The following is a 57671-nucleotide window of genomic DNA, read 5'->3' as shown; positions in this document are numbered from 1 at the left end:
CGCGATGCCTGCGTTCGCGCATCCGTGGACCAAACGAGTCACCGGCAACGACACCGTGGCAATCGGTCACTTTTCGACACTCGGCTACATTGCCGCGGGTGCCGCGGGCCAGGCGGTCGGTCGCAACTCGCGCTCCACTGAAGACATTACGTTCCCGCAGGGGCTGTCGTTCCTGCGCGACTCGATGGTCGCCACCGCCCTTTCGATGGTGCTCATCTACGTGGTGTTTGCTGTCTGGGGCCTGATCGCACTCGGCCCCGACTCGTACGCGATGCTTGACGCGACCGACGGCGGCGCGTTCGTGATGGCCGCAATCAAGCACGGTCTGCTATTCGGTGTTGGTGTCTCGGTGATCCTCTACGGTGTGCGCACCTTCTTGGGTGAGCTCATCCCGGCCTTCCAGGGCATCGCCAAGAAGGTGGTTCCTGGCGCCAAGGCGGCCCTCGACATCCCGATCGTGTTCCCCTACGGCCAGAACGCCGTGCTCATCGGTTTTATCTCGTCGTTCATCGGCGGTCTGGTGATGCTGGTGCTGCTGGCCACCTGGCTTGGCCCGGCATTCGGTCTCGCACTGATTCTGCCCGGTATGGTGCCGCACTTCTTCTGTGGTGGTGGTGCCGGTGTTTACGGCAACGCAACCGGTGGCCGCCGCGGCGCGATCGTGGGTGGTTTTGTCAACGGCGTGATCATCACGATTTTGCCGGCGCTGCTCTACGCGGTGATGAACGGAGTCGCTTCGATGTTCAACCAGCAGGCACTTGCCGGCTCTACCTTCGGTGACGCCGACCTCGGCTGGTTCGGTTCGCTGATCGGTGCCGGTGTGCTCACCGGCTCGGCAGTGGCCACCGCGATCATCTCGCTGGTTATCGGCGCGGTCATCCTGGCCCTCGCCATCCTCTGGCAGGTCAAGGTGGTGAACAAGGGCTGGATGCCGGGCGAGGCCCACGCCCAGTTCGTCGCCAAAGTCAAGGCCGAACAGGCTGCCGCAGTCAAGGCCGAGCGCGAAGCAGCCAAGGCTGAACGCGCCCGCGCAAAAGACGCCGCGGCTGATGGCACAGCCGATGCCTAACCGCAGCTAATCCCCCGCGCGGTGTGGGCCCGTTATCCTTCTTGGAGACGGGCCCACACCCATTAGCGGTGACTTTCCATTCGGGGGCTTATTTCGGCCGCGCATCCTGGTAAGATGAATGCTTGGCTTACGCGTACCCCACTCGACGCGATGCGCCGCGCGGCCCCTCTACCGCAAGGTGCGAACCGAAAAACATCTATTTCGTACGAGGAAAGACTCAACGTGGCAAACATTAAGTCGCAGATCAAGCGCATTAAGACCAACCGCAAGGCAACCGAACGCAACAAGGCCCGCAAGTCGGAGCTGCGCACCGCAATCCGTCGCGTAAACGAGGCCGTTGCTGCCGGTAACTTCGAGGCCGCCCAGACCGCTCTGGCCCACGCTTCGAAGAAGCTCGACAAGGCCGTTTCGAAGGGCGTCATCCACAAGAACCAGGCCGCCAACAAGAAGTCGGCTATCGCCAAGCGCGTGAACTCGCTCAGCGCCTAAGCACGCTGCAGCTGACGGGGGGCATCATCGCGATGCTCCCCGTTTTTGTTTCGTTTTTGTGCCCGTGAGTTCAGCGGAAGATTTTGGCCCTACGATGCTCTCTCAGCCATCCTGACCCCGAAATTTTCCGCTGAACTCACCGTGTCACACAGCACGAGCACGCAACCAACCCGAGCAGGCTACGATTACTGTCAGATTCGGCTATATGCCGCCACTGGAACTTCCGTGCCGACAAAGGAGTCGTCGATGACCGCATCCCCTCTCATGCCCGCGGAATGGACCGCGCATGAACGCACCTGGATGGCTTTCCCTCCCCCGAACGACACCTTCGGTGAGCGCGGCGGCCACGATCTTGAGCGCGCCCGCACAGCATGGCTCAATGTTGCTCGCACCATCGCCAAATATGAACCGGTAACGCTCATCGTTGATCTCGGTGACGAACACGAGGCGCGCGCCCAGGTCAGTGGCGACATCGACATCGTGCTGCACCAGCTTGATGACGCGTGGCTACGCGACGCGGGCCCGAGTTTCGCTTTTGCGGGCGACGAACTGGTGGCGGTCGACTGGGTGTTTAACGGCTGGGGCGCACAGGGCTGGGCCGCGTACGAGCATGACGCGAAACTGGGGCGCTTTATTGCCGAACAGGCCGGGGTGCCGGTGGTTGATTCACCGCTCGTGAACGAGGGCGGCGGTATCCACGTTGATGGGCTGGGCACGGTGCTGCTTACAAAGACCGTGCAGCTTGATCCCGGTCGTAACCCGAACCTTACGGCGGCAGATGTGGAGCGCGAGTTCGCTCGCACTATCGGCACAACTAAGTCGATCTGGTTTGAACGCGGACTGACTCGCGACTATGACGAGTTCGGCACTCGCGGCCACGTGGATATTATTGCGAGCTTCGCGGGTGAGGGCCGGGTACTCGTACACGACCAGCGCGACCGCGCGCATCCCGATCATCTGGTGAGTGAGCAGCTGCTGGCGACGCTGCGCGATGCGGTGGATGCGCGCGGTGAGCGGCTCGAGGTGATTCCGGTTCCGGCCCCCAAGACGCTGCGCGATAACCACGGCTGGGTCGACTGGTCGTACATCAACCACTATGTGTGCAATGGTGCGGTAATTCTGTGCGCGTTCGATGACGAGAACGATGCGGTCGCGGCAGATATTTTGCAGCGCTGCTATCCCGATCACGTGATCGAGCTCGTGGATGCCCGCGATATTTTCGCTTTCGGCGGCGGCATTCACTGCATCACGCAGCAGCAGCCGCGCCGGCGATAGCGACGCGGGGCGTAGGGCTACAGCTCTCGCGCGGCCACTTTGCGGACGAGTCGTTCAACCGCAAATTCGGGGTCGCGCGAGAGCCCTTTCACCATGTGATCGGTTTCGGCACAGAGCATGATGGCGTGCCCGAGCTGCACCTCGGTGAACCCCGCGAGGTTGCGGCGGGCCTGCCCGACCTGCCAGGGCGCCGCACCCACCTGCGAGGCGAGCTGTGCATCCGTGCCGGCAAGCCCGGCAACTTTTGCCATCAGCCGCAGCTTCATCGCAATCGCCGCCACGATCGGCACCGGGTTGACTCCGGTGTCGAACCCGGCACGCACGAGGCTCAGCGCCTGCGCCAGCTGCCCGGCGATAGTGGCATCAGCGATCTTGAACCCGGTGGTTTCGACCCGGCCGCCGTAGTAGCGTTCAACCAGCTCGGCGCTGATCTCGCGATCGTCACTCAGCGCCATTAATTGCCGGCAGGCGGCGGCGAGCTCGGCGAGGTCGTTGTTAAACGCGGCCACGAGGGATGCGGCGGCCTGTGGCTGGATGCGTCGCTGCTGCGCTCGAAACTCGGTCACTACAAACTCGTGCAGCTCGTGTGCTTTTGGCGTGACACAGTTGATTTCGACGAACCCGGCGTTGGCGCGCACGAGATCGAGCAGTTTTTTGCCGCGCACCCCCGACTCGTGCCGCAGCACCACAACGGTGCTCTCCACGGGATTTGCCACGTAGTCAAGCGCCTCTTGCAAAAACTCGTCGGCGCACTGGTGCACGCCCTCGCACACCACCAGCCGCGGCTCCATAAATAGCGACGGGCTCACCAGGGTGGTCAGTTCGCCCGGCGCATACGAGCTGGCATCGATTTCTGAGGTTTCAAGCGCGGGGTCGGCGGCGCGCAGCTGGGCGCGAATCGAGGTCACCGCTTCGCTGGCAAAAAAATCTTCGGGGCCCGAAACGAGCATCACCGGCGCGATCTCAGGCGCACGCCAGCTGCCCTGAGCAATAGCGGTTTTTGCTCTGCCTCGACCGCCCTGCTTTGCTCGTGCTGCCACCAGCACCTCCCCCACTACATGTGACAGCTTCAACTCTACGTTGTCGCGACTCGCGGCTGCGGTTCGCGGCTAACCGCAGCAACCGGTTCTTTCCCGGCGCTCGGCCCAAATCTGCAGCTGCCCATGCTGCTCATACACCGCGAAACTGCCGCGCTGATCGGTGCGCAGCCACGGCGTACCCGCAGCCTCGAGCGCCGCGAACGCCTCACTCGTGGGGTGCCCGTACGAATTATCGGCACCCACCGAAATGAATGCCAACCGGGCACGCACCTGCGAGGTGAGTTCGGCCGACTGGTCGGCTGAACCGTGATGCGACACCTTCAACAGGTCGGCCCGCAGCGATGGCCACTGTTTTGCGATCGCCCGCTGTCTCGTCTCCCCCGCATCCCCGAGCAGCAACAGCGAGTAGCATGCCTGCCGGCACGACTGGTTGGGCCGCGCGAGCACCACGAGGCTGCCGTCATTATCTTTTGTGCGCGACGGCGCCGCACCGCGCCGCTTGGGCGATAGCACCTGCAGGTCGAATTCGCCGCGGCGCTGCTGATCCCCCGCTGCAGCGAACCGCACGAGCACGCCTCGCGAGTGCAGCAGCTGGGTATCCGGCTCGACGCGTGCCTGCTCAGTATCGGGCACCCAGGCTTCACGCACGGGCACCGTGAGCTCGCGCAGCGCACCGATATGATCACGGTCGAAATGGCTCACGATGAGCAGGTCGATTTCGGTCACCGCGAATCGTTCCAAACAGGATGCGAGCAGGTCAATACTTTCGCCGGTGTCAATCAGGATGTGCCTGCCGTCCGATTGCAAAAGCAGCGCATCCCCCTGCCCCACATCGCACACCGCAACCCGCCAATTTTGCGGCAGATCGCGTCGCAACACCGCAACACCAAATGCCACGCCGGCGGCGGCGATCACGACGGCCGCGCTCAACCCGAAAGCGACGAGCTGCCGCAACAGCCGCGCGCGTTTGCCTCCCGGTGGTTTTTGCACCACGACCACCACCGCCGCTATCAGCAGCACGAAAAGCAGTGCGCCGGCCGCTCCCGGCAGCCAGGGCACAGTTGCCAGCGGAAACCCGGCCACCGCCTGCGCTACGAGCCCGATCCACTGCGCCGGCAGCCACGCCACCCAGAGCAGCACCATCCCCAGTGGCGGCACAAGCGCCCCGATCAGGCACCCCAGCAGACCGGCAACGGTGGCAAGCGGCGCGGCAGGGGCTGCGAGCAAGTTCGCCAGCACCCCGTAGGTTTGCACCTGCGGATCGAGCAGCAACAGGATGGGCTGGCAGGCTAATTGCGCTACAAGCGGCACCGCTATCAACAGCGCAATCGACGGCGGTAGCCATCGTTCGAGCAGCCGCTGTGCGGGTCGAGTGCCGAGCAGAAGACCGGCAGTGGCTGCGCTTGACAGCGCAAAGCCGTAGTCTCGTGCCAGCCACGGGTCGGCGGCCAGCAGCACAATGACCGCCAGCGCGAGCACCGGCACCCCGCTCACCGGACGAGATACGGCGTCAACCGCGAGCACGATGAGTCCCATCGCGGCGGCGCGAATAACCGAGCCCTGCGGGGTGACGAGCAGCACGAACAGGGCCAGCGCCAGCGCGGCCACGCCAAGTCGAACCGCTCGTGGCCACGCTGCCAGCCGGCCGAGCGCGAGCATCCCGGCCACAATGAGTGCAATATTCGAGCCGCTTACCGCGGTGAGATGGCTGAGCGATGCCACTCGCATATCGTCATCGAGCGCGTCATTCACGAGCCGCTCATCCCCCACCGCGAGCCCCGGCACGAGCATATTGCCGGGTCCCGGTAGCGGCTGTGCGGCCGCCAAAAATTGACCGCGCAGCAGATCGCCAGCTTCCAGCAGCGGGTGCGGCCGGGCAACCATGTCGGCCGGTTCGCGCGCAAATACCAGTGCGACAACGCGGTCGCCCGGGTCGGCAAGCTGCAGATTCCCGCGAAGCGAAATGAGCGCACCAATCGGAGGTGGTTCGTCATCGCCGGTGGGGACGAAAAGCAGCACCGGCGCAGCCACCGCCTCGTCATTGAGTGCCACCAATTGCGCTCGAAGCCGCACCGATGCGCCGCTGGCTCGCGGCAGCGCGGTGACCGTGGCCGCGATCTGCGCCGGTTTTCCCACTGCCGCCGACTCCTGCACCGCGTCGGGGAGCCGCTCGGCCCCGCGTACGGCCGCGGAGGTCGATACGAGTGCCGCGGCGCTGAGTGCGAGCACGAGCATCGCGCCCGCTGCCCGCCACTGCGGCCGTCTCGCCGCGATAGCGATCGCGAACGTGACAAGCAGTGCGCTGCCAAGGCCAAGCGCAGTCGCCAGCTGCGGGTCGGTGACCGCCACCGCTGCGGCGATCCAGGCTGTCACGGCAGCGGGAAGCAGCCGCAGATCAGGGCCGCCGGGCGCCGATGCGGCCGGTTCCAGGCGATCGTTCATACGGTGACCAGTTCGCGCAGCCCATCGAGTGTCGCCTCACCAATACCGGGAACATCGGTGAGCTCATCAACCGAAGTGAAGGGACCGTTGGCGGTGCGATAGTCAAGGATGCGTTGCGCCATTGCCGGCCCGATGCGTGGGAGCGTTTCGAGTTCGGCCGCGGTTGCAGTGTTGAGGTTCACCGGGCCGCCGCTGGAGCCACCGCCCGCCCCGCTGCCGGCACCGGGGCCGCCGTCAACCGGCGCATCCGCGGCAGGCGGGCGCGTCTCGCCCACCGCAGTCACGTACACCTGTTCGCCGTCGGTGAGTTTGCGGGCAAGATTCATGCTGCCGGTATCCGCCCGTTCCGTGAACCCGCCGGCTACCGACACCGCATCCACCACGCGAGACTCGGCGGCGAGTTCGTACACACCGGGCTGCTCCACCTCGCCGAGCACATGGACAAGCAACCGCGGCGCCTCCGCACCGGCGAAATCGCTATTCGGGGCACCGCCCGATGCCGGGGCGGCTATGGTTTCAAGCGCTGGCAGTCCCTCGGCGGCACGCGGCTGCAGGGCAACCATGAGCACCACGACCGCGGCCACCACCAGCGCGATCACTACGGTGCCGCCGAACGACACCCGCAGTCGGGGCCGCTCGGGTGCCCCGAACAGCGCATCCAAATCGACTGCGGCCACCGGGCTGGAGCGTTCGGCCCCTTCGGTCTCGACAGTGCTGCCACTCTCGACAGCGCTGCCGCTCTCAGAAGGGCAACCGCTCTCGGTAGTGCCGCTGTCGGTGCTGCGCACTTTGGATGCATCGCCGGTGTTCATGGCCGTGAACCTAGCGTTTTCATCCCGCCAGCGATTGCCAGCTGGAGGTCGCTGTGGATAAGCCACCGTTCACAGCAACACCGGGCGGGCGGCGACCACGGCGCCAATACCGTCCAAAAGTACTGCCAGCAAGGCCGCCAGAAACGAGTGTGGGGCACAGCATCCGCTGCACCCCACACCCACCGGTCAGGTTTAGACGACGATGTTCACAAACTTCGGCGCCTTCACAATCACCTTGCGAATCTCCTGATCACCAACCACCCGCTTAGCGCCGGCGGATTCGAGCGCGAGTTCCTGCAGCTCGGCGTCGCTGATCGATGGCGATACCTCGAGCCGGTCACGCAGCTTGCCGTTCACCTGTACCACCGCCGTCACCGACTCTTGCACGAGCAGTTCGGGGTCGGCCTCGGGCCAGATCACCTTGGCAACTGACGGCTCGTGGCCGAGCGCCTCCCACATATCCTCTGCGGTGTAGGGCGCGAACATGTCGAGCACCATGGCGATTGCCTCGGCGGCCTCGCGCACGGCGGGGTCGGCGGCACCGGGACCCGAGTCGATTGCTTTGCGGGCCGTGTTGGTGAGCTCCATGATGCGGGCAATCACCACGTTGAATTTAAACGTTTCGGCAAGCTTCGGCACTTCGTCCCAAAAGCGCGCCACCGCGCGACGCAGCTCGCGGTCGCCGGATGCAAAATCGCAGCCGGGTTCGCTGGCCACATCCTGTGCCACACGCCAGGCGCGAGCGAGGAACTTGCCCGAACCGGCAACTGAAACGTCCTTCCAGTCGACGTCCTCTTCGGGAGGTGAGGCGAACAGCATCGTGGTGCGCACGGCATCCACACCGTGTGCCGCCAGCTCGTCGCTCAACAGCACGGTGTTGCCCTTCGACTTCGACATTTTCGCGCCGTCGTAGATGACCATGCCCTGGTTCATCAGCGCCGAGAACGGTTCGTCAAAGTCGACATAGCCCAGATCGAACAGCACCTTGGTGATGAACCGGGCATACAGCAGGTGCAAAATTGCGTGCTCAATACCGCCGATGTACTGGTCGATCGGGGCCCAGCGTTTGGCGGCTGCGGGGTCGAATGCCTGCGTGTTGTCGTTCGGCGAGAGGAAGCGCAGGAAGTACCACGACGAATCAACGAAGGTGTCCATCGTGTCGGTGTCGCGCACGGCCGGTTTACCGTCCGGGGTCTGCGTGGTCTTCCACTCGGTTGCGGCGCCCAGTGGCGAGGTGCCCTTGGGTTTCAGGTCGAGTCCTTCACCATCGGGCAGCAGCACCGGCAGCTGGTCTTCAGGAACGAGCAGCTCGTTGCCGTCTTCGTCATACATCACCGGGATGGGTGTGCCCCAGTAGCGCTGACGCGAAATCAGCCAGTCGCGCAGGCGGAAATTCTTGGCGACACGGCCGGTGCCTCGCTCCCCCAGCACCTCGATTGCCTTGGTGATCGCCTCGGTCTTGCGCAGACCGTTCAACGGGCCCGAGTTGACGAGCACACCATCGCCGGTGGTGGCGACACCGGTTACTGCCGGATCAACCTCGGCAAACGAAAGTGCGGTGCCGTCTGCATCCTTCGGGGCATCCTCGCCCTGGGTGATGTCGACGACAACCCGCACCGGCAGATCGAAAGCACGCGCGAATTCAAAGTCGCGGTCGTCGTGCGCCGGCACCGCCATGATCGCACCGTGACCATAGTCTGCGAGCACATAGTCGCTGGTCCAGATGGGCAGCCGTTCGCCGTTCAGCGGGTTGATACCGTAGCGTTCGAGAAAAAGCCCGGTCTTGGGTCGCTCAGTGCTCTGCCGGTCGATTGCGCCGAGTTTCTGGGTTTCGTCGAGGTAGGCCTCGAACTGTGTCTGCACCTCGTGCGAGGCTCCGGCGGCGAGTTCGGCAGCCAGCTCGCTATCGGGGGCGACCACCATGAAGGTGGCACCGTAGAGCGTGTCGGGACGGGTGGTGAACACGGTCACCGGTTCGTCGCGGCCCTCGATCACGAAGTCGACGTCGGCGCCGTGCGAGCGGCCGATCCAGTTGCGCTGCATGGTGAGCACTTTGGCGGGCCAGCGTCCCTCGAGCTTGTCGAGGTCGTCGAGCAACCGGTCGGCGTAGTCGGTGATGCGCAGGAACCACTGGGTGAGTTTTTTCTTCACCACGATTGCGCCCGAGCGCTCCGAGGTGCCGTCGGCAAGCACCTGCTCGTTGGCGAGCACGGTCTGGTCGACCGGGTCCCAGTTGACGAGCGATTCTTTGCGATAGGCCAGGCCCTTGCGATACATCTGCTGGAACAGCCACTGGTTCCAGCGGTAATACTCGGGGTCGGAGGTGTGAATCACCCGGTTCCAGTCGAAGCTGGCCGCGTAGCGGCGCATCGAGTCGCGCTGCTGAGCGATGTTGCCGTAGGTCCAGTCGCGGGGTTCACCGCCGCGTTTAATGGCCGCGTTTTCGGCAGGCAGACCGAATGAGTCCCAGCCGATGGGGTGTAGCACGTTGAAGTCGCGGTGGCGCCAGTAGCGTGCCACCGCATCGCCGAGCGCGTACTGTTCGGCGTGCCCCATGTGCAGATCGCCCGAGGGGTAGGGGAACATGTCGAGCACGTACTTGCGCGGCCGGTCATCGTCCTCGTCCTTCGCGGCGAACGGCTGCAGTTCGTCCCACACCGGGAGCCACTTGGCTTCGAGGTGCCGGAAGTCGTAGCTGTTGCGGTCGTCGTCACGCTCAGCGGTCACTGCACTCACTTCTTTCGTGATGGGTTTGTTTGCCAACCTCCCTATCGTAGCGGCGCAGCACAAAGACGAGATGCGTCCGACTTGAGTGCCTAACTGCTGCAAGGCGCACCGGCATCGCTCAGCGGCTAAGGTCGTGTGCAACAACGCCGTTTCTTTTATGACAACCATCATGACCAAAGCCGACCAAGTTGCCGCGCCTTACGACGCGATGTTCGACACGCTGCAAACGCTCGCAAATCTCGACGACCCAATCGCAGCCCTGCGCAGCCTCCTGCGGGGACTGTGTGCTGAGGTCGACGCACCTTTCGCGGTGTTGGCAGTTAAGGATGCACCGCGACAGCTGATGCGGATCACTTCGGTGCACGGCACCCGCAGCGGTGAAATCATCGGCCTCGAGTTCCCAGTGGGCACCGGTTTGCTCGGAAAGGTTTGTGTCACCGGTCGAACTCAGGTGTTAGTCGATTACGCCGACTCAGTCACGATCGACCGGGCACCTGAACTCGAAGAAGCCGCCATAAGTGAAGAGCTCATGAGTGCCCTGAGCGTGCCGATTAGCGCGCGCGGCCGCACCCTCGCAGCACTAATGGTCGGTTCTCGGTCTCAGCGTGAGTGGTCCGCATCTGAAATCGCTACCACTGAGCGCTACGCCGCAGCTATTGCGGTGATAACTCGTCACTATTTCACCGATCGCGGGGAGCCCTCAGGCGAGGCGCCAGGCGCGTGGCATCGATTCATTAATGCGCGCCGATGGCAAGCGATTCACGGCGGCAAGCCGGGCGAGTTTTGGGATGCGCTTGAAAATCGGTTGGGTGCGTCGGTGACGTTTCTCACGGCTGACGGCGGCATTGAGGGACATCGGCTGCCGAAGTCGGCGGTCACGGATGCTTGGAAGCTTTCGGCGGGTTTTGACCGGGCGGTGCTGACCCGGGAAACCTGCACCGTTGAGTTTGATGATCAGATCGCCTGGCTGCATCGAGTGGATGTACAAGACACTCTGCACGGCGTGCTGTCGATTTGGAAGCCGCGCGGCACAGCTCCACTTTCTCACTATCAGCTGGCCGATTGCGCGTTTGTTACCTCGCTCTATCTAACAATTGACCGGCTACACACGATTGCAGCGCAGCGCTGGGAACTGCTGCTGCTCGAGCAATTGCTCAGCGGCGCGAGCGATGATGCAACCGATCGTTTGCAGCGGTACGGGCTGCGTGAAGATGAACCGTGCACTGTCGTTTGCATTGATGTGGCCGAATCTGCGCTCCAGCGCGCACAGCGGCTAGTGGCCCGTGAAATCCGTTATCAGCGCCCGTTGATCGCGCTTCATCGCTCACACGTGTGCATCGTGCTGCCGGGCGGCATCAACACGGAGCGGCTCGACCAGCTCAATAACGTGCTCACCGAGCACGGCATTGATGCGTTGATTGCCGCCGAAGAGGCAAGCACCGGCCCCACGCAGTTGCGGCAGGCGCACGAAGTGGCGCGCACGCTCAACTATTCACAACGCGCGCTGGGGCGTGATTCGGGAGTTGCTACCACGAGCGTGTTTGGTATTACCGGGCTGCTCTTTAGCGCGACCAATAGCTCGCTCCTCAACCGAATTGTGCGCTCTCGCCTGGGGCGGCTCATCGACTACGATGCCGAGCGCGGCACCGATCTCGAATTCACTGCCTGGACCTATTTGGCCGGTGGCCGCCAAGCTGCCGCAGCGGCAAAACAATTGCATATCCACCAAAACACGCTGCGCCAGCGACTCGAGCGCATTGATGAGCTGCTTGGAAATACTGAGTGGCGTGAGGCGCCGTACTCGTACGAGATGTTCCTCGCACTCGAAGCACGGCGCCTCACCAGGGGGGCCAATTCATCCGGCCCAAATTAATCGTCGCCGTTGCGTTCCTCGGCAATCTGATCGCGCAGGATGCGTCGCAGCAGCTTCCCGGTGGAGGTTTGCGGTAGCGAATCCACAAACCGCACCTCACGCGGATATTTGTAGGCCGCCATATGTTCGCGACTCCAGGCAACGAGTTCTTTTTCGGTCACCGTTGCATTGGCAGTGGGCACGACAAACGCCATGACGCTTTCGCCACGCACCGGATCGGGAACACCAATCACTGCGACAGCCGACACATCCGAGTGCCGGGCCAAAAACTCCTCAACCTCTTCGGGGAAAACTGAAAATCCATTGCACTTGATCATTTCTTTGTTCCTCCCCTGGAAGTACATGAAGCCGTCCTCATCGAACCGGCCGATGTCGCCTGAGAAGTACCAGCCGTCCTGTTTACTCGCGGCGGTTGCTTCCTCACGCCCGAGATAGCCTTTGAACACGCTGCGGCTGCGAACAACGATTTCTCCGATCTCACCAACCGGCACTGGCTGGGAGCGGTCTTCGAGACTGCGAATTTCAATCTCGGTCTCGTAGGTGGGCTTGCCCACACTCCCCCAGCGGTATTCGTCGAGTCGCTGCATCGTGTCAGCAGTGTGAGTTTCACTCATACCGTAGGCAAATTCAATAAATGGCACGCCTGCCATTTGCTGCCAACGGTTTGAAAGCTCTTCAGTAACCTGCAGGCCGAAACTTGTCCCGATCGAGCCGCGGAGCGAGTCGAGCGAGTAGCGACCGTCTTCGTTGTGCTCGAGCATTTGAATGTTCATGATCGGTGTGGTGTAGGTGAAAGTCACACCGGCATTTTCGATTACTTGCAGCATGGTGTCTGGCTCGAATCGGGCGATGATCGCCATGGTGGCGCCGGCCATTATCGGCGCGTTCATCCCAACTAGCATTCCGGCGATGTGGAAGATTGGCATGACAGCCAGCACCACATCGTCAGGCGTGAGTTCATAGGTGCGCACCAGGCAAGCCGTCTTGAACTCAACATTTTCAAATGTGAGCATCGCACCCTTGGGCTTTCCGGTGGTGCCCGAAGTGTACATGAGCAGGCTCACATCCTCATGCATATCGAAATCGACCTTGAGCCGTTCGGGGTCGATTGCAATTGACTCGTCGGTCAGGATGCTCATCAGCGGAATTGCCGAGGCCAGCACTGCCGCGTGGTCTCCCGCGCTGCGTACGAACTCACCGGCGATACCCTCGGGAATAACGCCCTCCGGCAGAAAATCCTCATATGACGAGAGCACCACGGTTTCGACACTGGTGCGATCCGCGATTGCTGCAAACCGCTCAAACAGCTCGTCGAGCACAAAGATGGCTTTTGCCTTGGTGTCGCCGAGCTCAAATTCGAGCTCCCATTCTTTGAACATTGGGTTGCAGGGGGCCACCATGGCGCCAATTTTTTGCGCAGCAAAGTGCGCGATCACATATTGCGGGGAGTTCTGCATGTACAGCGCGACGCAGTCGCCCTTGCGAACACCGCGGTCGAGCAAAAAAGTGGCAAGCCGGTCGGTTGCTTCATCAAGCCAGCCGTAGCTGTAATTGCGACCGTAGAACGTGATTGCAGTGTGGTCTGGGTTGCGTTTCGCGTGGTCGCGGAGATACTCGTGAATCGGCTTTTCGAGGGTCAGCGAACCGGTCAGTTCTGTGGTCATTTCACTACCTCATTCATTTTCCGGAAAATTCTGGGTCACGTTTTTCGGCGAAGGCCTGTTTGCCTTCGGCAAAGTCTTCAGTGAGCGACGACTCCACTGTCGCTGCCACCTGCATTGAGAACGCGGCAGCTTGGCCCGAGTCGGCACCGAGATGGAGTGCTCGTTTCATGGCACCGATCACGGTGGTGGGCCCCGCTGCGAGCGCGACGGCCCGGTTGCGAGCCACGCGATGCACCTCATCGGGCTCGCAAAGCTGCGCTACCGCACCCGCTCGTTCAAGCTCGGCGATATCTGCCATGCGGCCGGTAAACAGTAGGTCGGCCGCATAGTGGTAGTTCACCGCACGAGCCAGCAGTACAGTGCCGGCAGCGATCCCTCGCTTCACAAATGGCAGGGAGATGAGACTGCCACGGGCCGCCACAATGACATCCGAGGCAAGGGCGATTTCAAGCCCCGCCCCCATCGCATATCCGTGAATGGCACAGACGATTGGTTTGGGCAGTTCCTGCGCTGCCCGCACAATCTGCGGATAGCCGACCGCATATTCGATGAATGGGTTGGGATGCAGCGGGTGCGCGTCAGTGCCCATATTTTTCAGATCATCACCGGCACAGAATGCTTTCCCGGCTCCTGAAATCAACACGGCCCGCACCTCTGGCTGGTGTGCCGCATCTCGAAGCGCCGTCACAATCGCATTGATCATTGAGTTTTCGAGCGCATTACGAGCCTCAGGCCGGTTCAGTGTGATCTCGAGTACGCCGTCGCGAATCTCAGTGGTAACCCGCGTCGTCATGATGTTTTCTCCTGGAGGTGCTCTTCGAGTGCGCGACGCTGTTCATCGCTGATTGGGCAGCTGCGCTGGGTGAAGTGGTCGAAGTTGACGTAGGTGGCTTCGTTTCGAACGCAAACTTCGCCATCTTGAACGAGTTCTTCAACAAGCGTGAGACTCGAACGGCCGATGCGTTTCACCCAACCACGCACCTGCGCCGGACGCCCGTAATAGGTTTGCCGCTGGTACGACAGGTTGAGCGCCACGACCACCATGTGCCAGTTGTCAAAGTCGAGGTCCGGGTTAAAAATTCGGAAGATCGGCGTCCGTGCCGCCTCAAACCAGACGGGCATCACGGTGTTGTTAATGTGGCCGAGCGCGTCTGTCTCGGAGACCTTTGGGTCGATATCCAGCACATACATTTTGGGGTGGGGCCCGGCCGGTTCACGACCGGGCCCATTTCCTTTCAAACGACGTTGTAGCTAACCGGAGATTTCCTCAAACTCGCGCTCGTGGGCAACTTCCACGCGGCGCATGTCTTCCCTGGTTGGCGGTGCGGTAAGCAGGGTGACCACCACCATGCAAATCAGCGACACCGGCAGCGAGTAGATGATCTGCTCGAGGCTGGCCATCTTGTAGCCAAACCACTGCTCGATCGGTCCCCACAGCAGGAAGAGATACGTGAACCCGCCGCCGATGACCGCCGCGAGCGCGCCAGGGGTGTTCGACCGCTTCCACCATAGACCGAGCACCGTCGGCCAGAACAGGCACGAGGCGAGCAGTCCCATCGCTGCCGTGTACAACAGCGTCAAGAACTCGGGCGGGTTGAAGGCAAGCAGCAGCGTGGCCGCACCAAACACCAGCACGCTGATTGAAATGATGCGCTTTTGTTGGCGCGGCTCGATATCGGGCTTGATGGTGCCGATGAAGTCGTAGGCGAACGCTGCGGCCAGGCCGAGCAGCATGGCGCTCACCGAACTCATCACCGCGGCAAAAATGCCCGCGTAAGCAATACCGACGAACCACACCGGCATGGTCTCTTCCAGGAAGATCAGGAATGCGGCATCGTTATCGGGCAGTGCTTCGCCGTTATTGAGCACGATGGTGGCCGCAACAACAAAAATCGTGGTGAGAATACCGGTGATCACGTAGAGGCCGAGTCCGAGCGTGAGCGAGGCACGACCGGTGCGTTCGTCTTTGGCTGCGAACACGCGCATCACAGTGTGTGGCAGGACCGCCACCACGGTTGCCCACACCAGGAAGCCGCCGATATAGGCGGGCACTGGCAGCGCGCCCTCAGCACTCCAGGCGGGCAGCAGCGTTTGTGCGTGCTGGTAGATCGCGGTGGGGCCACCGTCAATGGCGAACATGGCGGTGAATCCGGCCACGACCACGACACTGATCATGATCAGGCCCTGCATGAAGTCGGTGAGGGTGACGGCTTTCATACCGCCCCAGAAGGTGTAGAAGATGTACACGCAGCCGACCACGAGCAGCGACACCCAGTAGGGCACGCCGAGCAGCCGCTCGCCGAGGATACCGCCGACCTTCATCTGTGCCACAAGGTAGGCGGTGAGGGTCCCCATCACCACCAGCGGGACCAGCAAGTTGAGGACTTTACCGGGGAAGCGCACCTTGAGCAGCTCAGGCACAGTATTGACATTCATGTTCCGCAGCGTCTTTGCCAGAAAGAATGTGGTGATCATGTACCCGACCGTCACACCCGCGTTGTAGGCGGCCAGGTAGCCCCAGCCTTGCGCGTATGACAGACCCATATTGCCGAGCATGGTGCCGCCGGTTGCGAATGCGGCGAAGATGGCAAAACCATTCACCCAAAATCCGGCCTTGCCGTCGCCGGTGAGGTATTCACGAGCGGTGCCCTTTTTCATCGTGCGACGCGACCAGATGCCGATCCCGATGACGATGAGCATGTAAATGATGAGGATGATGAGCGGGACAGTGTTGATTTCAGCCATGATTAGTTCTCCCGTTCAGCACGGCGACGACTTACGAAGCGGTCGCCAATAAGCAGGATGACACCCAGCACCTGCATCACGGTGAGGATGATGGAGCTCAGCGTGGTGGTGCCGATGAGTGTGGTAAAGGCCCAGGGGCCAAGCGCGATCACCGCGAGCACCAGCATGATGCTGATCGCGATGATCCGATAGGGTGCGGCTTTGAAAAAGCCCGACTCCGTTGTCGGTTCCATTGTCTTGCCTTTCAACGATGTGTTGGTTAGGAAATTGTGGGTTGGTGCTGCCAATTGGCGAGCTGGTGAGAGAAGTTCGGTTTACGACGTTCAACGAAAGCGTGCATCCCCTCCTGTGCGTCGGGGGTCTGCTGAAGTTTGGCCTGCATCGTGAGTTCGGTGTGATGACCGGCCGCTGAGTCGCTCAGCGCCTGACGCACGAGAGTTTTGGCGGTTGCTACTGCTGAGGCGCTGTGGCGCAGCACCCGTTCGAGCGTCGCGATCGCGGCCTCGCTCAGTTCATCGTCGGGGTAGATTGCAGAGACAATCCCCCACTGCTGTGCTTCATGGGCTCGGATGCGTGCACCGGTAAGAATCAGATGTAGGGCACGTGATTCACCTACCGAACGGCACAGCATCTGGGTGCCGCCGGCTCCGGGCACAATACCCAGCGACAGCTCGGGCAGTCCAAACTCGGCGCTGGTCCCGGCGATACGTAAATCACAGGCGAGCGCGAGTTCGAAGCCACCACCGAGAGCGAACCCGTGTACGGCGGCGAGCGTCGCCAGAGGTGAGTTGCGGATGCGCGCATACAGTCGCGGCATCGGGTGCTCAAGCATTTGCTCGTGGCTGAGCTCACTAAGCTCGGAAACATCGGCACCGGCAGCAAACGCGCGTCCAGAGCCGATGAATAGCAGTGCTCGAGTGTTCGGGTTGCCTTCAGCTTCGGTGAGCGCCGCATCGATCTCGGCGAGCATGGTCGAGTTCATGGCGTTCAGCGCATCAGGACGCTGCAGGGTGATGATGGTGATCGCTCCCTGCTGGCTTACAGCGATGTGTTCGTTCATTATTTTGATCCGTAGTCGTAGAAGCCGCGACCTGATTTGCGGCCGAGATGTCCGGCTTCATAGAGCTCGGTGAGCGTCTTGGAGGGCCCGGCTGCCGGATCGCCAAGATCTTCAGCCTCCAACTGTTTGATGTGGTAGTTCACATCGATGCCGGTGAGGTCGAGCAGCGCGAATGGCCCGATGGGATGGTTGAGGCCTTGCGTTACTGCGGTGTCGATATCTTCAACGGATGCGATACCCGACTCGTACAGGTAGATCGACTCGTCAAAAATCGCGCGCAGCACGCGGTTCACGACAAAACCAAAGATTTCTTTGTCGAGTTTGACAACCACGCGCTGCATCCGCTCGGCGATCGCGGTGAAACGTTCGATCGTTTCGTCGGCGGTGTGGGGCCCCTGCACGAGCTCGACAAGTTTGAGCACCAGCGGTGGGTTGAAAAAATGCAGATTGCACAGTCGTTCAGGATGCGAAACCACATCGGCCAGCTTCGAGCTGACGATTGATGAGCTATTGGTGGCCAGCACCGCAGTCGCGGGGGCGTATTCAGAAAGCTGCGCAAACAGCTCACGTTTCACGTCGAGCCGCTCAACAATGGCTTCGATAACTGCATCCACACCGCTTGCTGCCACCTCAAGATCGGTGGTGACCGTGAGCCGGTCGAAAGCAGCTGCCACCTCCTCGGCAGAGTTACGCCCCTTGTCGACTCGGCGGGCCATCAGCTCGCGCAAATTGTGCAGGGCATCATCCAGCTGGGGTTCGGCCACATCGTAGAGGCGCGTCTCATAGCCGCCCAGCGCCGCCAGCATGGCGATCTGTTGCCCCATTGCGCCTGCGCCGCAAACCAATACGGTCTGATCGGTCATTGCGTTCCCTTCCTGCTGCACGCCATCCCGCTATTGGGTGGCGACTTCCACTTCGAGTGCGATGCCCTGGCCACCGCCGATGCAGGCGGCCACCAGGCCCCGGCCACCGCCGCGGCCCTGTAGCTGACGCACCACCTTTTGCACGAGGATTGCGCCGGTGGCCGCGATCGGGTGCCCGTGGGCAATGGCACCGCCCCAGGCGTTTACCCGTTCGGCGTCGATACCGAGTTCAGCCACGCAGGCCAGCACCTGCACCGCAAACGCCTCGTTAATTTCGATGACCAGGTAGTCGTCAAGCGTGCGTTGGGTTTTAGCGAGCAGCCGACGAATCGCAGGCACCGGCCCGATGCCCATAATGTTCGGGTCGACACCGGCCACAGCCCACTGGCCAACGGTTGCCAGACTCTGCGCTCCCAGCCGCGCGAGCTGTGCATCCGATACCAAAACCAGTGCTCCGGCAGCGTCATTAATTCCGGATGCATTCCCGGCGGTCACGGTGCCGTTCGCGGCGAAAGCCGGGCGTAGCTTCGCGAGCCCAGCCAGGCTGCTTTCGGGTCGGGGATGCTCATCTGCGGTGATTTCTCCACCCCGGGTGGTGACCGGCACGATATCCGTCGCAAATGCTTCACGGCCGAGCTGGTACCGCTCCTGGCTGCGCAGTGCAAATTCATCCTGCGCCTCACGAGCAATGTGGTAGCGCTCGGCAAGGTTTTCGGCGGTGATCCCCATTCCGGGGTCACCGATCTGTTCGGTCGACAGGCCTCGACGCAAAAACTGCGGGGGCACGGGGCTGTAAGGCTTTGGCGAACGAGCCAATAGGTAGGGCTCGTTGGTCATGCTCTCAGCACCACCGGCGAGGGTTGTGTGTGCACCGAGCCGAATTGCATCGGCGGCCAGCGCCACCGCATTAATTCCCGACCCGCACTGGCGGTCGATAGTCAACGCTGCGTTTTCGACCCGAAGTCCGGCCTGCAGTGCGGCAACTCGGGCGGTATTTCCGGTAGCCGCCAACGTGCATCCCATGATGATGTCGTCGAACTCGGCGGTTTTGATATCGAGACCGGCACGCTCGACGGCACCGGCAATCGCGATACCGCCGAGCTCATGTGCTTGAAATTCGGCCAGTGATCCCGCTCGCCGACCGATGGGGGTGCGAGCCATTGCAATAATGTGCGCCGTTGCAGTCACGGAATTCCTTTCGCCAGATCAGCCGAGCCATCTAGCGAACGCTGACGACATCGGTGTCGTTGGCTACCAAGAATCCACCAACCACGAAGCCATGCCTACGTGGCAGTGCAACACATTCACCGCGTTTGTATGTGTTCCAAACACACACTTGGCCGTGGAATGGCCAAGATAGCCGAGGCTCCCTACCCCAACCGGAGACGCTGGGTGATGAGTGTCTCGTCGATCGGGGTGTGGCTGATGATGATCAGGGTCTGTTCTTCGCCGGCTGCCGCAACGAGGTCGGCCATCAGCTGATCGGCCCGGCCCGGATCAACATTGGCGGTGGGCTCATCAAGCACGAGCACCCGGAAGTCGGCCAGCAGCCCGCGCGCAAGCGCGATGCGCTGCGCCTGACCGCCAGACACCAGCGAGCCGCGCTCCCCAACCGCAGCATCGAGCCCGCCACGCGCGCGCATCCACTCACCCAGCCCCACGCGCTCAAGCACCGCTTCGAGCTCAGCATCGGTGGCGTCATCACGCGCAAACAGCAGGTTTTGGCGGATCGACTCGTTAAAAATATGCGCCTGCTGTTCGATAAGCCCGACCCCTCGGCGCAGCTCGTCGACGTCAATCTCACGAGCTTCTACCCCGGCAATGCGGTAGCTGCCGGTGTAATCAATAAACCGCACGAGCAGGTTGGCGAGCGTGGTTTTACCGGCACCCGAATCACCCGACACGAGCATCCTCGCCCCGGCCGGAATCTCAACATTGAGGGCGGCAAAAGCCGAATCCGCCGCACCAGGCCAGCGACCGGCGACCCCGCGCAGCGAAATCGGCAGCGGCCCCGCTGGTAGGGATGCACCGCCACCACCCGGCTGTGGAATTTCGGCGGGAATTGTTTCCGGTGCCACCTCGGCGATGCGCTGCGCGGCCACGCGCACCTTACGCCAGGCGGCAACCGCCTGCGGCACCTGCGCAAACACCTCAAATAGCGCCATCGGCACCAGCGCAATCAGTGTCAAAAGTTCGGGAATGAGCGTTCCCCCGACCACCGGGTTGACGCCCCAAAACAGCGCCCCCACAACGGCCACGCCCGAAAACAGGGTCATGGCACCGGCAACGAGGCCCGACCCTGCGGCCGAGCGCTGCAGGGCCCGGCGCAGGTGTTCATCGGCCGCGCGCATCCGCGCCAGCTGCGGTTCGAGTGCGCCGTAGGCGCGCAGCACCTCGTGGTTGGCGATGGTGTCGTGCACCAGATCACCCAGGCGGGCGCGAAGCGGCGCAATTTCACGGTCTTGGCGGCCCGAGATGGCGAGCTGTGCCGATGTGGCCACCACAAACGACACCACCAGGCACACCAGCAGCGTCAGCCCAGCCGGCAGCGACACGAGCGATACCCCGATCACCGCCAATACTGAAACCAGCACCGAGGTGACGATGGGCTCGGCCACCCGCATCGGCAAAAATTGCAGCTCGTCAACATCGTCAACCAGCCGCGTGAGCAGATCACCGCGACGGGTTCGCCCAAGCCCCGCCGGAGCCAGCGGCAAAAGCCGCTCGTAGAGCCCAACCCGAATCGCCGCGAGCTGCCGCAGCGAAGCATCGTGCCCAAACAGCTGCTTCAGATAGCGAAAAACTGCGCGGCCGATCGCGAACATGCGCACCGCCACAATCGCGATACCAAGCCACAAAATATGAATGATGAGCGAGGCGCGCGTAATCAGGTAGGCGCTCGTTGCCAGCAGCGCGACTACCGAAATCGCCCACAGCAGCCCCCAAGTGAGCGTGGGCCAAAACCGCCGCAGCGGCGGCATTGCGAGCCCGAGGACGCGCCGCTCATCTGGTGCAAGTTCGAGGATGCGGTCAAAAAGTGCCGACTGTTTGTTGCTCATGCGCGCTCCTCCACCGCGAGGGTCTGCAGCGTGAGCAACCGGTCGGCGGCATCGGTTACTGCGCGGCGATGACTAATAACCGCCACGATCCGCCCTTCGTCGGCCAGGGCGCGCAGAGCCCGGATGACGGTCTGTTCGCGCTCGGTGTCGAGTGCGCTGGTGGGTTCGTCGCACAGCACCACCGCACAGTTTCGAGCGCGAGCACGGGCGATGGTGCGCGCGAGCGAGAGCCGCTGCGCCTGGCCGCCAGAAAGCCCGCTACCACCCACGCCGAGCTCTAGATCAAGCGAGAGCCACTCGAGATCTGCCAGCTGCAGCGCCTCCCGCAGCTCATCATCGCTCGCTACCGTTTCACCAAGTGCGAGGTTTTCGCGCACTGTCCCCTGCAGCAGTCCCGCACGCTGCCCCATCCAGGCAATTTTGCTCGCCGCATCCGCGGCCGCGAGTGGCTGCCCATCAAGCAGACGCTCTCCCTCGCCGTCAATCTGGCCCATGATGTAGCCAAACAGGGTCGATTTACCGGCGCCCGATTCGCCGCTGAGCGCGGTTATTTCGCCGCGCTTGAAGCTCGCGCTAAAGTCGTGCAACACCGTGTGCTCGCCGTAGGCAACGTGCACATTGCGCAGCTGCAGCCCTGAAGCATCCCCCGCGCCTGTTGCCGCAGCGACAGCGCGCGTATCGGTTTGGCCTTCGGCTCCTGCTTCGAGCAGCGTAAACACCTGCTGGGCGGCTGCCACCCCCTCGGATGCATTGTGAAATTGCGCGCCCACCTGGCGTAGCGGTGCAAAAACTTCGGGGGCGAGGATGAGCGCGAACAGTCCCACCAGCAGCGGCATTTCGTCGTCGATGAGACGAATACCGATCTGCACCGCGACCAGCGCTACCGATAGTGAGGCGAAAAGTTCGAGCGCGAATCCCGACAAAAACGACACTCGCAGCACTTTGAGGGTGTCTTGGCGGTAATCGTCGGTGATGTGTTGCAGCCGGTCGCGCTGCCGATTGGCTCGACCAAAAATTTTCAGCGTCGAAAGTCCCTCAACCAGTTCGAGAAAAGCGTTCGCGAGCTTCGTAAGCGAGTCGAGCTGGCGGCGCTGTACGCGGGTGGTGACGAGCCCAATCAGGATCATGAACACGGGGATCACCGGCAGTGTCAGCACCTCGGTGATTGCCGAAACCGGGTCGTGGAACCAGGTCACGACAATCAATAGCGGGGTGGCGATCATGGTGAGCAGCAGTTGCGGCAAAAATTTCCCGAAATAGGGGTCGAGCGCGTCAAGGCCGTGCGTGGTGAGGGTGGTGATTTCTGCACTCGAGCGGCCGCTGAGGATGCGCGGATGCTGTGTGATTGCGCTCATCACCTGGCCGCGCAGCTGCGTTTTTGCGGCGGCTGCGGCCCGAGCACCGGCGAGCTCGGTGCCCCACTGTGCCAGCGCCCGCACCGCAACGCAGCCGAGCGCTACTGCCAACACCGACAGCAGCTCGGGCAGCCGATACCCGGCGATCGCCCGAGTTACCACCACCGCAATGCACCAGGCAAACCCGATCATGGCGGCGGTCTGCACGAGCCCGAGTATGGCCCCGATAACGAGGAACGAACGCGATGCACTCGCGTAGCGCAGCAGTCGAGGATCAAGAGGTTTCACGATGCTCCCAGCCTATCTTCCGTGAGCTGTAGCCGCACAGCTCATGGCCGGCGGTCGAACCACTGGTAACAACCGCGCCGCAAAAGCAAACCGCCCGCGCATCCGTTTGGACACGCGGGCGGTTTGCACTGTGGCAGATTAGGCCGTAGCCGGTTCGTGTTCGACTTCGGCAGCATCCACCTTGCGCTCGAAATCGACGCGGCGCAGACGCTTGCTGAACACCCAGAACGACCAGGCCTGGTAGGCCAATACGAAGGGCATGATGACCAAGAACGCCCAGCTCATGATGCCGAGTGTCTTGTCGCTTGCCGCACCGTTGTAGATGGTCATGTCGAGGCCACCCTCGGTCAGGTTCTTCATGAGCAGGTGCTCACCACCGTGCGAGAAGAACAGGGTCGAGTAGAGGGCGGCGACGGCACCGATCACGGTGACGACCGCGAGCCCGAATGCCCAGCCGTCCATCCCCTTCAGGTTGACAAGCCACGAGCCGACGAAAGCCACCACTGCCAGCAGGGCAAAGATGAGCGTCGGCACGCTGTAGTAGGCAACTACCGTCCAGCCCAGGAAGGCGATAGCCAGCACGGCAACCGCAAGGCCCACGTAGGTGGCGGTCTGCTTGGCGCGGTCGCGCAGTTCGCCGTCGGTCTTGCGGGTGATGAACACCAGACCGTGGTAGAAGAACAGCGCCAGCGTGGTCAAACCGCCCAGCAGTGCGTAGGGGTTGAGCAAGTCGAAGAACGTGCCCGTGTAGTTGAAGTTGAACAGCAGTTCGCCGGTGGTGTCGATACCGCCCGCAGTCAGCTGCTCCATCGGCATACCGCGAACGATATTGGCGAAGGCGGCACCCCACAGCAGGGCCGGGATCGCCGAACCCCAGAAAATCATCCAGTCGAACCAGCGTGTCCACTGTTCGCCCTTGCCCTGGTGTCGGTATTCAAACGAGACACCACGGACGATCAGTGCGAGCAGGATGACAAATAGGGCGAGGTAGGCGCCAGCGAAAATCGTGCCGTACCACTCGGGGAAGGCAGCGAACAGGCAGGCACCGGCGACGATGACCCAGGTTTCGTTGAGGTCCCAGATGGGGCCGATGGTGTTAATCAGGATGCGTCGGTCGGTGTCATCTTTACCGATGAACGGCAGCGCGATTCCCACACCGAAGTCGAATCCGTCGAGAACGAAGTATCCGATGAAGAGGAAACCGACAATCCAGAACCAGAGGATATTCAGATCCATTAGTAGACGCTCGCTTTCACCTTGACGTTTTCAACCGACTCAACGGTGCCGTCTGTGTGTTTTTCCACCTGCATGGGGTCAGACTTGGCGGCCTTGAGCAGCAGCTTCACTTCGACCACGGCGAGGATGCCGTACACGAGCGTGAAGCCGATCAGTGACAGCAGCACGGTGAGGCCGGTCACATTGGGCGAGACACCGTCTTCGGTTTTCATGAGACCGAACACGATCCACGGCTGGCGACCCATCTCGGTGAAAATCCAACCGATGATGATGCCCCACAGTGGCATGGTGGCGTTCGCAATCGCGACGTTCCACATCCACGGCTTGGTTTCGTAGCCCTTGCGGGTCACGATCAGGCCGATGAGGGCGACGAACATGGCCAGGAAGCCGAAGAACATCATCCAGCGGAACGACCAGTAGGTAATCCACACGGTCGGGTAGTAGGCGCCGGGGCCGAACATTTCGACGTACTGGGCCTGCAGGTCGTTAATACCTTCAACCGTGCCCGAGAAGGTGTTGGTGGCGAGGAAGCCGGCCAGGTATGGGATGCGCAGTGACCAGACTTCTTCGGAACCGTCGGGGGTACCGATTGAGAAGAGCGAGAAGGATGCGTCAGCGCCAGTCTTGCTGTCCCAGATCGCTTCGGCAGCGGCCATCTTCATGGGCTGGGTTTCGGTCATCGCGATACCGAGGCCGTGGCCCGAGAGCATGATGCCAATGCCCGAGATGAGCACGGCCCACAGACCGAACTTGAGTGCGGGACGGAAGGTCTCAATGTGCTGGCCGCGCTTGAGGTGCCAGGCTGCGGTGGCCACGATAATGGTGGCCGCCAGCATGACCGAGGCGGTCAGCGTGTGCGGCAGCTGCCAGAGCGCAACCGGGTTGAGCAGCACGGCACCGAAGTCGACGAGCTCGGCTCGGCCGTTGGCCGGGTTGAACTCGTAGCCGACGGGGTTTTGCATGAAGGCGTTTGCCACGAGGATGAAGTAGGCCGAAATCCAGGTACCGGCAACGGTCAGCCAGATGGTTGCGAGGTGTACGCGCGGCTTGAGCCGGTCCCAACCGAAGATCCACAGTCCGATGAAGGTGGCCTCCATGAAGAAGGCGAGCAGCCCTTCAAAGGCGAGCGGTGCGCCGAAGATGTCGCCCACGACGCGCGAGTAGTTTGACCAGTTCATCCCGAACTGGAACTCCTGCACGATACCGGTGACGATACCCATCGCGAAGTTGATGAGGAACATCTTGCCGAAGAAGCGGGTCAGCTGCAGGTACACAACCTTCCCGGTGCGGGTCCACGCCGTCTGCCAGATCGCAACCGCGAGCACCATACCCAGCGTGATCGGCACAAACAGGAAGTGGTAGATAGTGGTAAGCCCGAATTGCCATCGAGACAATACAAGCGGGTCGAGTAGTGATTCCACAGAGACCTCCAGACTGCAAGTCGTACTGCCGCAGTGTTTTTCGCGCAAGTGGGTTACTCACAGCGAACTACAACAAATATTAGCCCAAATTCACAGCTTGCAAAGACAGCCGCTTGGCAATGCGATTCATTTACCTGACCTGGGATTTATCGCAAAACAACACACCAATCATCTCGATATCAAGATGAATCTGCGCAAAAACTTTGGCACTTCACTCGATGTCAAGCGAAATGCCAAAAATTCACTAAGTAGAAATACTGCGGTCAAAGTTGTCGCGGCACCAGCCGGAGTTGCTGCGCACCAGCCGATTCACGTCTCCGACTCCACCGTGCGCTGCAATTTCCGGCGCACCAACCAAGAGACCAGCACGAACAACAAAATAACCCCGACAAACACCACGCCGGCCCATTTGAGCTGGCTACCGATCACCTCATAGCTCGCCGCCGCAACCGACCCGACCGACACATACACCAGCGCCCACAGCACGCAGGCGGGAATCGTGGCCGTCATGAAGCGTCGGTACGGCATCCCCGCCATCCCCGCCGCGGCCGGCACCACCGAGTGCAGCACCGGCAAAAAACGAGAAACAAAAATCGCGAGCGCACCACGACGCTGCAGATAGCGTTCGGCCAGCTCCCAATTGCGTTCTCCAATCAGCCGCCCGACTCGCGAGTTGCGCAGCGGCCCGCCGATCCAGCGACCAAGCGCAAACCCGATCGACTCTCCCAAAAGCGCCCCGCAGATCGCGGCTGCCACCAGCGCGCCCCAGCTCCCCCACCCGGTCACCCCGGTTGCAGCCAACAACAGCACGCTATCGCCGGGAACGAGCAGCCCCACAAACAGGCTCGTCTCAAGCAAAATCGCCAGCCCGGCGATCGCAATGAGCCACCCCTGATCGATGGCCTGCACCGAGGTGATCAGCCAGTCAATGAGGTCGTTGAGCATCCAACCAGTTTCACACAGTTCGCTGCGAGCGGCTGCGTAGGCTGGCAATATGTGTGGTCGTTTTGTAGTGGCTCGAGCCAGCGCCGAGCTCGCAGCCGAACTGGATGCCGATATTGTCACCGAGCATCCGGCACCGATCTCATACAACATTGCGCCCACCACCCAGATCCCGGTGGCGGTCGACACGATGGATGAGGATGGCACGCGCCACCGGCGATTGGAATCGGCAAAGTGGGGACTCGTGCCCGGCTGGGCGGCAGATGAAACGGTCGCCGTGCGAGCTTTCAATGCCCGCAGCGAATCGGCAGCGGCAAAACCCACTTTCCGCGACTCGGTGCGCAAACGTCGCGCAGTAATTCCCGCCGACGGCTACTACGAGTGGCGCACCGCCGCCGACGGCAGCAAACAGCCGCACTATATTCATCCCGCCGACGGGTCGCTGCTGCTATTTGCCGGGCTCTATGCCTGGTGGCAACGCCCCGACAACTCATGGCTGCTCAGCGCCACAATTCTCACCCGCCAGTCACCAGCGGGCCCGCTCGCTGAACTACACGATCGCATCCCGGTGTTCCTCAATCACGATGACCTGTCCCAGTGGCTCAACCCCGCGCATCCCGGTGACAGTGAACTCGTCGCCAAATTCGCCCACCGCGCAGAAACGCGCGCGGCACAATTGCGAATCGACCGCGTAGATCGCCGGGTGGGCAATGTGCGCGAAAATGATGCCCGGCTCATCGTTCCTATCTCCCAGTGATAGATCGGCAGTTTGTTCGGCACGAAACCCGCCGTTATCCACCACATGCGAGGATGTTTGGGTGTTTTTCAAACCCCGCCGCTCAATCTCACTGCGTGAACGATTGGCAGACCTGCCAGTGAGTCGCCTGCTGGTCAACAACGCATTCAAAATCGAGGACGCGATTAAACGCGCCCGAATGGGCCACGCTCGTCGACGCGGACACGTTGCAGCAGTAGAGGCCTATCTCGGCTATGGCTCAACCGATTGGGTGCGAGTGCTTGGCCGCGTGCAAATGGTGCCGGTCGCCGTGCGACGGGCTGGGCGTCGGCGGTTCCCCTCACTGCGCTTCGGTAAGCGGCGCAAAGAAAAGTCGGTGCGCGGCTGGCGGAGTTTTGTGCGGGTTGCCGTGCCCTATGGCGAGGTTCGCATCCGCGTCAACGGTGTGGAACATCTGGTGGAGGCCGATCGCGGCGGCATTATCGACTGCAAACTGCCCGCTCAGCTTGAACCGGGCTGGCAGGAGGTTGAACTCATCAGCGCCGATGACGAGGTGACCACCGCACAGGTGTTCATTATTTCGGAGCAGCAGCGATACGGGCTGATCTCGGATGTGGATGACACGGTGATGGTCACGTCACTGCCGCGACCACTGCTGGCGGCCTGGAATACTTTCGTACTCGATGAGCACGCCCGCGCTGCGGTACCGGGGATGAATGTGCTCTACCAGCGCCTGATTGAAACTTTTGGCAGCGACTCGACCCCGATTATGTATCTGTCGACCGGGTCGTGGAATGTGGCGCCGACGCTCTCGCGCTTTTTTGCGCGGAACCTCTACCCCTTCGGACCGCTACTACTCACCGATTGGGGACCCACCACCAAGCGACTTTTTCGCTCGGGCACCGAACACAAGCGCACCAGTTTGCGCCGGCTGGCCGAAGAGTTCCCCCACATTCAATGGCTGCTGATTGGTGATGATGGGCAGCACGATGAGGCGATCTATGGCGAGTTTGCCACTCAGTATCCTGAATCGGTGCTCGCGGTGGCGATTCGACAGCTGTCAAACACCGAATCGGTGCTCGCCGGTAGCACTGCTTCATCTTCGGCGCGTTGGCGGTCACGACTGCCGATACCGTGGATTACCGGCCCGAACGGGGCCGATCTCACCTGGCAGCTCGCTCAGGCTGGACTGATCGACGAAGACCAGGATGCGGCCGATCTGGCGGCACTCTCACGGACACTCGGCGACCGACGGATCGCGCGCCCCAAATCACCCGAGGTAACCGGCGAATAATCGTCGCACACAGCACCCCCGTGACGGGGCCGTTTTGCGCGCCCGCTGCGCGGGCATCGATTTCGCTCTAGCACCACCGCGAACAATGTCGTAGGCTCACCCTACGATTTTTTCGAACATATTTTCGAAAGATGGGGTGGGTCATGATCATCGAAGAACCGGTCAGCGTCGAGCTTTCACCACGGGGAGCCCCGGTGCGGTTTATTTGGCGCGGGGTGAGCTACGGGGTGGTGACCGCGCCCGAACTGTGGTTTGACCGCGAGCGCTGGTGGCTCGAGGTGCGGCGCGCACCGCGCGGCCGGATGCGGTCACTTGAGCGCGAAATGTGGCGGGTAGATGCGGTGCCGCTTGGTAGCGAGCTGCAGCTTGACGGCACTTTTGACCTGGCGCACACCGCTGATGGCTGGCGGCTGATGCAGGCATGGGATGATGAGCTCGAGCGCCGGTTGTTTGCCTGAAATGTCTGCGTTCACCCATCTTCATGTGGCGTCCGCGTTCTCGGCCCAATACGGCACCGCCGCACCCGAGCAATTTGTGCGGGCGGCCGCCGAAGCGGGAGCCGGGGCTGCCGCCATCACCGACCGTGACGGTCTATACGGGGCCGTGCGCCACATTCGCGCCTGTATCGAAGCGAACCTCGCGCCGATCGTGGGCGTTGACCTTCGGCTCAGCGCCGCCAAAGACGACACATCGGCGTCACGGCGTAATAGCGTTCGAGCCACCGTGCTCGCACACGGGCAGCTCGCGGGGCAGAGCTGGGCGGGGCTGTGCCGGCTGGTTTCAGCCGCGCACACTCCCCCGCGTGGCGCTGCCATCACCGCTCGACGCAATTGGCTACCGCAGCTGCCGGTGGGGAGGTTTGCCCCATTTTTGCGCGACAGTTCCGGAGAACCGCTTGGCGCCGTGCTGCTCGGCCCCGATTCTGATGTTGGAGTCGCGCTCGCTGCCGGCGACACCGACACCGCGGTCAGCCGACTTCGAAACTGGCAGCGGCAGCTGCCCGGCGCAGTGGCCGTTGAAATCGTGTGCCACCTCACCCAGCCGGGCACACGAGCCTCGCTCGCGCACGCGGCCACCATGCTCGAGTTCGCGCACCGGCACCGGGTGCCGGCCGTACTCACCAACCAGGTGCGCTATCTCGTACCCGACGACGCGCTCACCGGTGATGTGCTCGACTCGGCTGTTGAGCTTCAGCCGCTCGGTGCTTTTGTGCCGCAACCCAACGCCCAGGCCTGGTTCAAACCACCCGCTCGGATGCGGGCGCTTGCTGAGCTGATCGTGGCCCGCACCGAACTACGCACCGCAGCAGCCGACCGGCTGCTCGCCACCACCGAACAGCTTGCCGAACGCTGCCAGCTTGATCCCGAAACCGATCTGCGCTGGCAGCAACCCAAGGTGCCCGAACCCGAGGTGCTCGGCATCCGCGGCGACCCGGCTCTGGTGCTCGAACAGCGCACTCGGGCCGCTATCACCGAGCGGTTTCCCGATGCGAGCAGCCACGAACGGCGCCTGATTGAGCATCGCCTGGGCGAAGAGCTAGCCACTATCCGCGAGTTCGGTTTTGACACCTATTTTCTCGCCGTTGCCGATGTCACCGATGCCATCCATGAAATGGGCGTACGCAACCAGGCGCGAGGTTCGGGGGCATCGAGCCTGGTCAACTATTTGCTGCGTATCTCGAACGTCAACCCGCTCGAACACCGGCTGCTTTTTGAACGCTTCCTGGGGCGCCGCCGCTCAACTCTGCCCGATATTGATATCGACGTTGAATCGGCCCGCCGTCACGATGTGTATCGCATGATTTTTCAGCGCTACGGCCGCGAGCGCACCGCACTGCTTTCGATGCACTCCACCTATCGTGCGCGCGGCGCTGCTCGCGACGCCGGGCTTGCGCTCGGGATCGCACCCGAGCGCATCGACGCGATTGCCAAATCGCTGTGGCGTTTCGATGCGGGTGCTTTCCGGCAGGCGCTCCAAGAAAAACCCGAACTGGCAAATCTCGCGATCCAGGCACAGCAAGATCGCGATATCGACCTGCTGATCGATTTGGCCGCGCGACTTGACCGTCTCCCCCGGCATCTGTCGATGCATCCTTGCGGGGTGCTGATTGGCAACGATTCACTGCTGTCTACCACCCCGGTGCAGCCCAGTGGTGCCGAGTTTTCGGCCACCGCCACCTTCCCGATGAGCCAGTTAGATAAGGACGATATTGACGATATGGGGCTGCTCAAGCTCGATGTGCTGGGGGTGCGGATGCAGTCGGCAATCGCGTACGCGCTCGATGAGGTTGAGCGCATCCATGGCGCGCAGGCCGCGGTGCGGGGCGGTTTGCCGCCCGATGCGCGCTATGTGACTACCGGCGGTCGACTGCTGATCGATGAGATTCCGAAAACTGACGAGGCCACTTTTGAGCAGATTCGCTCAACCAACACGCTCGGCATGTTTCAAATTGAGTCTCCCGGCCAGCGCGAGCTCATCGGCAAGATGCAGCCCGATCGATATGACGATCTCATCGCCGATATTTCGCTATTTCGCCCCGGCCCCATGAAGGGCAATATGGTGGGCCCGTTTCTCGACGTGAAGCACGGGTTTGCGCAGCCCGAATGGCTGCACCCCAGTTTTCGGCCGTTTCTTGCCGAAACCTACGGGGTGGTGGTCTATCACGAGCAGGTGCTGCATATTTTGCACGAGTGCATGGGAATTGATCTTGCCGAGGCCGATGAGCTGCGTCGACTGATGGAGAAGCGCGGGGCGTCGATTGAGCAGCGCTTTCGCCGTGAGACGGCGGCGAATCGTGATGTGCATGGGCGTCGAAAATTCACTGATCGACAGATTGACCGCATCTGGGAGGTATTGCAGGGGTTCGGTTCGTTCGGGTTTTGTAAGGCGCATGCCGCCGCGTTTGCGCTGCCCACCTGGCAATCAGCGTGGCTCAAAACCCACTACCCCGCCGAGTTTTTTGCGGGGCTGCTCACTCACGATCCCGGGATGTATCCCAAGCGGCTCATCCTCGCGGATGCGCGCCGGATGGGCGTTCCGATTTTGCCGCTCGATGTGTCTCGCTCTACCGACCGGGTGGTGGTGGAGCGGATACAAGACACCCCGCCCGGCGCCGCGACCCGTTCGGGGGATCTTGGCCTGCGGCTATCGCTCAGTGATGTTCGCGGTATCACCCGGGCCGAGCTGGCGCGCATCCTCACCGAGCAGCCGTTCACTTCGCTGGGAGATTTTTTTGAGCGGGCCCGCCCCTCGCGGCCGCTTGCCGAAAATTTGGCGATAGTGGGTGCGCTCGATTCGCTCGAACCGTCACGGCCAACGCGGGGCGAGCTCATCACCGAGATTCGTGCGCGCCGCCGGCGGCCACAGCGCAAGCGGCGCCCCGATGAGCTCGAGCTGCCGCTGCAATTCGCGGCCGAGCAGCCACCGGTTGTGGCCCGTTCTGGCGTGCCTGGGATGAGCAGGCGAGAGCGAGTTCGCGCCGAACTCGAGGTTTTGGCGCTCGATCTCAGCGAGCATGTGATCGATGGCTATCGTCCGCTGCTTGACGAGCTCGGGGTTACGGCGGCGAGCGAGCTCGGGCAGCTGCGCGGTGGCACCGAAGTCGCCGTTGCCGGGGTGCGGGTTGCCACTCAAACACCGCCGATGCGCACCGGCAAGCGGGTGGTGTTTATCAGTGTCGATGACGGTAGCGGATGCGCTGATACCACGTTTTTTGAGGATGCCCAGCGGTGCTCTGGCGAGGTGCTGTTCGGAACGCCGCTGCTGCTGATTCGTGGCAGGGTTCGGCGCACTGGCGAGCGCGGAGTTTCGATTAACGCTGAGCAAGCCCTCGATCTCAAACAGCTCTGGGAGTCGTGGACGGCACTGCGCGCGAATGCCGTTAGCGACCCGACGGCTCAGGAGCGTTCGCGTCTGTCGACCGGCCCGGCTGCATGAGCCGGCGCGCCTCGCGGACTACCAGCTGCTGCACTCGAGGCATCGCCAGCAGCCGATTGTGGCCAATCACACTCACCGCAATATTCCGTGCCCCGGGCAGCGGACCGCGCCTCCCCACGATCTCGTCAATCAGCGGTGCAATCGTCACGATCCGCGAATTCGCCTCTGACCGCCCCGCCAATTCAAGCGTCGACGGAGTGCCAGGGCGCATCATCACCACATTCCGCAGCGAACGAAACTCGCCCCGCACCAGCTTCGCCGCCACCGCGCCCTGGAACGGCGCCGATAGCGTGACTGTGCCCGCCACCAACTCACATTCGGGATCGCGCAGCAGCACGCGCTTGGCCACTAGCCCACCCTTTGAATGGGTCACGAGCACTACCGGACGCTCCCGCCCACTCGCACGCAGCGCACGCGTCACCTCAGTGGCAAGATCCGACACATCCGCGGTCATTCGACCCAGCTGCGGCAACACCTCCACCCTAAAACCGGCGTGCGCCAACACATCACCCAGCTGCCACATAAACCGCCAATTTGTTGCCAGCCCGGGAATCAGCACCACGATGTCATCACCGGTGCGCCAATGTTTTGGCACCGTCAGCGGCAACAGTGACCGCAGCTGCCACAGCGCCCACAACGCGGAATCGACCACCACGCCGCGCGCAATGCGACCTTTGGACACCAGCGAATCGCGCCGAAGCGGTTGGCTATGCCGGGAAAACCTCACGCAGCTGCCCCGTCTCAACATCCGCCACGAACCCACGCACCGAATCCTTGTGCAGGATGAACGGCGACTGCAAAATCCGGCGGATCGACTCGCGCACCGACACATCAACATCCCGGAACGACTCGGCTTTCCAGTGCGCCCGTGCACCGGTGCTCGCCATCAACTGCTCATCGAACTCGTCTTCGGTGAAGGTCGACAAACCACAATTGGTGTGGTGGATGAGCATGATCTCGCGGGTGCCGAGCATCCGCTGCGAAATCGTCAGCGACCGAATCATGTCGTCAGTAATCACGCCACCGGCATTGCGAATAATGTGCGCCTCGCCCAGGTCCAACCCGAGCATGGGGAAGATCTGCAGCCGCGAGTCCATACACGCCACCACCGCCACACGCTTCTGCGGCTCCAGCGGCTTCGGGCCCGGATAGGTGCGGGCGTAGTCAATGTTGTGCGCGACAAAATCATCAATGACGGTCATAGCTCCAGCGTACGCCGCATCCCGACTGCAACCATTCACACCGGGTTAGGTTTGCCTTTCCTCGCTGGAAACTTGGCAGCATACCCAAAATAATTGGCATATGCAAAAGATGGGGAATTTTTTAAGCGGTATCCAATCGTTGCGGCAACGATCGTGGCGTTTGTTGTGGTGCTGTCCTGTCAGTTTGCAGGCGCAGCACAGGCCGCCAAATGGATCGCCACCGGCTATGTCGCGATCATCATCCTGATCACCGCGATCGATATGGTGCGCGATATTTTGCGCGGCCACTTCGGCCTCGACATCCTGGCACTCGTCGCGATGATCGCCGCCATATCGGTGGGCGAATATCTCGCGGCGATGATCATTGTGCTCATGCTCTCGGGTGGTGAAGCCCTCGAAGACTACGCCGCACAGCGAGCCCAAAAAGACCTCAACGCGCTGCTTGATCGGGCGCCGAACACGGCGCACCGGCTGCGCAGCGATGCATCCGACGCGGCCGTTGACGATATCGATATCAACGAGGTAGCGACCGGCGATCTGCTGCTCATCAAACCCGCCGAAGTGGTGCCGGTCGACTGTGAGCTGCTCAGCGACGAGGCCGAATTCGACGAAACTTCTCTCACCGGCGAAAGCCTGCCCGTAACCCGCACTCGTGGCGACGCGGTGTATTCGGGATCGGTCAACGGCGAGCGAGTCATTCGAGTGCGCGCCACGGCAGACGCCGCATCATCGCAATACCAGCAGATCATCGCGCTGGTGAAAGCTGCCGACGAATCAAAAGCCCCCACAGTGCGGGTGGCCGACCGTTTCGCGGTACCGTTCACACTCGTCTCGCTGGCAATCGCGGGGCTCGCCTGGTGGCTGTCGGGCGACCCGGTGCGATTTGCCGAAGTGCTCGTGCTCGCAACACCGTGTCCGCTGCTGATCGCTGCACCGGTTGCCTTTATGGGCGGTATGAGCGCCAGCGCCCGCAATGGTGTGATTGTGAAAGGTGGCGCCACAATCGAGGCGCTCTCACGCGCCAAATCAGCCGCGTTTGACAAGACCGGCACGCTTTCGCACGGTGAGCCCGAACTGGTCGAAGTAATTCCCGAACCCGGTTTCGAAGCTGATGAGCTGCTGCAGCTGGCCGCGTCGGCCGAACAGTACTCATCGCATGTGCTCGCCACCGGCGTGATCGATGCCGCAACACAGCGCGGTCTCACCCTCACCACCAGTGACGACGCCCATGAAATCGCCACCAACGGCGTCACCGCGGTAATCGATGGCCGCACCGTTGTCGTCGGCAAGCTCAGCTTTGTGCAAGAGTCGGCACCCGAAGCGCGCTCGCATCCCCTCACCCCGGGACAAACCTCGGTGGCTGTTGCGGTTGACGGCAAATTTGCCGGCACGCTGCTACTCGCCGACGCACTGCGCGATAACGCCGCACAGACGGTCGCTGAACTGCGCGACCTCGGTATCACCGAAATTGCCATGCTCACCGGCGACAACCCCGATACTGCCCACGCGCTCGCCAGCCAGGCCGGCATTACCTCGGTGCATGCGGCACTGCTGCCCAATGACAAGGTCAAACTGGTGGCGGAGATGCCCAATAAGCCCGTGATCATGGTCGGTGACGGGGTGAACGACGCACCGGTACTCGCTGCCGCCGACGTCGGTATCGCGATGGGAGCCCACGGCTCAACCGCAGCCAGTGAATCGGCAGATGCGGTGATCATGACCGACGACATCGGTCGTGTCTCGCAGGCAGTGCGCACCAGCAAACACACCTACCGGGTAGCACTCGAAGCCATCTGGATCGGCATCCTGCTGTCGCTCGGGCTGATGACCATCGCGGCCTTCGGGTACATCCCCGCCGTGTGGGGCGCGCTCACACAGGAGCTCGTCGACCTGGCAGCCATCCTGTACGCCCTGCGCGCACTCACCGGCGCCAAACCCAGCAAACCGCTTAAGAACGCCCCGCAGCCGGTGAAATAAATCCGGTTTCGTAGGCCCAAATCACCACGTGGATGCGGTCGGGCACGTCGAGTTTGTCGAGGATGCGGCCAACATGAGCTTTCACCGTCACCTCGGCCAAAAACAGGCTGGCAGCAATCGACGCGTTCGACTCGCCCTCCACCAGCAGCTCGAGCACTTCGCGCTCACGAGCGGTGAGCTGCTCGAGCTGCGCGTCACGCTGCGACACCAGCGCTTCGGGAACGCTGGTGTCGGCGTCGGCGTGCGCTCGCGCCACGAGGGCACGGGTGATCTGCGGTTCCATAATGGCGCTGCCACCGGCCACAGTGCGGATGGCGTGCAGCAACTGCTCGCCCGGGGCATCCTTCAACAAAAATCCCGAAGCACCCGCCTCCAGCATCCGCAGCGCAAAATCTTCTGAATCGTAGGTGGTGAGCGCCAGCACCCGAATTTCATCCGCCTCACCGGCATGAGCCAGCAGCTTTTCGGTTGCTTCGATACCGTCCATATTCGGCATCCGCACATCCATCAACACCACATCCGGGCGCAGCCGCAGCGCCGATTCCAGAGCATCAAGACCGTCAACCGCGTGGCCAACCACCTCAATATCTGGTGCCGACCCAGCGATTAATGCCAAGCCCTCCCGAACGAGCGCCTGATCGTCGGCAATAAGGACCCGTATCGTTGCGTCACTCATGACGGTGTCTTTCTCTCGTGGGTTTTGGATGCACATGCTGTCTGGCTGCTGATGCCGGTTTGGTTACATGGCGGCTTCCGGTAGCGGCCACTCGGCGCGCACGGTAAAAAGCTTGCCCACCACTGCCGATTCGAAAGTACCGCCAAAGAGCTCGACCCGCTCGCGCATCCCCTGTAATCCCCGACCGGATGGCGCCGCACCATTGAGTAATGAGCTGCCGGAGAGTAGTGAGCTGCCGGTGAGCTCGTTATCGCAGTGAAAAATCAGCTGCTGGTCGCCCCACTCGCACCGCAGCAGTGTGGCAGCTCCCTGCGCGTGTTTAAGCACATTGGTGAGCGATTCTTGCGCCACGCGATAAATCGCGAGCCCCAGCCCCGCGGGCACCGCGCGCGGTTCGCCGATAACCTCTAGCGAAATGGGCTGCCCGGCGAGCCTGGCCCGTTCGACCAGCTCGGCAATATCGGCCGGGCCGTGTGCCGGAGTCTGCTGCTGCGGCTCATCGACTGCCCGCAGCAATCGCTTCACATCGGTAAGCGCATCCCGGCCGGTGGCAGCAACCTTGTCAAAAAGTTCAGCGCTGAGTTCGGCATCGCCGCGCGCCGCGAACCGCCCACCCTCAGCAAGTGTCACGATCGAGGCGAGCGAGTGCGCGATGATGTCGTGCATCTCGCGTGAAATCCGGGCGCGCTCATCAGCCACCGCAAGTTCAGTCAGTCGCATCGCATCCTGCTCAAGCATCCGCTGCCGCTCGCGCTCACGAGCCGCCACCTCGAGCCGGCCGCGCCTGGCAAGCCCCAGCCCAAATGCCGCAAGATACGCGACCAACACCAGCCCCATAACCGGCAGCATCTCCCCCAGCCCGGCCCAGGTTTCCTGGCCCGGCTGGCCTGGCAAAGCGCCCCCGAACCACACGATGTGCCAAATCATCCAGAGCGCAAATGGTGCCGATGTGAAGCCCAAAAACCGCAGCCTGTGCGGCGCAAAAGCAGCCACCGAATAAACCCCGGCAAGCGCCACCAGGTCGCTGACGATGTCAAAATACTGCCACACCGACTGCGACACCCCGGCCACGACCGCGGCAACACACGCAAACATCACCGGATGCGTCCGCCGGGTCGTCAGCAGTAGTGGCACCAGCATCTCGAAACACAGCAGAGCCAGGTTGTTTTCGTAACCCGGCGAGAACGAGGGAGCACCGGTCAGCAAAAACAGTATGCCGGCAAATAACGCTGCAATACCGGCGATAATCGCGTCGGCTCGCAACACACTCATCGGCTGCGGTTCAACCGCAATAAACCCGTCTTTCATGCCCCTCCTCACAGTAACCCTACGGCCCGCGCTGCTCGGGCGCTGCCACCGGGAACACTTGCCCACCCCATACCTGGGTATTGGATTCACCGGGTCGTGAAGGATGCCCCGGCGTGGCAACACTATGCCCGAGCAGGATGCGGTCGCACCCCGCAGCGCAATTCAATGAAGGTGACCAAAAATCGCGGCGCTGAACCCTCGCGATCCAAGTCTCGGAAAAGAAAGCGGGCATCATGAACCAGTCTCCTGCAGCTGCCTATCCGCAACCGGCCGCGGTGCAGTGCCGCGGCCTCACCAAAGTTTTTGGCAATCCCCCGAACACCGTGACCGCAGTGAACCGGGTGTCTGCCGGTTTCAATATTGGCGAGTTCACTGCCATCATGGGCCCCTCCGGGTCGGGTAAGTCGACGCTCATGCACCTGCTCGCCGGCCTCGACTCGCCAACCGACGGGGAGGTTTGGGTTGCCGGTCAACCGATCAACCAGCTGGGCGACCGCGAGCTCACCAAACTTCGTCGCGATCAGCTGGGTTTTATTTTTCAATCGTTCAACCTGGTCCCCACCCTCACTGCTCGCGAAAATATTGTGCTGCCGCTGCAATTGGCGAGCCGCAAGGTTGACCCAACAGAGCTGCAGGCTCTCACCACGAGCCTCGGTATTGCTGATCGTCTCGACCACCTGCCGCACGAGCTATCAGGCGGTCAACAGCAGCGGGTGGCTGTTGCTCGCGCGCTAATCACTCGGCCCGCCGTGGTTTTTGCCGACGAACCAACCGGGGCGCTCGATCTGCGCACCGGTCGTGAACTACTCGCATCGCTGCGCGACGCCGCGGCCACCCGCAACCAAACCATCATCATGGTGACGCACGACCCCGCAGCTGCCGCCTACGCGCACCGCGTGCTGGTGCTCGTTGATGGTGCGGTCGCCCACGAACTGCGTCGCCCCTCCTACGAGCAGATTGTGGCAACGATGGCAGGTGTTGGCGCATGAACTCATCATTTTTTCTTGCCACACGACAGGTTCGTCGCGCTCCTGGCCGAGTATTGGCGGTTTTTGTTGCCGCTCTGTTGGCGGCGATGGCCGTCATGGCCACGGGCACTTTTGTCGACACGATGATGCAGGCCACCCGGCTCAGCATCGCGGCGCCGCTGTCAAAGGCAGACATCGTCGTCGAAACTCAGACGGATGAGATTGGCAGCGCCGAAATTGCCACGGTGCCGGGTGTGGAGTCGGCCGAGTCGATGATGCAGTCGATGGCCCAGTTCACGATCGACGGCGACGAACAAATGTTCCCGCTCGCATCCGCCTATAGCGACCCGCAATTGCAGTGGTTTTCGCTCAGCGAGGGGCATCTGCCAGAGTCAGCAACCGAGTTCGCGCTCTCGGCCGAGACCGCTTCACAACTGCACCTGCAGCTTGGTGATTCGTTGCAGATGCGAAGCTGGGATGACACCGTCACCGAACTCGAGCTGGTTGGTTTATTGCAGCTGCCAGATGGCACCGAGCCGCAACCGCAGGTGTTCGTGCATCCATCGTCGTACGAGACGAATGAGTTCGCATTTGCGATAAAAACCGCTCCGGGTGCGGCAACCGACGATGTGGTGACCGCAATCAACGCCAAATTTGCTGATGCAACGGCATCGGACGCCAGCAACTATGTCAATGAGCTCGTCGATCAGATGACCGGTAGCACCAACGTGCTCGCCACAATATTTGCCACTTTTGCCGCCATTGCCGTTATTGCCGCCGCAATGGTGATCCGCAACACTTTCCAGGTGCTACTCGCGCAGCGACTGCGTGAAATCGGGCTGCTGCGACTGGTGGGAGCCAGTGGTAAGCAGGTACAGCGCACCGTGCTGTTCGAAGCGCTACTCACCGGTGCGGCCGGGGCTCTGGTTGGTATTGCGGCCGGTATCGGCGTCGGTTATCTGGTGGCGACGCTGGTGGGGATGAGCGGTGCCGGCCTGTCGGTTCCGGCAACCTGGGCTATCGCCGCGTTCACGGTCACCACCGTGATGACGCTGGTTGCCGCGTGGGCGCCGGCGGTGAGCGTGCGGAAGCTCCCGCCGATTGCGGCCCTCAGCGCTTCAGCAACCACCGAGCGCGGCTCCGTACGGAGCAATCGTGCCGGTTGGATTGTCGGCACGATACTCACCGGCATCGGTGCCGCCGGGCTCACCGCGGCGGCGCTGCTGCACGATCTGCTCATTGCGCTCGCAGCCGGAGTGGTCGCGGCAATCGGACTCATTATTTTGGTGCCGCTACTGGTGCGCGTGCTCTCGCCGTTGGTCGCGCGTATCCTGGCACCGATGGGCACGACACCCAAGCTCGCTGGTGACAACCTCGTGCGCACCGCGCGTCGATCGGGCACCGTCGTGCTTTCGATCGCGCTGGGTGGCAGCCTGGTTATTGCCATGCTGACCGCCATCAGTTCGGGCACACAAACCTCGATCGCAGAGCTCGACAGCAAATACCCGGTGGATGCAGTGGTTACGACAGTCGATGGTTCGCCACTCAGCGAGGCGCAGATCGAACGGGTGCGAGGCCTGCAGCACGCGACCGGTGTTACGCCGGTGCAGGGAGTGCGGCTGGATGCAGAGCAAAACTCGCAATCGCAGGTCGACTATCTGGTGGCGCTGCCAGACTCAATGGCCGACCGCACTGTCGAGCATCTCAATGACGATGTCATGCTGCTGTCACCGAGCAGCTTTGAAGGCACGCTCGATCTGCGCGAAGGCGAGAGCGTAGGAGTGGTCCGTCCCGATGGCAGTACGCTCACGCTGCGGGCATACCCCGACCCGATCGCTGAGGTCGCATCGGTGCAAACCGATAGCGGTGCGAGTACCGCGGTGGTGTCGAGCAGTGCGCTTAACCGGTTTGATCAGGCGGCGAAGCCAGTGCAGCTGTGGCTTGATATGGAGGGCAATAATGCCACCCGGTTGGCCGAAGAACTGCATGAGCTCGTCAAAACCGACCCCTCGCTCACCTTTGGCGGCACGGTGCAGACGCGTGCGCTCTACGAACAGGTGACCACGTTTATGACTGCGTTTGTGCTGGCGATGATGGCGCTCACCGTTGTGATCTCGGCGGTTGGTTTGGCGAGTGTGATCGCACTTTCGGTTACCGAACGCAGCCGCGAAATCGCGCTCCTGCGCGCCCTGGGTGTGCAGCGTCGCGGTGTGCAGGGCATGGTGGTCATTGAGGCGGTCGCGCTGGCGCTCATTGGCGCGATGCTGTCGATCGTGATCGGTATTCCGCTGGGTATCGCGGCATTCCTTTCGGTGCTTGCCAAAGATTCGATTTCGTTCATCATCGCCATTCCTTGGACTGGAATCGCGATCCTGGTTGTCGCTGCGTTGCTGATTGGTGTGATCGCGGCAATTGGCCCGGCACTGCGGGCTGCCCGTACTGCGCCAGCTCAAGCGTTGGCCCGAGTCGAATAGTGCCGCACCCCAAACCGCGGTTGTCAGATGCTCGTAGGCGCCGGCTTACCAGCTACCTGACAATCGCGGTTTGGGTGTCTCGTGTGTTGCCGGCTCGCTGTGCAGCCTGACGGCACTGCCGTGGTGAAATCCCGTAGGCCGCTTTGAATGCGTTCGAAAAATGGGTTGCTTCTGTAAAACCCCACCGCTGCCCGATCGCACGAATTGGTTCGGTGCTGCGCACATCCATAAGGTCGCGCCGTGCCATTTCAAGTCGCCGCTCACGGATCCAGGTGCTCACCGTGGTGCCCTGGTCTTTAAACAATTGATGCAGGGTCCGCACCGAAATGTAGTGTGCCTCGGCGATTCGCTGCGGCCCGAGATCCGGGTCGCCCAAATTCGACATGATGTATTCACGCACGCGCGTCAGCGTGACAAGTTTGTTTTGCAAACGATAAGAGGGTTCGATTTCGAGCGTGTCAGCAATGCAGGCCGCGACGAGGTCAATCGCAGTCTGCAAAATAGCTCTGCCAGCTCGTCCTTCGAGGGCTGCCATATTCTCTGCCACTCCGCCCAGCAGTTTTGCGCAGATCGCTCCCGCTCCCGCCGCCGCGTTGATGGATAGCGCGCTCATCCTTTGGAATGCGCGCGGCGGCAACGATATGAGTTGTTGTGGAACGAGAATCACCAGTGTGGTGCCGGCATGAAACTCTCGGTCATATGGCGAAGTGGCGTCATACACCGTAAATTCACCGGGATGCAGCACTGTCGATTCGCCGTGCTGTGCCACTAGCGATGTGCCCCGCAATTGGTATACCACCGCAAAAAAGGGGTCGTTCCCGAATCCGATCAGTCGTTCGCCCCGAGTTGAGTGGTGCGCGCTGCCGGTGACGAGATAAGCCCGGATTCCATCTATCACGATGGCGGTGATCTCAGCACTCAGTTCTTCTCCCGCACATTCAGCCACGGTGCGCGGCAGGAGCACGCTGTTGGCATACTGCTGCCACTGCGCAACACCCTGCACCTGAACCGTGGTGAGCGTTTGATCCTCCATCGAACTGTCTCTCTGGTTACGGGCGGATAGTAGTGAGCGCCTCCAACAAGTAGACGCATTTAGATCTCAACAGATCATTCCCTAGCTACGACCCGCGCCGCAAATCGACAGCTCCGCCAGCCAGGCAGATCCCGAACAAAGCTGAGAGTTCGCCAAGTTGACGGATCGCAAGTTGCCAAAAAATTGAAACCAGATCAATAATTGAATGACTTTCGCGTCATTCACATAGATGCTCACCCGCAATGAAAGGCAATAATGGCCCGCAAGGTTATTTATCAGATCGTCGACGACCTCGACGGCACCGTACTCGCAAACGGCGAAGGCGAGACCCTAAAGTTCGGACTCGACGGTGTCGATTACGAAATTGATCTCGGCCCGGATAACGCAGCCGCACTGCGAGAAAAACTCCAGAGCTATGTTGCAGTTGCTCGCCGCACTGGTGGCCGCCAGGTTCGCGGCACGCGCACACAGCTGCCTTCAACCGGGCCAAAGCGTGACCTTGCTGCCGTCCGTAAATGGGCTCGCGCCAACGGTTACGAGGTAGCCGACCGTGGTCGCGTACCCACCGAAATCGTCGAGGCATTCGACGCCTCGCAGGGCAACGCCGAGTAGTTGCCACCCAGCTAAAAGGGTTCGCCCTGCCACTTATGTGCGCGGCGAACCCTTTTTGTTTATTACCGGCAGGGCAACTTCATCAGCGGCGACCCCTTTAATTGCACTGTGTCTTTACCAAGCGGCATCGCCGGCAAGAGTTCGGAACACTAACCGCGGGTAAGTTGACGAATTTGGCTGAGAGTCGGCTGATCGACAAGCTTGCCATTCACAAAGACATACGGAGTTCCCTGCACACCCATGTCCTTACCCTGCTGCTCGTCCTCGGCGACACCGCGGCCGAGCGCAACATTGTTGATATCGCTCTGGAACTTCTGCAGATCAGGAACACCAGCCTGCTTCGCAAACTCAACCATTGCATCCGCATCCAAAGTATCGGCGCTGAGGTGGTCATGCAGCGACTGCTGTTCTTGCATCAGCACAGCATGCATCTCGTCAAATTTGCCCTGCTCACCCGCAGCGCGGGCTGCAACTGCAGTGATCATTGAGCCCGAGTCGTCAACCACCCGAAAATCGTGCAGCACCACCTTGATATTGCTGCCACTGAGCGCATCCGACTTAAGTTCGGGAAGCACGTCGGCCGCGAACTGTGCGCAGTGCGGGCAGAGGTAGTCGGAATAAATATCGATGGTGGTCTTGGCATTCGGATCGCCATAAACCATGTAGCTCGGCGTGGCCTCTACCTCGATTGCCGAGGGTGTTTGGCCGGGCTGCGCGCTCGTCTCGCTGGGGCCCGTCTGCGTCATCGGCGCCGGCTCTTCTTGCCGTTTGTCCGAGGCATTATCGGCGTCGGAACCAGAGGCACAGCCGCTCAGCGCAAGAGCGCCGGCGATACTCACGATTACGGCAATTCGACGATTGTGAACCTTCATTGCAACTCCCTGGGTTCAGACAAGAATTCCTGCCGTCATTGTATTGGGGTAGCTCCCCCGACCGCGCCCCCCTCCAGGCTGAGTAACCAAAATCGCCACGCAGCTTCTCATTGCCAGCCCGTTAGGCTGCTAGCACCGTACCGCATCCCAAGAAAGGGCGTTCCGTTGACCACCGCTGCCGATGTCGCCAAGCTCATTGCCACCCGATACTCGGACGATTCGCTGGCGTCACTGCCAGCTGCCGCATCCGAAACCATCGAGTTGCAATTGCGACACCGTTCGGTGCGCAAATTTACCGATCAACCAATCTCTGAAGCCGAGCTCACCTCAATCTTGGCTGCGGGACTGTCGGCCTCGGTGTCATCCAATCTGCAGCTTTTTAGCGTGGTGACGATTCGTGATCGTGAACGGATGCAGCGAATCTCGGCAGCCATTGGTGGGCATCCCTATGTGGAATCGGCCGAGGTGTTTTTGGTTTGGGTGGTCGACCTGCACCGAGCCGTGGCCATGGCTGAGGCAGCCGAAGCGCAGGTTGAGTCGCTCCCCTATCTTGAAAACACGCTCGTTGGTTTTGTTGACTGCGGTATTGCGGCGCAAAACACCCTGCTGGCGGCCGAGTCGCTCGGCATGGGTGGCGTTTTTGTGGGCTCGGTGCGAAATAACCCGGTGGCTGTGGCTGAAGAGCTCAATCTGCCACCCCATGTTTTCCCGGCGTTTGGCATGTCGCTGGGCTGGCCCGATCCCAGCGAACAGGCGGGCATCAAACCCCGCGTTCCGATGGAGGCGGTCGTGCACCACGAAAACTACGGTGCTGAAGCCTGGCGCGAGCCGGCTGTCGAATATGAATCTCGGCTAGCCGGATACTACGCAAACTATGGCAAACCCGACTACAGCTGGCAGCGCACAATTCTTGGTCGCATTGGTGCCATCAAGGGCCTGCACGGACGCGAACAAATGCGGGAGTGGTTGACGCAGCTCGGTCTTGAGTCACGCTAACGCCGGCCACAAATCGGTGCGATAAATCGTTCTCGGGCAATAATTTTGCATCGACGCGAATATGCTGGCCCAATGACTCACGAGACTGATCAGGTTCATGAGGCGGTGCGACGAGCACGAATGTTGTTTTCGCTGCTCGCCACACCCAAACTGCGGCTGGCACTTGCGGCTCGACTCAGCGGTAATCAGCCCGATGCTGCGGATGCATCTTTGCCGCCGCTCGATTGGCTGGATGAATCTGGTCAGGTCGATGCTGCGCTGGCACGTGACACCGCATCCACGCTCATGTTGACGATTTCGGATCGCGCCATCCTCGATGCTGCCCAGGTGTCGGAAATGCCGGCGGATGCTGGCGAGCGTATGGAGCTGTCGCAGCGGATCGTGTCGATCGTATTCGACCGCATTGCTCGTTCGCAGACGCTTTCAGAGCCCGAACTCAACGCCGGAATCGCCATGTTTTGCCGCGATTTCGCGCTGATTCGGCGCGATGCCGTCGACAGCGGTTTTCTCGAGCGTTCAGCCGATGGCGCACACTACGCGCTGCGAGAATCGCAGCGAAACGACACGTAGCCCGGAGCATTTTGCGCAGTGGGCAAGTCATCCTCAAGTCGAAACCGTCTCGACCAGTTGCATGATGCTTCCACACCGCTAGCGGCAGTAGGTTTTTAGCACGCCCCAGCGAGTAGGAGAGTTGACTGATGAAACGAGCTTTGGGAACGATCGCCGCTGCACTGGCCGCTTCGGCACTCCTCGCCGGCTGTGCTGAGCAGAGCGAAGACGCGGCCACCGCTACCACCGATGCTGCCGGCGAGCAGACTGTCCAGGAGACAGAGCTCTCAACACCAGAGGGTGAAGCAACTCAAGACGTGGGGAACGGTGGAGCGAACACCGCATCCCTCACCGTAGATGGACAAGACATGTCGATGGCAAATGGCCGTGTCAGCTGCGAAGAGGCAAACGGCACGACCACCATTCGAGTTGTCGACAATGCGCGCCCCGAAGAAGGGATTGGCGTGCTGCTCAACCAGGGCGAACTGTCGACCTTCAGCGCCACACTCGACGGAACCAGCCTCACTGTTTTCCCGGGCAACACCGGCGAAGCAACCCTCAAGGTTGACGGCAAGAGCTATGAGATTTCGGGGATCGCAGTGGCGGCAGACATCGCAAACCCCGCTGCCGAGCTCGAGTCGCTGGAGTTTTCGTTTAGCGTCACCTGCCCGTAGCTCCATCTCATCGAAACCGATAAAGCCAGCACCGCTGCTCTCAGCGAGCGATTCACGGGAGAGGCCGGTGTTTAATCAGCCAACACGAGGCAGAAACCGATAGTGTCTGCGCGCACATCTGACAACCCCGGAGGAAACAAAATGACTACATCCGATATCGAGGTTGACCTCGACTCCGCCGATTCGATGCTCGAAGTCATGGGCCAGTGCTTCAAATTGGACGAGCGGCTCAACGAGGAAAAACCGTGGGACGGCTTTGTGGTCGTGACCGGGTTTGAAGAGGCACATGCGGCGAGCCAGGCATGGCGATTTGTCGGCGAGGAGACGCTTCCTGCAGGGGTGTATATTGCCAACCCGGCACTCAACCCAGACGTGCTGGATCGACTGCGCGAGCTCACCGCCGACCCGCAGCGCGGTAAATGGCGGACCTGGGTCGCCCTATACGACCTCGCGACCGACCGCTTCAACCATACGTTCCTGTGGCCCGGAGAAGACGACGGCTACAACGTAGTTGGCTATGACACCCCGATGTCGGCGATCGAAGCATTGAATCCGGCCCATCCGGCCGAACCGCCTCAGTGGCTGACTTCTGCCAGGGATACGCCGTCCGTGTGAAGAAGCTGAAGGGAACACAATGAGTGCACCCGATATCGAGGTTGACTACGACTCCGTCGATTCGATCCTGGAGGTCATCGGCCGGTGCCTGCTGGTGGACAGAAAACTCAACCAGCGCAAGCCGTGGGACGGTTTTGTGATCGTGTCCGGTTACGAACAGGGACATTCGGCGCACCAGGCATGGCGGTTTGTCGGCGAGGAGACTCTGATCACCACGGTGTCCGGGGTCAACCCGGCGTTCAACTGTGCGCTGATTGCACGGCTGCGCGAGCTCACCGCCGACCCGCAGCGCGGTAACTGGCAGACCTGGATCGCCCGATACGACCTCGCCACCGACAGCTTCGACCACACATTCCTGTGGCCCGGAGAAGACGAGGGCTACAACGTCCTCGCCTACGACACCCCGATGTCGGCGATCGAAGCACTGAATCCGGCCCATCGAGCTGACTAGCATCAAACACTAATTTGGAGCCGTAGCAGGCGCGGGGAGCACCTTCACCAACTAAAAACGGCCCCTCACGGGGACCGCTTTTACTTGGTGGACCTAGCGGGGGGCTTGTCGAAACTTGCCCCAGCGCTGGCGCGGATGGTCGCGAGCCACAGGGCAATTCGGAGGCGCACGTGTCCACCGGGCCCACCGAGGCGGAGCCTCCTTCAGCTGTCTCGACCGGATGAGGCTGCCCTTCAGGAGGCGGAAACTGAGTACCTGTCGGGGCGATCGTTGAAGGCGGTCGCGAAGGAAGTTGGGATCGAGCATGAGCGGTTGTCACGCCTCCTCCGCGAGCGCGGACTCAGACTACGGAACCAGTCCCCTACTCGGGAAGAGACTGCTCAGATGAAGACACGCTATAACGAAGGCATGTCACTTGAGCGCATCGGCGCAGTGCTGGGCTACTCGCCTGGCACTGTCAGGACTCATTTGCGCGCGGCCCGGGTCGTCATGCGCGACTCGCACGGGCGATAGGCCTGCGCAATCAGGCCGATCCATCATCGTCGGACCTGCCTTCCATTTCGTCGAACAGTACATCGTGACCGAGAAGGCGGGCCTCGGCGCTGAGCGTCCGAGCCGAGTGTCGGTCTTCCGCTTACTCGCCGACGTTGATAGCCACGCCGGAGAGATCGTTCCATCCGTGGTGGACGTCACCGCAGCTGGCTGGAGCGTCGTCACGGTGCGACCAGCCTCAACAGCAGGATCCTTGAACGACTGCCCGAGCGGCGCCCGCTCCACAACACTCAGCATCTCGGGCTGCTGCGAAACTACTGCCAACAAGCGTGGAAGACGGCGGAGCTGGCCGAGCTCTTGTCCGCAGGCCGCGCCTCGTCCCGGGAGCCTGACAAGCGACCGCTCCCCCAGCACAACGCGCTGCATCGGTCGGTCGTCAAGCTCCTGATCGAGGACTACGAGGCCGGCGCCTCAACGTACGAGCTTGCCGAGCGCTACAACGTGCGCCGCAACACCGTCCTAGACACGGTCCGCCGCGCTGGATTCGACCTCACCATCAAGGCGAAGCGTGCAGCCCTCAGCGGCGAGCAGAAGACCGAGGCACGACGCCTGTTTGCCAGCGGGACGACCCGACGCGAGTTGATGGAGCTGTACGGAGTGAGTGAGTCGACGATCAAGCGGATACTGCGGACGCACGCACCGTAACGACAAATGTCTGGACGGCGCTGCCTTGAATCGGGATAGCAGCTAGAACCCGTAAAGATGCTGTCGAGCGTTGAATGCTGCAGGCCCTCCCTCGAGCACGTTCTCAACGTGTGAGCGAATAGCTACATCGTCCAGAGATCCTATCCCGTCCGCTGCAGCTCGGCCGTTCTGGCCATCTCCTTCGAGAGCCACGATCAATTCGGCGTCACCGAGCACTGGAACGTTCGCGTTGTGAGTACTCGCGATGATCTGACGCTTACCCTTCAGGCTCCGAAGGTTGGTGACGATGCCGTCATAAACAAATCGGTTGTCGAGATCATCCTCAGGTTGGTCGATCACGAGCGGAGCGTTCGATGCGCTGAGCAAGAGAAGGAGCAGTGCGGTCGCACGCTGGCCTTTCGACAGATCGTCCATCTTCTTGAACTCGCGTGTGCCGGTTCCTGCCTGCACGTCCAGCTGCACCTCCACAGCTTGCCCAACCGACTGCTCTTCGAGCTGGCGGAAAAGAGGCTCACCGGCTTCGACCAGTGATCGCGCCTGCGCGCCGGTGATCGAGAACTGCGCGCTCAGCTCCGACTCTCCGACCCGCGCCGCTTCCACGAAAGCTCGCATTGAGAAGTTGTCCTGGTCGATAGCCGCCATGATGCGATTCCGCTGGCCGGAGATGGACTGCTCAATCAGCGACTTGATGTGCTTCCGATCCGCCGCGGGGACGGGTTTCACGATCACGACACCGCCGGTCGCGGCGTTCGCGGCACGGATCGCCTCGGTCAGTTCTCGTGCCCGGTCCTTCTCGTGGCCTCTGAGCGCCTGCAGCAGGGTGTCCCGCTCGGTTTGCAGGGCCCGAAGGCTTGTTGCGATACCGGCGCGTCGAGACTCCTTAGCCTTCAGCGTCTCCAGCGCTCTGGTCGCGTCGAGGTACTTGTTGGGCTCCAGCCTTTCCTCCACGAGCTTGCGCAGCACCTCATCGTGCTCGTCACGTTGCTCGCGAACTACGTCTGACCACTCGGTCTTCGCTGTCTCGATCTCCAAGGATGCCGCGTCGAGCGCTGCGCGGGCCTCAGTCGCAAGCGCCGTCAGCTTGGCGGCGAGTGCCGTCGATGCAGCCTGCGCGCGCTTGAGATAGCCAGATCTCGGTGAGTCATCGATGTTCTCAAATGCCGCCTCCAGCTTGGTGATCAGCTGCGGGTCAGTGAGCGTTGATAGCGACTCCTGAGCATTGGTCACGCGCGCCGTTGCTTCGGTGAAAACTGCTTCATCTTGGGTGAGTCGCGTGACCTCCTTGAGTCGAGTCGGCACATCCGTGTCGGTGTAGTGCCGCACCTGTTCCTCAAGCCGCGGGATATCCGCGAGCTCATCTTCGAGCTGAGATCGCCCTTCCTCCGCACGAGCCAGCTTCTCTCGATTCAGCTTGAGCTTCTCCAAGGTGTCGATGTGCTCGACTGTCAGTTCGCCGCCCCCTTGGAACCGCTGCAGCATGCTCGCGACCTTCGAGCTGTCGTTCGTCAGCTCGGCGAGCTCGTGCTGCCCGAAGATCTCCACGTTCGCGATGACATCGACTGGCCGCAGGTTGGTGGCAGTACCGCTCTCGTCTTTCACGACCGGAAGATTGTTGACGGAGCGTTCGATGGTAAATGTTCGCGCGCACGGCGAGGTGGTCTCGACAAGCAGCTTCACAACGGTGCCCGACTTGAGCACGCCGCTCACGATGCCGTCATGGTCTCGCCTCGCCTCCGCACCAATCGGAGTGAGTCCCAGCACGAATCGCAGGCTCTCGATAGCGGTCGACTTACCGGTTCCTCGACCGCCAATGAGCGTCGTGAGATCTGTCGAGAGCGGGATCGTTACGCCATCCAGGAAGCCGCCGACCCACGAGATCTCCTTCAGGGCGGGGCGCGCCTCGATCGCGGGATCTTCCAGCGAGACTCGGGTCTCAGGAGTCCGGACGGCGAGCTTAAGACTGTCCACGGAGAGGCGACTGACCTTGAACCAGCAGCTCGCGCCCTCGTTCTGGAGGGCGGAGGGCTTCGTCACATCGTCGGCATGGATCGCGGCAAGCGGGTGAGCCCTGTCGTAGGGCTTGGTGCCGTTGAGGATCGCAGCCTGGTCTGTGCCATCGGGTTGGCTGGGCGTGATGCCGAGTGCATGAAGATCCGGGTGCTTGATCTTCGTGACGAGCGGCTGTCCGGCGCGGCCGGTCAGAAGGCCGCTGTTTGGGACATTGACGTGGGCAGGAATCACGAGCGCGCCCTGCGCGGTCATTTTCTCGAGGATGTCGGTGAACGACGCACCAGTTGTCCCGTTGGCGCAGCCAGGTGCAACACCGCACATCCCGATCGCGGCGTTGATCGTCGCCGCGCTGGTACCCGCTTCGAAGATCACGAGGATATGGATGCCCTCGTCGGAGTTCGCCTCAAAGCCGGGAAGGGCAACGATGCCCCGATCGGCTGCGTCGCGGATGAGCTGGAGTGCAGAGTCGACCTTCCAGTGATCAGTGACCGCAAACAACTCGATGCCCCGCGTTTCGCACTCGTCAAGCAGGGCCTTGTTGTAGTCAGCCTCCGTACTGTACGTGGCCGACGGCGCGTTCTTCCCTTGGTACTGGTAGGGGTTCACTTGAAGCGCAGCCCGCACCCATCGCGCCCCATGTGTCGTCTTCTCGCTCATCTCTGTCCTCGCTGCCTACAAATGCACATCACTTGTGTTTCCTGTTCACCTTGATGGACGAGACATCCGCGTTATACGAGCTAACGGTTCCGTGTCGCTTCAACCGCTCAAGGAGGGCTCGGTCTGAAGGGGTATTCGTGATATACAGGGCGGTGCGTCCCACTGTGGTCAGCTTCCAATAGTCGCCTCCCAGCGCTTGCAAGATCGCGAAGAGGTCTGCGCGCGCGAGGGTGTCAAGGTGAGGTTCGAGGAGGGGCACTACGTACTGCGCAGAAGTACCGCCCTGCGCCATCGTCTGTACGGCTGCGAAGGGGATGGTGTACCCATACTGCACAGCGAGGCAGGCTAGCTCATTCAACCCTCGTTGCCCGGCGACCTCAGCGTACGCTGCAGACTGGTCAACGATCGCCCGCTTGATTGCGTCATTGATTTCAATGTTTGTCAGGAGTTCCGCCAGATCCGGCTGCACCAGTTCCGGCGTCATGTAGCTTGCGAACTTCTTCGACTCGCGTATGAAATCCCTGCGCGTTGGCCAATCGGTTGTCGCAAGGTGCTCGTATGACTCGGCTGCATCGGAGATGATGTCGTGCTTGAGTAGCAACGCGAACAAGTCGCCCGTCTCGGCAGCGATCTCCTCAACATCGATGTAGCTACCCAGCTCCAAGCTCGCAACAAGGTCCGAACGCAGCGTTGCGGCTGGCAGCTGCTCCCGTGCCGCAAGAATCTTGATCGCCAACGTGGTCTTCTCGTCCTCGTCGGCCGACTCAGCCTCGGTGAGCGTGCCTGCTGCGGCCAGCAGCGGAGCGAGGTGGGCATCGACTCCAAGAGCAGCAACGTATCGGCTGACGTTGTTGAACGTTGCAGGGAACCGCTGATGCATAGCCAACGCCGGCCACGCTCCCTCGGAGATGGCGCCAAGATCGACAACCTGGCACGCTGGCGCAGCGCGCTCAACCACGTCGGCTAGGCGAGGTGTCCCTTGCTCGAGTAGTTCCTCGAGCACTGCGATGAACTGCTCACCTGTATCGACCGCTGCGGAAGAGCCTTCGATCGCGCCCAGATAGGCATCGATATGTTCGAGGACGTAGTCATAGACCGTCTTGTTCGCCGCTCGGATGACGTCGAGAGCAACCGTCTCGTCATTGCCAATCGCGAGGGTCAGGTTCTCATGCGTGATGTCGTACAAACTGCGCGAGACGAACGACGGACGGGCACTTGCCGAGAGCGGCATCAGGCTAGGCAGCGTGATACTCGCCTCGGCGAAGAGCGCTCCAACTCGCTCTGCCTGGGCGGACATCCCGTCGTTCGTGAGGACGGAGAACTCCGCGTGGTGCGTTCGTAGATAATCGACGACCCGCGCGTCCGCGCGCTGCACTGACGATGACAGATTCCCCAATGCAACGTCTACTAGTTTTAGCTGCGAAGCGTCGTCCAGCTCCGCTTGGTTCACTAGGTAGAGAAGCGTTCTCGGCGACACTGTCACAAACCGCTGGACGAGTTGTGCGCGCTGCTCACCGGCGGTCAAGTACGCCTGCAGGAACTGCGTCTGACTCTCTCCCAGGCCAACCAGCGAGCGAATCATGATGTCGGCTGCATCAACGTTGGTTGCCAGGAGACGATCAAGGATCGCGATGTTGTAGAGCGCTGGTTCTTTCAGTGCGCTCTTGCCACATTCCCGCACGACGGCATCGACATCCTCCGGGCCGAGTTCAAAGTGCGCATCCATCAGGTCTCGCTCGGCGTGGTGGATGATGAAGTTCGTCGCCGCTGGGCTTACGCGGTCGCCGTGGAACGTCGATGTGTACAGCGTGAAGTTGCGGTTGATGTGTCCTGCCCGAACAAGCTGATAGGCCAAGCCGGGCTTGAGCAGTGCCTTGGCGACGTACTCAAGCGACTGCGCCGTCTCCTTGTAGGTCTCAGACGTACCTTCGCTCGCAGGCGTGTCGAGTTCCTTGAACATGACTAGAAACTCTGGGCGCTTGATCAGATCACCCATGTCCGCACCGCGTAGGAACTTGATCTCCTCGGCCCTGTCCTCGATCTGTTCGTTCAGCGAATCCCGATCTGCCTCGCTCCAACTGTCCGGGTCTAGGGGATCACCCAGTTCCGTCGCGAGGTGACTCCGAGTGAATGACAGCGTGTGCCCGTAATTGTTGCGCCACTGGAGCACTGGGTCGCCATCAGCCGCGACGAAACTCGTCCAGAACTGCACGCTCTTGAGGTCATCAACGGATTCGCCCTGACACTCAAATACACCCGTCGCATACTGTTGCTGGTGCCCCGCAGCAGCCACAACCCGTTGGACGTGCGCCAAGAGGCGATCTCCCAGCTGAGCGCTTCGAGTTGCCGCTCCGTTGACCCGCGCGAGCCGTTGTCGAAGCACTCGACGCTCGCCCTCCATCCGCTTGATGTTCTCGGCTACCAGCTCGCGACTAAGCTTGTAGAGGGTGTCCAGATTGCTCTTGCCGAGCCGGATCGTCTCGAAGTCCGTGAGGTGCGTGCTCTTGTAGAGCATCATCGCGAACAAGTCAGTCTCGCTCAGGTCGAGTTGCTCACCGTCGCCTGAGAAGATTCGGTCGCGGAAGACGATGAACTCGTTGCGGACGTTCTTCAGCAGCCGCATATCAGGGACGTACTGCGCAGCCAGATCGAGCAGTTCCGGCTCCACCTTGTGCTCGATCTCGGCCAGCAACCGAGTCGCCAGGTTCCGTGCACTGCGATGCGTGATGAACGGCACCACCGGAATCACGAGATCAAAGAACTTGGTGCGGTTAGCACGCACCGCCTCAGCCTGCGCCGGATCTTCGATTGCCAGCACGCCCGTCTCGAGCTTACGGCCTTCCGCCTCCAGCCCGATCCGGTCGAAAATACTGTCCTTGATCGCGTAGATGAAGCGAATCGGCTTCTCGATCTGAGGCGAGGCGTTGAGCAACGTGTTCAGCGCACGCAGCGTCTCAAAGATGTGTGAGTCGTTAAAGCGGTCAATGTCCTCGAAGATCACGACGTCACGATCCGACACGTCGAAGAAGTAGACGATCTCGTCGAGGTACTGGTCGAAGTACGACACAGCGTTGTCATCGAGGGTGACAGTCGCTGCGCCGGCGGACAGCTGCTTGATGCGAATCTTCCCGTAGAACAGCCAGCGCACCAGGAGCACCGCAGTCGTTGCCACGACCCAAACGATCAGATGCGTCCAGATGCCGAGGTAGTTCAGCGCCGTGAAGGTCGCTAAAATCTGCGCAGTCCAGCCAGTCAGCAAGAAAATGACGGCAACGGCCAGACCGATCAGTGCAGCCGTGCCGAACTCTCTCCACCACCGGAAGCGCTCGATTCGACGAAATCTGGACGCAGGCGTCTTGCTCGGATCCTCCCGGTAAAGCAGCTGCTTGACGATCTCCTGCTGGATACGGTTCGTCGGAGTCGTGGCCTGCAGCGGCACCGACTCGTCTAACTTGGACGCTTCAATCGGGGCAAGGGTCGACAGCGAAAGCTCGACAACGCGGCCGTCAAGTCGCTTCCCGAGCTCCCGCAAGATGCTGCTCTTGCCGACACCGTAGTTTCCGGACAGCGCGATGTTACGGATTTCATCGTCTTGAAGTGCCGCCTCAAGCGCCGAGACGTAGCCACTGTGCTCAGCTTCGAGATACTCAGGGGTGAGTGGGATGAGGCTCCACTTGGACTTCTCGGTCGGCTCCTTCGGGGCGTGGTTCATCCCTCCGATACCTCCCCCTTAGCGAACAGCTCCGCCTGCTCCAGCACCAGTTCGATCGCCTTTGCCTCAGCGTCGGGCGGGTAGTCGTATTTGGCGAGCAGACGCCGCACCTTCGAGCGCATCGAGGCGCGGACGCTCTCCTTCTGATCCCAATCGATGACGACGCTGGTGCGCACAGCCCAGACAAGGTCGACGGCGATCTTCTTCAGGGTGGCATCGCCCATCTCCAGCACGGCAGCATCATTCTGGGCAATGGCGTCATAGAGAGCGACCTCGGCAGCAGACAGGCCGAGGTCGTCGTGGCGCTTGGCATCGTCGCGCATTTGCTTGGCGAGCTTGACCAGCTCCGCGATGATCTCCGCCGTCGTCAGCGACCGGTTCGTGTACCGATTGATCGCCTCGTCGAGCAGTTCGGAGAACTTCCGTGCCTGCACAAGGTTGGTGCGCTGCACGGAGCGGATCTGGTCGTTGAGAAGGCGCCGCAGCAACCCCATCTGCAGGTTCGGCTTGTCATTCTCCGCGAGGGAGTCGAGGAACTCGTCGCTGAGGATCGACAGCTCTGGCGTCTCGACACCGGCGAGCTTGTAGATGTCAACCACCTGGTCGGCGGCGACCGCCTCGTTGAGCAGCTGCCCCAATGCCGTGTCGATCTCGACCGCCCCGGATCCGCCACGCCCAGAATCCGGGTTCTGGATCTTCAAGATGGCGGCACGCACGTCAGTGAACAGGCGCACATCGTTGCGGATCGCTGCCGCCTCGTCGCGCGCTCCAGCCAGAGCGAACGCCTTGGCCAGTGCGAGCACCTGATCGTTGAAGCGCTTGGTGCGGTCGGGGTCAGCCATGACGAAGTCGAGCACCCTGGCGTACTCCGTCAGGCGCTGGGAGGCGGTGAGCGAGGGCGAGGAATCGTAATCGACGCCGTGCAGCAGTCCCCGGACGATGTCGTGCTTCTCCAACATGACGGCGACCATCTCGTCGATCGGTACGCCTGCCTGGTCACGGTCGGAGGGTGAGTACTCCTGGAGGGCCGCCTGGAGGTTCGAGAACACGCCGATGTAGTCGACGATGAGGCCGCCGGGCTTGTCCCGGAAGGTGCGGTTGACTCGAGCGATGGCCTGCATGAGCCCTGCACCCTGCATGGTCTTGTCGACGTACATCGTGTGCATGCTGGGCGCATCGAAGCCGGTCAGCCACATGTCACGGACGATCACCAGCTCGAGTTCGTCGTCGGGGTTCTTCGCCCGGAGCTTTAGATCTTTGCGGACGTCCTTGGAGTAGATGTGCGGCTGGAACTCGGCCGGATCCGCTGCCGAGCCGGTCATGACGACCTTAATCTTGCCCTTAGCGGGATCGTCCGAATGCCAGTCCGGGCGAAGCGCGATGATCTTCTCGTAGAGCCGCACCGCGATCCGGCGGCTCATCGTGACGATCATGCCCTTACCGAACAGCGCCTCACGCCGCTTCTCCCAGTGCTCGACGATGTCCCGGGCAATGAGGTCGAGGCGCGAGTCAGCGCCGACGATGGCTTCCAGGCGCGACCAGCGAGACTTCGCCGCCGTGGCGGCATCTTCTTCGACGGTCTCGGTGATCTCGTCCGCCAGCTCGTCGAGCGCGGCAAGGTCGTCGTCGGACAGATCGATCTTCGCCAGACGCGATTCGTAGAAGATCTTCACCGTCGCGCCGTCCTCGACCGCACGAGTGAGGTCGTAGACGTCGATGTAGTCACCGAACACCGAGCGCGTGGACTTGTCGTTCGACTCGATCGGTGTACCGGTGAAGCCGAGATAGGTGGCACCGGGCAAAGCATCTCGCATGTGCTTCGCCAGACCTGCGCGCAAGCGTCCGTGACGATCCAGCGTCTCTCCGAAGCCGTACTGGCTGCGATGCGCTTCGTCGGCCACGACGACGACGTTGCGCCGGTCGGTCAGCACCGGGTTGGCATCGCCATCCTCACCGGGAGCGAACTTCTGCAACGTCGTAAAGACGATGCCGCCCGAAGCGCGCTTCAACTTCGAGCGCAGGTCAGTACGCGTTGTGGCCTGCACCGGTGTCTCCGGCAAGATGCGTGCCGGGGCGAAGGTCTCCCCGAACAGCTGGTCGTCGAGGTCGTTGCGATCAGTGATGAATACCAGCGTCGGGTTTACCATCCGAGGATCGCGCATGATCTTTGCGGCGTAGAACACCATCTCGAAGCTCTTGCCCGAGCCCTGGGTGTGCCAGACCACACCACCACGACGGTCACCATCAGGCCGAGACGCCTGCACGGTCGACTCGACAGCCGCGTTCACCGCCCAGTACTGGTGGTACTTCGCCACCCGCTTGACCAGCACCCGTGTCGGCTGCCCAGTGGCCTTGTCGGTGGCGGTCTCGTCGCTGAAGACGATGAAGTTTTGCAGCAAATCAAGGAACCGCTTCGGCTCGAACACTCCCTTGATCAGCACTTCAAGAGCCGGGCTGTCACTGACCACCTCGCGGCCCTCGATGGTCTTCCACGGCGCATAGTGTTCGAACGCTCCGGCGTAGCTGCTCATCGCCGCCGACGTGCCATCCGAGATGACCGTCACGGCATTGGGCACGAACACGGACGGGATGTCCTGCCGGTACGTCTGTACCTGGTTCCACGCCGACTTCAGCGTGGCGTGCTCGGCAGTCGGGTTCTTCAACTCCAGCAGCGCCAACGGCATTCCATTGACGAGCACCAGCACGTCAGGCCGGCGGTTCTTGCCGTTCTCGACGATCGTGAACTGGTTAATCGCCACCCAGTCGTTGTTCTCCGGCTGCTCGAAGTCGACCAGCCACAACCTGGTCGTCCGCAGCGCACCGTCAGCATCCCGACGCTCAACAGGCACGCCCTCCGTGATGAGCTGATGCAGTCGATAGTTCTCATCGATTGGGCTCTGCGACTCCGCACGCCGCACGCGCTTGATCGCCTCGTCGATCAGGGCAGGGGAAGTCCCGGGATTGATCCGCCTGATCGCATCACGCAGCCGGCCCCAGAGGAACACCTCCTCATAGGAGTCACGCTCCGCGCCCGGCTCGCCCGGTGCGATGTCCGGGCCGTGCAGGGTGTGGTAGCCCAGCTCCGCGAAGTACTCCAGCGCAGCCAGCTCGACGGTGTTCTCGTTGAACGCGCTCACGATGCAACCGCCAACGTCGATTCATCCACCCATCGCGCCAACACACTGAGCGCCGCTAAGTACTCCAGCGCTTCCTGCTCTGGCATCTCCTGGTCAGCGGCTCTGTTGCAAAGATTGGCGGCAGTCAGAGGTAGGCTGTCGCTCTGCGCCGATCAGGCGGCTGCTGCGAAATGGTGGTTGAGCATGCCCATGGCCTCCGTCAGCGCCGAGGGCCCAATGCCAAAA

45 protein-coding genes (1 of these 45 running past the window's edge) are annotated in these 57671 nt (G+C 61.7%); 19 read left to right on the top strand and 26 right to left on the bottom strand.

The annotated features are described in order from the left end of the window. From PV375_RS02325 to PV375_RS02315, 3 genes are all read left to right on the top strand, one after another. Window positions 1–1069: the 3' portion of a PTS ascorbate transporter subunit IIC gene (locus tag PV375_RS02325; protein WP_332105982.1), read on the top strand. The gene continues 500 nt to the left of window position 1, outside the view; only the last 1069 of its 1569 coding nucleotides appear in the window; its start codon lies beyond the left edge, outside the window; the stop codon is at window positions 1067–1069. A 222-nt stretch (window positions 1070–1291) separates the two neighbouring features. After that, window positions 1292–1558: a 30S ribosomal protein S20 gene (gene rpsT / locus PV375_RS02320; RefSeq protein ID WP_332105981.1), complete on the top strand. Its 267-nt coding sequence runs from the start codon at window positions 1292–1294 to the stop codon at window positions 1556–1558. A 246-nt stretch (window positions 1559–1804) separates the two neighbouring features. Then, on the top strand, window positions 1805–2833 hold the full coding sequence (locus tag PV375_RS02315; RefSeq protein WP_332105980.1) for an agmatine deiminase family protein: 1029 nt from the start codon (window positions 1805–1807) through the stop codon (window positions 2831–2833). A gap of 17 nt (window positions 2834–2850) precedes the next feature. Here the strand turns inward: PV375_RS02315 and holA are convergent, their stop codons facing one another. The 4 genes from holA to leuS all read right to left on the bottom strand — a co-directional run bounded on the left by holA (window position 2851) and on the right by leuS (window position 9854). Then, a complete protein-coding gene (gene holA, locus PV375_RS02310) occupies window positions 2851–3873 on the bottom strand; it encodes a DNA polymerase III subunit delta (RefSeq protein ID WP_332105979.1) in 1023 nt (340 codons plus the stop codon). 69 nt (window positions 3874–3942) lie between these two features. Next, window positions 3943–6315 carry a DNA internalization-related competence protein ComEC/Rec2 gene (locus PV375_RS02305; RefSeq protein ID WP_332105978.1) on the bottom strand — a complete coding sequence of 791 codons (2373 nt, stop codon included), beginning with the start codon at window positions 6313–6315 and terminating at the stop codon, window positions 3943–3945. Then, window positions 6312–7127 carry a ComEA family DNA-binding protein gene (locus PV375_RS02300; protein ID WP_332105977.1) on the bottom strand — a complete coding sequence of 272 codons (816 nt, stop codon included), beginning with the start codon at window positions 7125–7127 and terminating at the stop codon, window positions 6312–6314. Before PV375_RS02300 ends, PV375_RS02305 begins: the two co-directional genes overlap by 4 nt. 192 nt (window positions 7128–7319) lie before the next feature. Then, window positions 7320–9854 carry a leucine--tRNA ligase gene (gene leuS, locus PV375_RS02295; protein WP_332106155.1) on the bottom strand — a complete coding sequence of 845 codons (2535 nt, stop codon included), beginning with the start codon at window positions 9852–9854 and terminating at the stop codon, window positions 7320–7322. 169 nt (window positions 9855–10023) lie between these two features. On the opposite strand from leuS, the gene PV375_RS02290 reads away from it, so the two are divergent. Beyond that, complete coding sequence (locus PV375_RS02290) at window positions 10024–11727, top strand: helix-turn-helix domain-containing protein (RefSeq protein ID WP_332105976.1); 1704 nt, start codon at window positions 10024–10026, stop codon at window positions 11725–11727. Here PV375_RS02290 and PV375_RS02285 read toward each other — a convergent pair. The 13 genes from PV375_RS02285 to PV375_RS02225 all read right to left on the bottom strand — a co-directional run bounded on the left by PV375_RS02285 (window position 11724) and on the right by PV375_RS02225 (window position 26363). Further along, window positions 11724–13391, bottom strand: a complete 1668-nt coding sequence (locus PV375_RS02285; RefSeq protein WP_332105975.1) for a class I adenylate-forming enzyme family protein — start codon at window positions 13389–13391, stop codon at window positions 11724–11726. The two genes, PV375_RS02290 and PV375_RS02285, sit on opposite strands and share 4 nt — an antisense overlap. A 13-nt stretch (window positions 13392–13404) precedes the next feature. Beyond that, the gene (locus PV375_RS02280) at window positions 13405–14184 is read right to left on the bottom strand and encodes an enoyl-CoA hydratase/isomerase family protein (RefSeq protein WP_332105973.1); all 780 of its coding nucleotides are present in this window, start codon (window positions 14182–14184) and stop codon (window positions 13405–13407) included. Continuing rightward, window positions 14181–14576 (bottom strand): acyl-CoA thioesterase, encoded by a 396-nt coding sequence (locus tag PV375_RS02275; protein ID WP_201612623.1) that lies wholly within the window; start codon window positions 14574–14576, stop codon window positions 14181–14183. Before PV375_RS02275 ends, PV375_RS02280 begins: the two co-directional genes overlap by 4 nt. A gap of 66 nt (window positions 14577–14642) precedes the next feature. Further along, window positions 14643–16136 carry a sodium:solute symporter family protein gene (locus tag PV375_RS02270; protein ID WP_332105972.1) on the bottom strand — a complete coding sequence of 498 codons (1494 nt, stop codon included), beginning with the start codon at window positions 16134–16136 and terminating at the stop codon, window positions 14643–14645. A gap of 2 nt (window positions 16137–16138) precedes the next feature. Then, window positions 16139–16369 carry a hypothetical protein gene (locus PV375_RS02265; protein WP_201612625.1) on the bottom strand — a complete coding sequence of 77 codons (231 nt, stop codon included), beginning with the start codon at window positions 16367–16369 and terminating at the stop codon, window positions 16139–16141. A gap of 26 nt (window positions 16370–16395) precedes the next feature. Further along, complete coding sequence (locus PV375_RS02260; RefSeq protein WP_332105971.1) at window positions 16396–17196, bottom strand: enoyl-CoA hydratase/isomerase family protein; 801 nt, start codon at window positions 17194–17196, stop codon at window positions 16396–16398. Then, window positions 17196–18059: a 3-hydroxyacyl-CoA dehydrogenase family protein gene (locus PV375_RS02255; RefSeq protein WP_332105970.1), complete on the bottom strand. Its 864-nt coding sequence runs from the start codon at window positions 18057–18059 to the stop codon at window positions 17196–17198. The genes PV375_RS02260 and PV375_RS02255 overlap by 1 nt, the downstream gene beginning before the upstream one ends. Before the next feature lie 30 nt (window positions 18060–18089). Continuing rightward, window positions 18090–19247, bottom strand: coding sequence for a thiolase family protein (locus tag PV375_RS02250; RefSeq protein WP_332105969.1), 1158 nt, complete (start codon window positions 19245–19247; stop codon window positions 18090–18092). 182 nt (window positions 19248–19429) lie between these two features. After that, a complete protein-coding gene (gene cydC, locus PV375_RS02245) occupies window positions 19430–21118 on the bottom strand; it encodes a thiol reductant ABC exporter subunit CydC (protein WP_332105968.1) in 1689 nt (562 codons plus the stop codon). Continuing rightward, window positions 21115–22761 carry a thiol reductant ABC exporter subunit CydD gene (gene cydD, locus PV375_RS02240; RefSeq protein WP_332105967.1) on the bottom strand — a complete coding sequence of 549 codons (1647 nt, stop codon included), beginning with the start codon at window positions 22759–22761 and terminating at the stop codon, window positions 21115–21117. The genes cydC and cydD overlap by 4 nt, the downstream gene beginning before the upstream one ends. Window positions 22762–22899: 138 nt before the next feature. Next, window positions 22900–23997 carry a cytochrome d ubiquinol oxidase subunit II gene (gene cydB, locus PV375_RS02235; protein ID WP_332105966.1) on the bottom strand — a complete coding sequence of 366 codons (1098 nt, stop codon included), beginning with the start codon at window positions 23995–23997 and terminating at the stop codon, window positions 22900–22902. Further along, complete coding sequence (locus PV375_RS02230) at window positions 23997–25418, bottom strand: cytochrome ubiquinol oxidase subunit I (RefSeq protein WP_332105965.1); 1422 nt, start codon at window positions 25416–25418, stop codon at window positions 23997–23999. Before PV375_RS02230 ends, cydB begins: the two co-directional genes overlap by 1 nt. Before the next feature lie 309 nt (window positions 25419–25727). Next, a complete protein-coding gene (locus tag PV375_RS02225; protein WP_332105964.1) occupies window positions 25728–26363 on the bottom strand; it encodes a DedA family protein in 636 nt (211 codons plus the stop codon). Between the two features lie 49 nt (window positions 26364–26412). Here PV375_RS02225 and PV375_RS02220 point away from each other — a divergent pair, with 49 nt between their 5' ends. The 4 genes from PV375_RS02220 (at window position 26413) to PV375_RS02205 (ending at window position 32326) form a co-directional block, all read left to right on the top strand. Further along, window positions 26413–27117: an SOS response-associated peptidase gene (locus tag PV375_RS02220; protein ID WP_332105963.1), complete on the top strand. Its 705-nt coding sequence runs from the start codon at window positions 26413–26415 to the stop codon at window positions 27115–27117. 61 nt (window positions 27118–27178) lie between these two features. Continuing rightward, on the top strand, window positions 27179–28390 hold the full coding sequence (locus PV375_RS02215; protein ID WP_332105962.1) for an App1 family protein: 1212 nt from the start codon (window positions 27179–27181) through the stop codon (window positions 28388–28390). Window positions 28391–28533: 143 nt separating this feature from the next. After that, on the top strand, window positions 28534–28848 hold the full coding sequence (locus tag PV375_RS02210) for a DUF6504 family protein (RefSeq protein ID WP_332105961.1): 315 nt from the start codon (window positions 28534–28536) through the stop codon (window positions 28846–28848). 1 nt (window position 28849) lies between these two features. Then, on the top strand, window positions 28850–32326 hold the full coding sequence (locus PV375_RS02205; RefSeq protein ID WP_442903917.1) for a DNA polymerase III subunit alpha: 3477 nt from the start codon (window positions 28850–28852) through the stop codon (window positions 32324–32326). On the opposite strand, the gene PV375_RS02200 is transcribed toward PV375_RS02205, so the two are convergent. Beyond that, the gene (locus PV375_RS02200) at window positions 32271–32981 is read right to left on the bottom strand and encodes an esterase/lipase family protein (RefSeq protein ID WP_332105959.1); all 711 of its coding nucleotides are present in this window, start codon (window positions 32979–32981) and stop codon (window positions 32271–32273) included. The two genes, PV375_RS02205 and PV375_RS02200, sit on opposite strands and share 56 nt — an antisense overlap. Window positions 32982–33033: 52 nt before the next feature. Next, complete coding sequence (locus tag PV375_RS02195; RefSeq protein ID WP_332105958.1) at window positions 33034–33528, bottom strand: beta-class carbonic anhydrase; 495 nt, start codon at window positions 33526–33528, stop codon at window positions 33034–33036. Between the two features lie 93 nt (window positions 33529–33621). On the opposite strand from PV375_RS02195, the gene PV375_RS02190 reads away from it, so the two are divergent. Next, complete coding sequence (locus PV375_RS02190; RefSeq protein WP_332105957.1) at window positions 33622–35505, top strand: heavy metal translocating P-type ATPase; 1884 nt, start codon at window positions 33622–33624, stop codon at window positions 35503–35505. Here PV375_RS02190 and PV375_RS02185 read toward each other — a convergent pair. Together PV375_RS02185 and PV375_RS02180 are read right to left on the bottom strand one after the other, a co-directional pair. After that, window positions 35477–36181 carry a response regulator transcription factor gene (locus PV375_RS02185; RefSeq protein ID WP_332105956.1) on the bottom strand — a complete coding sequence of 235 codons (705 nt, stop codon included), beginning with the start codon at window positions 36179–36181 and terminating at the stop codon, window positions 35477–35479. The genes PV375_RS02190 and PV375_RS02185 overlap by 29 nt on opposite strands. 63 nt (window positions 36182–36244) lie before the next feature. After that, the gene (locus PV375_RS02180; RefSeq protein ID WP_332105955.1) at window positions 36245–37489 is read right to left on the bottom strand and encodes a sensor histidine kinase; all 1245 of its coding nucleotides are present in this window, start codon (window positions 37487–37489) and stop codon (window positions 36245–36247) included. A gap of 233 nt (window positions 37490–37722) precedes the next feature. Here PV375_RS02180 and PV375_RS02175 point away from each other — a divergent pair, with 233 nt between their 5' ends. Next, the gene (locus PV375_RS02175; RefSeq protein ID WP_201521371.1) at window positions 37723–38478 is read left to right on the top strand and encodes an ABC transporter ATP-binding protein; all 756 of its coding nucleotides are present in this window, start codon (window positions 37723–37725) and stop codon (window positions 38476–38478) included. After that, entirely contained in the window at window positions 38475–40931 is a 2457-nt protein-coding gene (locus tag PV375_RS02170) for an ABC transporter permease (protein WP_332105954.1), read from the top strand. The genes PV375_RS02175 and PV375_RS02170 overlap by 4 nt, the downstream gene beginning before the upstream one ends. 52 nt (window positions 40932–40983) lie before the next feature. Here PV375_RS02170 and PV375_RS02165 read toward each other — a convergent pair whose 3' ends face one another. Next, a complete protein-coding gene (locus PV375_RS02165; RefSeq protein WP_332105953.1) occupies window positions 40984–41964 on the bottom strand; it encodes a helix-turn-helix domain-containing protein in 981 nt (326 codons plus the stop codon). Window positions 41965–42219: 255 nt separating this feature from the next. Here PV375_RS02165 and PV375_RS02160 point away from each other — a divergent pair, with 255 nt between their 5' ends. Then, window positions 42220–42576 carry a histone-like nucleoid-structuring protein Lsr2 gene (locus tag PV375_RS02160; RefSeq protein ID WP_201517726.1) on the top strand — a complete coding sequence of 119 codons (357 nt, stop codon included), beginning with the start codon at window positions 42220–42222 and terminating at the stop codon, window positions 42574–42576. A 149-nt stretch (window positions 42577–42725) separates the two neighbouring features. Here the strand turns inward: PV375_RS02160 and PV375_RS02155 are convergent, their stop codons facing one another. Continuing rightward, the gene (locus PV375_RS02155) at window positions 42726–43448 is read right to left on the bottom strand and encodes a DsbA family protein (protein WP_332105952.1); all 723 of its coding nucleotides are present in this window, start codon (window positions 43446–43448) and stop codon (window positions 42726–42728) included. Between the two features lie 165 nt (window positions 43449–43613). Here PV375_RS02155 and PV375_RS02150 point away from each other — a divergent pair, with 165 nt between their 5' ends. From PV375_RS02150 to PV375_RS02120, 7 genes are all read left to right on the top strand, one after another. Continuing rightward, entirely contained in the window at window positions 43614–44444 is an 831-nt protein-coding gene (locus PV375_RS02150) for an NADPH-dependent oxidoreductase (protein WP_332105951.1), read from the top strand. Window positions 44445–44516: 72 nt separating this feature from the next. Further along, the gene (locus tag PV375_RS02145; protein WP_332105950.1) at window positions 44517–45014 is read left to right on the top strand and encodes a DUF2087 domain-containing protein; all 498 of its coding nucleotides are present in this window, start codon (window positions 44517–44519) and stop codon (window positions 45012–45014) included. A 128-nt stretch (window positions 45015–45142) separates the two neighbouring features. Beyond that, a complete protein-coding gene (locus PV375_RS02140; RefSeq protein ID WP_332105949.1) occupies window positions 45143–45667 on the top strand; it encodes a lipoprotein LpqH in 525 nt (174 codons plus the stop codon). Window positions 45668–45808: 141 nt separating this feature from the next. Continuing rightward, on the top strand, window positions 45809–46282 hold the full coding sequence (locus tag PV375_RS02135; RefSeq protein WP_332105948.1) for a hypothetical protein: 474 nt from the start codon (window positions 45809–45811) through the stop codon (window positions 46280–46282). Between the two features lie 19 nt (window positions 46283–46301). Next, window positions 46302–46733 (top strand): hypothetical protein, encoded by a 432-nt coding sequence (locus PV375_RS02130; protein WP_332105947.1) that lies wholly within the window; start codon window positions 46302–46304, stop codon window positions 46731–46733. A 135-nt stretch (window positions 46734–46868) separates the two neighbouring features. Further along, window positions 46869–47246: a sigma factor-like helix-turn-helix DNA-binding protein gene (locus PV375_RS02125; protein ID WP_332067304.1), complete on the top strand. Its 378-nt coding sequence runs from the start codon at window positions 46869–46871 to the stop codon at window positions 47244–47246. 336 nt (window positions 47247–47582) lie between these two features. Further along, window positions 47583–47930 (top strand): helix-turn-helix domain-containing protein, encoded by a 348-nt coding sequence (locus PV375_RS02120; protein WP_332105946.1) that lies wholly within the window; start codon window positions 47583–47585, stop codon window positions 47928–47930. A 42-nt stretch (window positions 47931–47972) separates the two neighbouring features. Here PV375_RS02120 and PV375_RS02115 read toward each other — a convergent pair whose 3' ends face one another. The 3 genes from PV375_RS02115 to PV375_RS02105 are packed head-to-tail and all read right to left on the bottom strand — an operon-like array spanning window position 47973 to window position 57446. Continuing rightward, on the bottom strand, window positions 47973–50597 hold the full coding sequence (locus PV375_RS02115; protein ID WP_332105945.1) for a TrlF family AAA-like ATPase: 2625 nt from the start codon (window positions 50595–50597) through the stop codon (window positions 47973–47975). A 28-nt stretch (window positions 50598–50625) separates the two neighbouring features. Further along, entirely contained in the window at window positions 50626–54309 is a 3684-nt protein-coding gene (locus tag PV375_RS02110; RefSeq protein WP_332105944.1) for a YobI family P-loop NTPase, read from the bottom strand. After that, window positions 54306–57446 (bottom strand): type I restriction endonuclease subunit R, encoded by a 3141-nt coding sequence (locus PV375_RS02105; protein ID WP_332105943.1) that lies wholly within the window; start codon window positions 57444–57446, stop codon window positions 54306–54308. The genes PV375_RS02110 and PV375_RS02105 overlap by 4 nt, the downstream gene beginning before the upstream one ends. Between the last annotated feature and the right edge of the window lie 225 nt (window positions 57447–57671).

It is taken from the genome of Gulosibacter sp. GYB002 (assembly GCF_036577665.1).
GTDB classification, from domain to species: domain Bacteria; phylum Actinomycetota; class Actinomycetes; order Actinomycetales; family Microbacteriaceae; genus Gulosibacter; species Gulosibacter hominis.
The sequence above is the reverse complement of the archived record's forward strand: the minus strand, read 5'-3'. Positions and strand labels throughout refer to the sequence as shown.

Bases quoted from the DNA above. Each gene is read 5' to 3' on its own strand.
- PV375_RS02315 (WP_332105980.1), top strand. From the start codon at position 1,805: ATGACCGCATCCCCTCTCATGCCCGCGGAATGGACCGCGCATGAACGC.
- PV375_RS02305 (WP_332105978.1), bottom strand. From the start codon at position 6,315: ATGAACGATCGCCTGGAACCGGCCGCATCGGCGCCCGGCGGCCCTGAT.
- PV375_RS02300 (WP_332105977.1), bottom strand. From the start codon at position 7,127: ATGAACACCGGCGATGCATCCAAAGTGCGCAGCACCGACAGCGGCACT.
- PV375_RS02290 (WP_332105976.1), top strand. From the start codon at position 10,024: ATGACCAAAGCCGACCAAGTTGCCGCGCCTTACGACGCGATGTTCGAC.
- PV375_RS02285 (WP_332105975.1), bottom strand. From the start codon at position 13,391: ATGACCACAGAACTGACCGGTTCGCTGACCCTCGAAAAGCCGATTCAC.
- PV375_RS02280 (WP_332105973.1), bottom strand. From the start codon at position 14,184: ATGACGACGCGGGTTACCACTGAGATTCGCGACGGCGTACTCGAGATC.
- PV375_RS02270 (WP_332105972.1), bottom strand. From the start codon at position 16,136: ATGGCTGAAATCAACACTGTCCCGCTCATCATCCTCATCATTTACATG.
- PV375_RS02265 (WP_201612625.1), bottom strand. From the start codon at position 16,369: ATGGAACCGACAACGGAGTCGGGCTTTTTCAAAGCCGCACCCTATCGG.
- PV375_RS02260 (WP_332105971.1), bottom strand. From the start codon at position 17,196: ATGAACGAACACATCGCTGTAAGCCAGCAGGGAGCGATCACCATCATC.
- PV375_RS02255 (WP_332105970.1), bottom strand. From the start codon at position 18,059: ATGACCGATCAGACCGTATTGGTTTGCGGCGCAGGCGCAATGGGGCAA.
- cydC (WP_332105968.1), bottom strand. From the start codon at position 21,118: ATGAGCAACAAACAGTCGGCACTTTTTGACCGCATCCTCGAACTTGCA.
- cydB (WP_332105966.1), bottom strand. From the start codon at position 23,997: ATGGATCTGAATATCCTCTGGTTCTGGATTGTCGGTTTCCTCTTCATC.
- PV375_RS02225 (WP_332105964.1), bottom strand. From the start codon at position 26,363: ATGCTCAACGACCTCATTGACTGGCTGATCACCTCGGTGCAGGCCATC.
- PV375_RS02220 (WP_332105963.1), top strand. From the start codon at position 26,413: ATGTGTGGTCGTTTTGTAGTGGCTCGAGCCAGCGCCGAGCTCGCAGCC.
- PV375_RS02210 (WP_332105961.1), top strand. From the start codon at position 28,534: ATGATCATCGAAGAACCGGTCAGCGTCGAGCTTTCACCACGGGGAGCC.
- PV375_RS02205 (WP_442903917.1), top strand. From the start codon at position 28,850: ATGTCTGCGTTCACCCATCTTCATGTGGCGTCCGCGTTCTCGGCCCAA.
- PV375_RS02195 (WP_332105958.1), bottom strand. From the start codon at position 33,528: ATGACCGTCATTGATGATTTTGTCGCGCACAACATTGACTACGCCCGC.
- PV375_RS02185 (WP_332105956.1), bottom strand. From the start codon at position 36,181: ATGAGTGACGCAACGATACGGGTCCTTATTGCCGACGATCAGGCGCTC.
- PV375_RS02180 (WP_332105955.1), bottom strand. From the start codon at position 37,489: ATGAAAGACGGGTTTATTGCGGTTGAACCGCAGCCGATGAGTGTGTTG.
- PV375_RS02175 (WP_201521371.1), top strand. From the start codon at position 37,723: ATGAACCAGTCTCCTGCAGCTGCCTATCCGCAACCGGCCGCGGTGCAG.
- PV375_RS02170 (WP_332105954.1), top strand. From the start codon at position 38,475: ATGAACTCATCATTTTTTCTTGCCACACGACAGGTTCGTCGCGCTCCT.
- PV375_RS02165 (WP_332105953.1), bottom strand. From the start codon at position 41,964: ATGGAGGATCAAACGCTCACCACGGTTCAGGTGCAGGGTGTTGCGCAG.
- PV375_RS02160 (WP_201517726.1), top strand. From the start codon at position 42,220: ATGGCCCGCAAGGTTATTTATCAGATCGTCGACGACCTCGACGGCACC.
- PV375_RS02155 (WP_332105952.1), bottom strand. From the start codon at position 43,448: ATGAAGGTTCACAATCGTCGAATTGCCGTAATCGTGAGTATCGCCGGC.
- PV375_RS02145 (WP_332105950.1), top strand. From the start codon at position 44,517: ATGACTCACGAGACTGATCAGGTTCATGAGGCGGTGCGACGAGCACGA.
- PV375_RS02140 (WP_332105949.1), top strand. From the start codon at position 45,143: ATGAAACGAGCTTTGGGAACGATCGCCGCTGCACTGGCCGCTTCGGCA.
- PV375_RS02135 (WP_332105948.1), top strand. From the start codon at position 45,809: ATGACTACATCCGATATCGAGGTTGACCTCGACTCCGCCGATTCGATG.
- PV375_RS02130 (WP_332105947.1), top strand. From the start codon at position 46,302: ATGAGTGCACCCGATATCGAGGTTGACTACGACTCCGTCGATTCGATC.
- PV375_RS02125 (WP_332067304.1), top strand. From the start codon at position 46,869: ATGGTCGCGAGCCACAGGGCAATTCGGAGGCGCACGTGTCCACCGGGC.
- PV375_RS02115 (WP_332105945.1), bottom strand. From the start codon at position 50,597: ATGAGCGAGAAGACGACACATGGGGCGCGATGGGTGCGGGCTGCGCTT.
- PV375_RS02110 (WP_332105944.1), bottom strand. From the start codon at position 54,309: ATGAACCACGCCCCGAAGGAGCCGACCGAGAAGTCCAAGTGGAGCCTC.